Origin of the sequence: Roseovarius salincola, from assembly GCF_026891095.1 — a bacterium.
Lineage (GTDB): Bacteria > Pseudomonadota > Alphaproteobacteria > Rhodobacterales > Rhodobacteraceae > Roseovarius > Roseovarius salincola.
Map to the genome: position 1 here is coordinate 226,149 of NZ_JAPTNL010000002.1, position 57,671 is coordinate 283,819.

The following is a 57,671-nucleotide window of genomic DNA, read 5'->3' on the forward strand; positions in this document are numbered from 1 at the left end:
CGTGGGACGTGGCCCGGTGGCGACCGTTCTGGTGCAGAAGGGCACGCTGAAGCAGGGTGACATCTTTGTCGTCGGCGAACAGTGGGGCAAGGTTCGCGCGCTGATCAACGATCGCGGCGAGCGGGTGAAAACTGCCGGTCCGTCGGTCCCGGTCGAGGTTCTGGGTCTCAACGGCACGCCCGAGGCCGGGGACGTTCTGAACGTCGTCGAAACCGAGGCGCAGGCACGCGAGATCGCCGAATACCGCCAGCAGGCGGCCAAGGAGAAGCGCGCCGCCGCCGGTGCGGGCACCTCGCTGGAGCAACTTCTGGCCAAGGCCAAGGAAGACGAGAACGTCAGCGAATTGCCGATCCTCGTCAAGGCCGACGTGCAGGGCTCCGCCGAGGCCATCGTTCAGGCGATGGAGAAGATCGGCAACGAGGAGGTGCGCGTGCGCGTGCTGCATTCGGGCGTTGGTGCGATCACCGAATCCGATGTGGGCTTGGCCGAGGCATCCGGCGCGCCGGTTCTGGGCTTCAATGTCCGGGCCAACGCACCGGCGCGCAACAGCGCCAACCAGAAGGGCGTGGAAATCCGCTATTACAGCGTGATCTACGATCTTGTGGATGACGTGAAGGCCGCCGCCTCGGGTCTGCTCGGTGCCGAAGTGCGCGAGAACTTCATCGGTTATGCCGAGATCAAGGAAGTCTTCAAGGTCTCCGGCGTCGGCAAGGTGGCGGGCTGTCTTGTCACCGAGGGCATCGCGCGCCGCTCGGCCGGTGTGCGCCTGCTGCGCGACGATGTGGTGATCCACGAAGGCACGCTGAAGACTCTCAAGCGCTTCAAGGACGAAGTGTCCGAGGTCCAGTCCGGTCAGGAATGCGGCATGGCGTTCGAGAACTACGAAGACGTGCGCCCCGGCGACGTGATCGAGATTTTCGAGCGTGAGGAGATCGAGCGCAAGCTCGACTGATCCGCGCCGGAACAGAGACTGATTCAAGGGGCTGCCGCGGCGGCCCCTTTTCATGTTCGCCGCCTATAGCCAGTCGCGCAGGATCGGGATCAGCGGAATGTCGGCGGGTGGCATCGGGTAATCGCGCAATGCGTTCGGGCGCACCCATTTGAGGCTCTGCCCCTCGCGGCCCTGCGGTGTGCCCTGCCATTTGCGACAGGCAAAGAGCGGCATCAGTAGATGAAAATCGGAATAAGCGTGGCTGGCGAAGGTCAGTGGTGCAAGACAGCTGGCCCAGGTGTCGATGCCCAGTTCTTCGTCAAGCTCGCGGATCAATGCGCTTTCGGGCGTTTCGCCCGGTTCAACCTTGCCGCCGGGAAACTCCCACAGCCCGGCCATGGCCTTGCCCTCTGGGCGCTGTGTCAGCAGGATGCGCCCATCCACATCAATCAATGCGACGGCAGACACCAGAACGGTTTTCATGAGCGGTAGTCGGCGTTGATGTCGATATAGCCATGGGTCAGGTCGCAGGTCCAGACCACCGATGTACCGCCGCCAAGGCCCAGATCGACATGGATCGTCAGCTCTTGCTGCTTCATGTAGAGGGCGCCCTCTTCTTCGCGGTAGTCGGGATCGACCCAGCCATCGCGCGCAACTGGGATGTGTCCGAACCAGATGGACAGGGTATCGCGATCCGCCGGCGCGCCGGATTTGCCCACGGCCATCACGATCCGGCCCCAGTTCGGGTCTTCTCCGGCGATGGCGGTCTTGACCAGCGGCGAATTGGCGATCGCCATGGCATGAGTGCGCGCATCTGCATCGCTGGAGGCACCGGTCACCGAAATTTCTACGAATTTCGTGGCGCCTTCGCCGTCGCGCACGACCTGATGCGCAAGGTTCAGCATGACCTGCCGCAGCCCTTCCATGAAGCCCACGCTGTCTTCACTCACACGGATGCCGGAAGCACCGGTTGCGGCGACCAGCAAAGTATCGGAGGTCGAAGTGTCGCCATCAACCGTGATGCAGTTGAATGTGCTGCTGTTGAGGGCCGAGACCATGGATTGCAGTACCGGCTGATCGACCACAGCGTCGGTGAAGATATAGACCAGCATCGTTGCCATGTCGGGTGCGATCATGCCGGACCCTTTGGCGATTCCGGCGATATGAATCTGTTGGCCATCGACCGTGACGTTCGCGCTGGCGCCTTTGGGAAAAGTGTCGGTTGTCATGATGGCGCGGGCGGCGGATTGGATTCCGTCCATCGAGAGAGCGCCCGCAAGATCCTTTAGTTTCGCGGTGATCCGATCATGCGGGAGGGGTTCACCGATTACCCCTGTAGAGGAAGTGAAAATACGCGATTCCGGCAGTTTCAGAGCCTTGCTGGCGGCTTCGGTCACGGCCTTGACGGAGGTCGCGCCATGACGGCCCGTAAAGGCGTTGGCATTGCCTGAGTTGACCAGAAAGGCCGCGCCCGCATCGCTGACGGCACCGATCTTGGCCTCGCAATCCAACACGGCTGAGGAGCGCGTCGAGGAGCGGGTAAAGCACCCGGCGACGGTTGTGCCGGGGCTGAGCGTGGCCAGCATCACGTCATCGCGACCGCTGTATCGCACCCCGGCCTGAACGGTGGCAAAATGCACGCCGCCGATCTTGGGCAGCTTGGGAAAGGATGCCGGGGCAAGCGGCGACAGCGGAGGGGTCGCACCCATTGTCAGTTCTCCAGAATCTCAAGGTTACCGATGCTTTCGGGATCGAATTCGTCGGTGTTGGCGCGTTCGATCTCCGCTTTCTCGGTCAGGGCCGCGACATGGGCGTCGAAGGCTTCTTGCCGCAGGCTGTCTTCGAGTTCGGCGCGCACGTCTTCAAGCGCCGGAACATCGTTGATCCGCGTGTCGTTCAACTTGATCACATGCCAGCCGAACTGCGTCTGAACGGGCTGGGACACATCGCCGGGTTCAAGTGCGGCAACGGAGTCGAAAAAGGATTCGACCATGACGCCGGGGCCGAACCAGCCAAGGTCGCCGCCGCTGCTGGCGGAGGGGCCGGTGGAGTTTTCGCGCGCAAGCGTCGCGAAATCGGCGCCGTCCTCAAGCTGGGCGAGGAGGTCGAGCGCGGTTTCCTCGGTTTCGACAAGGATATGAGAGGCCTTGTATTCGGTCTCGGGTTCGGCGCCGGCATATTGATCCTGATAGGCCGCCTGAATTTGGGCGTCGCTCAACTCGTCGCTCATCACGGTTTCGATCGCTTCGGAGGCGATGATGGCGCGGCGCTCGTTATCGAGCAGAAGCTGGCTGCGGCGCGACAGCTCGCCTTCGAAGTTCTGCATCAACAGGGTCTGTTGGATCAGCTGGTCCAGGATGCCGTTGAACAGGGTCTCGGCAGGAAGCTGGCCGTATTGCGCGGGCAGGCTGGCACGCAGGGCGACCATGTGGCCAAGCGTGATGTCGGTGCCGTTGACGGTGGCCACGACGGTCGCGGGGTCGGGTTTGTCCTGAGCCGCGGCGGGCTGTCCGAGGGCCGTGGCGGCGACCAGTGCGAGAGCCGGGAAAAGGGTGTGACGAATGGCCATGCGGTCCTTCCTTTGCATTGCTGCTTTGGTTGCCGCGCGGTTGCGCGACGTTGACACTCATACGGCGGCCCCTTACATCGGCTCTGGACCAAGAAACCGCCATTCTGTGCCCGTTCTAGGGTGGTGCGGAAGGCGGGGCAAGCAATTGCCTCTCACGGATATGCACAAACACCGGAACGGATAGAATATGCTGGGTATCGGAACTGTCGCCAGAAAGATCTTCGGCACCCCCAATGACCGCAAGATCAAGGCGACCCGCCCGCTGGTCGAACAGATCAACGCGCTGGAACCCGAATTCGAGGCGCTGAGCGACGAGGGGCTGATCGAAAAGACCCAGGCGTTCAGGCAGCGGTTGCAGGATGGCGAGGCGCTGGATGCGCTGTTGCCCGAAGCCTTCGCCAACTGCCGGGAGGCCGCCAAGCGGGCGCTTGGCCTCAGGGCGTTCGATGTGCAGCTGATGGGCGGGATCTTCCTGCATCAGGGCAATATCAGCGAGATGAAGACGGGCGAAGGCAAGACGCTGGTCGCCACCTTCCCCGCTTATCTGAACGCACTGACCGGCGGGAATGTGCATATCGTTACGGTCAACGACTATCTGGCGCGTCGTGACGCCGACTGGATGAGCAAGGTTTACGGTGCCTTGGGATTGAGCACTGGCGTCGTCTATCCCCAGCAGCCCGAGGCCGAGAAGAAGGCCGCGTATGCCGCGGATGTGACCTATGCCACCAATAACGAGCTTGGGTTCGACTATCTGCGCGACAACATGAAGTCCTCGCTCGAGGAAATGAGCCAGCGGGGGCATTTCTATGCCATCGTCGACGAGGTGGACAGCATCCTGATCGACGAGGCGCGCACTCCGCTGATCATCTCCGGCCCGGCGCAGGACCGCAGCGAGCTTTACGTGACCGTGGACAAGCTCATTCCCGAGCTGACCGAAGAGCATTACACGATCGATGAAAAGACCCGCAACGTCACCTTTACCGACGAGGGAAATGAATACCTTGAAGAGATCCTGCACGAGCAGGGTTTGCTGGAGGAGGAGCAGTCCCTTTACGACCCGGAAAGCACGACCATCGTGCACCACGTCAATCAGGGTCTGCGCGCGCACAAGCTGTTCCAGAAGGACAAGGATTATATTGTCCGTGACGGTGAGGTGATGCTGATCGACGAGTTCACCGGCCGTATGATGCAGGGGCGGCGCCTGTCGGATGGCTTGCATCAGGCTATCGAGGCCAAAGAGGGCTGCAACATTCAGCCCGAGAACGTGACACTGGCCAGCGTCACCTTCCAGAACTATTTCCGCCTTTACGACAAGCTGGCAGGCATGACCGGGACCGCCGCCACCGAGGCCGAGGAATTTGCTGAGATTTACGGGCTGGGTGTTGTCGAGGTCCCGACCAACAAGCCGATCGCGCGTCTGGACGAGGACGACGCAGTCTATCGCACCGCGAAGGAGAAGTTCGACGCAATCGTCGAGACGATCCAGGAGGCGCATGAGAAAGGCCAGCCGATCCTGGTGGGCACCACTTCCATCGAGAAGTCCGAGATGCTCAGCGCGCTGCTGACGCAGGCGGGGGTCAAGCACAACGTCCTCAACGCCCGCCAGCACGAGAAAGAGGCGCAGATCGTGGCCGATGCCGGCAAGCTGGGGGCGGTCACGATTGCCACCAACATGGCTGGGCGCGGCACCGACATCAAGCTGGGCGGCAATCTCGATTTCACGATCATGGAGGCTCTGGAGGCCAGTCCCGATGCCGACCCCGAGGAGATCCGCAAACGGATCGAGGCCGAGCATGCAGAGGGCGAACAGGCGGTGAAGGATGCCGGCGGGCTGTTCGTTCTGGCCACCGAGCGCCATGAGAGCCGCCGCATCGACAACCAGTTGCGCGGCCGTTCGGGCCGTCAGGGGGATCCGGGCCGGTCGGCCTTTTTCCTCAGCCTTGAAGACGATCTGATGCGGATTTTCGGTTCGGAGCGTCTGGAAAAGGTGCTGGCGACCTTGGGCATGAAAGAGGGCGAGGCGATTGTCCACCCTTGGGTGAACAAGTCGCTGGAGCGCGCGCAGGCCAAGGTCGAGGGTCGCAACTTTGACATCCGCAAGCAGCTGTTGAAATTCGATGACGTGATGAACGAGCAGCGCAAGGTGATCTTCAAGCAGCGGCTTGATATCATGAAGGCTGCCGATCTGTCCGAAATCGTGCAGGACATGCGCAACGAGGTGATCGACGATCTGGTCGATACCTACATGCCGCCCAAGACCTATGCAGACCAATGGGATACCCAGGGCCTGCATGATGCGGTGGTCGAGCAATTGAACCTGGACCAGCCGATCGCCGAATGGGCCGATGAAGAGGGCGTCGATGACGAAGACATCGTCGAACGCCTTGAGAAGGCCGCCGACGAGATGATGGCGCAGAAGGCCGCCGCCTTTGGCCGCGAGAACATGCGCTCGATCGAAAAGCAGATCCTGCTGCAAACCATCGACGCCAAGTGGCGCGAGCATCTTCTGACGCTGGAGCACCTGCGCAGCGTCGTGGGTTTCCGTGGCTATGCGCAGCGCGACCCGCTCAATGAATACAAGAATGAGTCCTTCCAGCTTTTCGAAACCATGCTGGACAGCCTGCGCCAAGACGTGACCCAGAAGCTCTCGCAGATCCGCCCCATGACCGAAGAAGAGCAACAGGCCATGATGCAAGAGATCACTCAACAGCGCGAGGCGATGGAAGCGGCGGCCAAGACGCAAGGGCCGGACGATTCGTCCCTGGGCGCTGTTGAAGGGGCAGTCGTGCCCGGCTTTGACGAAAATGACCCCGCCACCTGGGGTAATCCGGGCCGAAATCAGCCTTGCCCCTGCGGTTCGGGCAAGAAGTTCAAGCATTGTCACGGTCGCCTCGCCTGAACCGGTGCGCCGGATCAGGCTCTGATACAGGGTATCTTGACGCTGAGGTACGACTCTGCCTCGTCCAATTGACACCGTGAGCGCGCCATAGAGACGCCGCTTTTCCTGACTAGAGTATCGTCACTCTGGCGTGAAATCAGGAGGCGGGACTATGTCCAAGACAAAGCGTATCGCAATGGCAGGCGGCACTTTCATTTGCGCGCTTGGAGCCGGTTTCATTGTGCAGAGCATGGCGGGAACCCCCGATCAGGTCGCCGCGTCACCTGTCGAGCTGTCGGTTGCGAATACCGATGAGGACGCGCCGCTTCCCGTGACCAACATCGTCTCCACCTCGGCACCGGTCCCGCCGCAATTCGCCCCACAACCGGCGCCCTTGCCGAGCGCGCCTGTCGCGCGCGCAGAGATTGTCCCTGCGGCGTTCGACGAGCGGCCTGTCACGGCGCTGCCCGCAGAAGAGCCTGCACCAGCATTTTCCTGCGAGACGTTGCTAGAGGCCAAACCTGTTGCCGCGGCCATGGTGGAGCTGACCTTGAATGCGCCCTGCATGGCGAATGAACGCTTTACGCTTCATCATCATGGCATGATGTTCACCCAAGCCACAGATGAGGATGGACAGAAACGCCTGGTCGTTCCTGCGCTGACGCAAAGCGCGGTCTACATGGTATCCTTCACGAATGGCGAAGGCGCGGTTGCGTCCGCTGTCGTGACGTCGACGGATTACTATGATCGCGTCGTCGTTCAATGGCAGGGGCAGAGCGGCTTGCAGATTCACGCGCTGGAATATGGTGCGGGATATGGCGATGAGGGGCATGTCTGGGCAGAGGCTCCGCGTGACATGGCCGCCGCCGCCCAAGGTGAGGGCGGGTTCGTGACTCGCCACGGTCTGAACGGGCTGGGCAAGGCACAAATGGCCGAGGTGTACACCTTTCCCGTCGGGTTGACCGAGCGTGAGGGCGATGTCGTGCTGAGCGTCGAGGCCGAAGTGACACAGCAGAATTGCGGCCGTGATATAGAGGCACAGACCATCGAGATTTCAGCCGGTGGGAAACCCTTGGTGCAGGATCTTGTTCTTGCCCTGCCGGGCTGCGACGCCACAGGCGATTTTCTGGTGTTGAAAAACCTCGTCAATGACCTGAAGATCGCGCGGAAGTAATCCGCAGCAATCGGGGGGCGACTGATGCCATTTGTGCGTGCGGCGATCATCGCCGCACTATGTGTTTTTGCCTGGGCCCCGCCCGTTGTCGCGCAGGATGTGACCCTGACCTCGCGCGACGGCGATGTCGAGATTTCGGGAAACCTTCTTGGGTATGACGGCGAGTTCTACCGCGTCGACACTGTCTATGGGGAGCTGACGGTGGACGGATCCGGGGTGCTGTGTGAAGGGCCGGGATGCCCGAACCTTGAGAATTACGTTGCACGTGTGACGCTGTCTGGCGCGCCGGTGATCGGGCGCGTGCTGATGCCTGCGCTGCTGGAAGCCTTTGCCATTCGCCACGAGTATGACCTTGAACGCACGGATCTGGATGGACGCCAGATCCGGTTTTCGCTGACCGAGTCCCGGTCGGGCGCGCTGCTCGGGGAGTTCACACTCAGGCTCTCGAATACCGATGAGGGTTTTGCTGACCTTCTGGCCAACGAGGCGGATATGGTGATGTCACTGCGCGAGGTGCGCCGGTCCGAGCGCACGCATGCGCGCGCGGCGGGCATGGGCGATCTGGCGGCAAGCGGGCGCAGCCGGATCGTGGCGCTGGATGCGCTGGTGCCGGTGGTTGCCGCCAGCAACCCGGTGCAGGGGATTACGACACCGCAGCTCGCGCAGGTCTTGTCCGGCGAGATTTCCAACTGGTCCGAACTGGGCGGGCCGGACGCGCCGATAACGGTGCATGTGGTCAGTGAACGGTCAGGGCTGGGGCAGGCGACGGTGGATCGGTTGCTGAGCCCGGTGGGAGCGACCCTGATCGATCAGGCAAAGCGGCATGAAGACGGTTTGGCGTTGGTCGAGGCGCTTGAACGCGATCCGTTCGGCCTCGGCGTGACCAGCCGTTCGGAGACGGGCAACACATGGGAACTGGCGCTGGAGGGCACCTGCGGGTTTTCGCTCAGGGCGACGCGCCGCGCGGTCAAGACCGAGGACTACCCTCTGACGGCGCCGCTGTTCCTTTACTTGCCCACGCGCCGTTTTCCCCGGCTTGTGCGCGATTTCCTGACCTATCTGCGCGACCCGTCGGCGCAGCTGGTGGTGCGCCGGGCCGGGTTCGTGGACCAGGCCCCCGAGGAGATCGTGATCAACGCCCAAGGGGACCGTTTTGCGAATGCCATAGCGCAGGCGGGCGATGAGGTGGATCTGGCGGAGCTACAGCGCATGGTCCGGGTGTTGTCGCCGCTGAAGCGGCTGACGACGACTTTTCGATTCGAGGCCGGATCAGTGCGCCTGGATGCGCAGTCGCGCTCGAATGTGCAACAGTTGGCACGCTCGATGGAGATCGGGGTCTATGACGCCAGACGGATTGTTTTCGTTGGGTTCAGCGATGGTGAAGGGGCTGCCGAGAGCAATCGCAAGATTGCCATGCGCCGGGCGGAGGCGGTGCGCAGCGCGGTGAGCGATGCGGCCGAGACGGCGAACCTGTCGCGGATCGCGATCGAGACAGAGGCGTTTGGCGAGGCCATGCCGATGGCGTGCGATGACAGCGAGTGGGGCCGACAGGTCAACCGGCGTGTGGAGGTCTGGGTGCGCTAGAGATAGCCGGCTGAACGAAAGCTGAGTTCGCAGGATTTGCCGATGATGATGTGGTCGTGCAGCGTGATGCCGAGGGCGTCCGCGGCGGCCTGAACGCGGGTGGTCATGGCGATATCGGACTCGGATGGTGTGGGATCGCCCGAGGGGTGATTATGCACCATAATCAAGGCACTGGCGTTCAGCTGAAGGGCGCGTTTCACGACCTCGCGGGGGTAGACCGGGACGTGATCTACAGTGCCGCTGGCCTGTGCTTCGTCGGCGATCAGGATGTTCTTGCGATCGAGGTAGAACACCCGGAACTGTTCGGTCTCGCGATGCGCCATCGTGGTGTGGCAATAGTCCAGCAGGGCATCCCAGGACGAGATCACCTGCCGCTGCATGACCCGCGCGCGTGACAGGCGGTGCGCCGCCGCCTCAACGATCTTGAGCTCGCATATCACGGCGTCGCCGATGCCCGACACCTCTTGCAGCTGATGGATCGGCGCCGAGAGGATGTGGTTGAAATCCCCAAACTTATCAATGAGTTCACGCGCCAGAGGCTTGACGTCACGGCGGGGAATAGCCCGGAACAGGACGAGTTCCAGCAGCTCGTAATCGGGCATGGCGGCGGCGCCGCCGGTGAGGAAGCGTTCGCGAAGGCGTCGGCGGTGATCGCGGATATAGGAGGGCAGTCGCGCTGTGGCTGGCGCGGCCGGGGCCGGTTCGGCGCCGAAGAGCGGCAAGGTCATTTCAGAGAATGCGTGCGGGTCGGACATGCGAAAGAGCCTGCCCGCAGAGAGTTAGAAAAAGGTTAACGAAGCCCTGAATCCGGCTTCGGTATCACGTCGGTATCATGTCGGTATCGTGTCGGTATGTCGGGCATTAACGATTTGCCGCGGCACAAAGAAAAAAGGGCGCACCACCGGTGCGCCCTTCTGGCCTGAATATTGAGACGAAATCAGCGACGGCGGCGGGCGCCGTCGGCTTGGTTCAGCCCTTCATGCCGTCCCAGAAACTTTTCACGGAGGAAAAGAAGCTTTTGCTTTCGGGGTTGTTGTCCTCGGAGAGCGAATCGAACTCGCGCAGAATCTCTTTCTGGCGGCTGGTCAGGTTAACAGGGGTTTCCACGGCCAGTTCGATGAACATGTCGCCATGACCACCACCGCGCAGCGAGGGCATGCCCTTGTTGCGTAGTCGCATCTGACGGCCCGATTGCGACCCGCCGGGGATCTTCACGCGCGAGCGGCCACCGTCAATGGTGGGCACCTCTATATCGCCGCCAAGGGCGGCGTCGGTCATCGACACGGGCACGCGGCAGAAGAGGTTGTTATCCTCACGCTCGAATATGTCGTGCTTTGCGACCTCGATGAAGATGTAGAGGTCGCCCGCAGGACCGCCGCGCATTCCGGCCTCGCCTTCGCCGGCAAGGCGAATCCGGGTGCCGGTTTCGACGCCCGCCGGGATATTGACGTTGAGCGCGCGATCCTTTTCGACGCGGCCCTGGCCATGGCAGCTCTTGCAGGGGTTCTTGATGATCTGGCCCAGCCCCGAACAGGTGGGGCAGGTGCGTTCGACCGTGAAGAAACCCTGCTGCGCGCGCACCTTGCCCATGCCCGAACAGGTGGGGCATGTGGTGGGCTCGGAGCCGCCCTCGGCGCCGGTGCCGCTGCAGGCGTCGCAGGCGACGGATGTCGGCACGTTGATGGTTTTCTGGATGCCGGTATAGGCGTCTTCGAGGGTGACACGCAGATTGTAGCGCAGATCAGAGCCGCGCGAGGCGCGCTGCCGCCCGGCGCCTGCGCGCCCGCCGCCCATGAAATCGCCGAACAGGTCGTCGAACACATCCGAAAAGGCCGAGGCGAAATCGCCCTGACCCTGGGCGCCGCCAAAGCCGCCGCCCGGACGCGGGCCGCCACCGCCGCCCATGCCGCCTTCGAATGCGGCGTGGCCGAACCTGTCATAGGCGGCTTTCTTTTCCGGGTCCTTCAGGACGTCATAGGCTTCGCCAGCTTCCTTGAACTGGGATTCGGCGTTAGGGTTGTCGTTGTTGCGGTCGGGGTGAAGTTCCTTCGCCTTGGTGCGATAGGCCTTCTTTATTTCATCCGCCGACGCGCCCCGTGATACGCCGAGCACTTCGTAATAGTCGCGTTTGGCCATCGGGGATCTCCTTTTGCTGGAACACGCAGGGCCGGCCCAAAAATCGGACCGGCCCTTTTGGTCCCGTCAGGTGCCTTACGAACGCTTGTCGTCGTCAAGATCCTCGAAGTCGGCGTCGACGATATCATCGTCGCCCGAACCGCCCTGATCAGCGGCACTGGGCTCACCTTCGCCTTCCTCGGTCTGGGCCTTGTAGATCGCCTCGCCCAGTTTCATGGCGGCCTCGGTGACATTCTGGATGCCCGCCTTGACCTTTTCGGCGGTCACGTCGTCTTTCTCGAGGTCGTCCTTGAGGGCGGCGACAGCCAGTTCGATCGCCTCGACGGTGGTCGGGTCGACCTTGTCGGCGTGCTCTTCCAGCGACTTCTCGGTCGAATGAATCAGGCTTTCGGCCTGGTTCTTAGATTCGATCAGCTCGCGGCGCGCCTTGTCGGATTCGGCGTTCTCCTCGGCTTCCTTGACCATCTTCTCGATGTCTTCCTCGGTCAGGCCGCCCGACGCCTGGATCGTGATCTTCTGTTCCTTGTTGGTGCCCTTGTCCTTGGCCGAAACAGAGACGATGCCGTTGGCGTCGATGTCGAATGTCACCTCGATCTGGGGCATGCCGCGCGGTGCGGGCGGAATGTTTTCAAGGTTGAACTGACCCAGAAGCTTGTTATCGGCCGCCATTTCACGTTCGCCCTGGAAGACGCGGATCGTCACGGCGCTCTGGTTGTCCTCGGCGGTCGAGAAAATCTGCGACTTGTTGGTCGGGATCGTCGTGTTGCGGTCGATCAGGCGGGTGAAGACACCGCCAAGCGTTTCGATGCCAAGGGACAGCGGTGTCACGTCAAGCAGCACCACGTCCTTGACGTCGCCTTGCAGCACGCCGGCCTGAATGGCTGCGCCCATTGCGACGACCTCATCGGGGTTCACGCCCTTGTGGGGTTCCTTGCCGAAGAACTTGGTCACTTCCTCGACAACCTTGGGCATGCGGGTCATGCCGCCGACGAGGACGATCTCGTCAACCTCGCCAGCAGAGATGCCGGCATCCTTGAGGGCCGCGGCGCAGGGCTTCATCGAGGCTTTGATCAGGTCGCCCACCAGGCTTTCAAGCTTGGCACGGGTCAGTTTCATGACCATGTGCAGCGGCTGACCGTCCGAGCCCATCGAGATGAATGGCTGGTTGATCTCGGTCTGTGAGCTGCTGGACAGTTCGATCTTGGCTTTCTCGGCGGCCTCTTTCAGGCGCTGGAGAGCCATCTTGTCCTTGGTCAGGTCGACGCCGTGCTCTTTCTTGAACTCGTCGGCCAGGTAGTTGACGATTCGCATGTCGAAGTCTTCACCGCCAAGGAAGGTGTCGCCGTTGGTGGCCTTCACCTCGAACAGGCCGTCGTCGATCTCGAGGATGGTCACGTCGAAGGTGCCGCCGCCAAGGTCATAGACCGCGATGGTCTGGGTTTCCTTCTTGTCGAGACCGTAGGCCAGCGCGGCGGCCGTCGGCTCGTTGATGATGCGCAGCACCTCGAGGCCGGCGATCTTGCCGGCGTCCTTGGTCGCCTGACGCTGAGCGTCGTTGAAATAGGCCGGAACGGTGATGACCGCCTGGGTCACTTCCTCGCCCAGATAGCTTTCTGCGGTTTCCTTCATCTTGCCGAGGATGAAGGCAGAAATCTGCGAGGGGCTGTATTTTTCGCCGCGGGCCTCGACCCAGGCGTCGCCGTTGCCGCCGTCGATGACGTTGAACGGCATGTTCTTCTTGTCCTTGGCCAGGTCGCTGTCGTCGACGCGACGGCCGATCAGGCGCTTGACGCCGAAGATGGTGTTCTCGGGGTTGGTCACGGCCTGGCGCTTGGCGGGCTGACCGACAAGGCGTTCGCCTTCGGCGAAGGCCACGATCGAGGGCGTCGTGCGGGCGCCTTCGGAGTTTTCGATGACGCGGGCTTGGCTGCCGTCCATGATGGCGACGCAGCTGTTGGTGGTTCCGAGGTCAATACCAATGACTTTGGACATGTTTTTCGATCCCTTCTCTATTAAGGCGATGTTCCGGACGCCCGACCCGTTCTGGCACCGGGCCTCCGATCTTGGAGCGGGCCACGGCAGGCCATGGTCCGCGCTTTGCGGGTATATAGGCAGGCGGAACTGGCCCTGCAAGCGGCCCGGAGGGGTGGAATTCGGGATTCTGTGTTTAATTCAAGGGAAGAGCTGTCCGAGAGGGGTGCAACATGACGGAACCGACGCTGATGGTGCGGGGGGTGGAGATCTACAAGGGCGCGCTGGATCGGGCGACGCAGGAAGCCCTGGTCACGGCCCTGCGCGAGGTGGTGCGCCGCGCGCCGTTGTTTTCACCGATGACGCCCTATGGCAAGGCGATGACGGTCCGGATGACATCGGCGGGGCGCTATGGGTGGTATGCCGACCGCAAGGGATACCGCTATGAGCCGCGCCACCCGGACGGGCAGGACTGGCCGCCGATCCCCGAGGAGGTGCTGAGGATCTGGCGCGATCTGGTGAGTGATGCGCGGCTGCCGGATTGCTGTCTTGTGAATGTTTATCGCGACGGCGCGAAGATGGGGATGCACCAGGACCGTGACGAGGCTGATTTCGGCTGGCCGGTATTGTCGGTGTCGCTGGGGGATTCCGCGCTGTTCCGGATCGGCAACACCACAAGGGGCGGCAAGACCGAATCACTTTGGCTGGAGTCGGGCGACGTGGTGGTGATGGGGGGCGATGCGCGACTGGTCTATCACGGGGTCGACCGTATCAGGCCCGGTTCCTCGGCGCTGCTGGAGGGCGGAGGGCGGATCAACCTGACGCTCAGGGTCGTGGATTGAGCGCGCTCAGCGCCGGGATTCCCAGCTTTTGGATGCATATTGGCGGGTATAGAATTCGCCCATCATGCCGAGAAGCAGAAGCACCACCGCGACGGTGAGGGGGTATTCCAACGATGAGTTGCGCGGGAAGTAGTTGATGAAGGTGAAGCCGCGACACTGGTCGATGGCGTGAAAAAGCGGGTTCCAGTCGAACATCGAGAGCATGAAGGGTGGCAGCGAATTGGCGACGAACATCTTGCCCGAGGCGATCATGTTGGCACGCTGGTAGATGGTGGTGAAGATCGAGACGAAACCCGGCGCCCAGGGTTTGATCGCCAGAAGAACAAGCCCGATCGAGACGCCCGTGAACCAGGCGAGGAGCAGCATTGCGAAGGCCCCGATCGGCTCCGCGATCTCGAACGGGGTGAACCCGACATGATAGACGAACAGGATCACGAACATCGACAGCACCTGGATATAAAGCGAACCGAGCGCCGCCGCCGTCACGGATATGATCGTGTTCATCGGCGCGTGCTGCATCATCGGTGAGGATGGCCCCTCGGCGCCGACGACGGCGCCAAGCGCCTTGATGTGGGTCAGGAACAGGAAAATCCCCGTCATCATGTAGAGCAGGAAGTCGCCGCGAATGCGGGCGCTTTTCAGGCCGAGCGCCCAGAACATGATGTAGAAGGCGAGAACGAAAATGACGGCTGTCAGGATGTTGTTGAACAGCGCCATGAACGCATTGCCATGCGACTTGCGAACAGACCGGACCGTCGCATGATATACAAGCTCCGCAATCGCTAAGGCCGATTGCAGGCCACTTCTGGACGTGACTTTGTGAAACATCTAACCGCCGCTGACCGCCTGTTGATTTCTCGCACGGATTTCTTGCCGTCCCGTTAGCAGCGTATCATAAGGGGCGGCAAGCGTTCGATCAACCTGCGGTGAACATGCCGCGGATAATGTAAGCAGGAGTATCACATTGGATTACGAGAGACTTGTCGAAGTCATGCGGGGACTGGCTTTGACGGCGGGCGACCGGATCATGGACATCTACAACGCCGACGATTTCGACGTGAAGGTGAAATCCGATGACAGCCCCGTTACCGAGGCCGACGAGGCGGCGGATGCGCTGATCTCGGCGGGGCTGCGGGCTGCATTTCCCGATGTTGCGCTGGTGACCGAAGAGCAGGCGGAGTCGCATGGGCAGAACGTCGACTCGTTCCTGATCGTCGACCCGCTGGACGGCACCAAGGAGTTCATCAACCGGCGCGGCGACTTTACCGTCAACATCGCCTACGTGGAAAATGGCGTGCCGGTGCGCGGCGTGGTCTATGCGCCTGCCCGCGAGCGCATGTTCTTCACGCAGGCCGATGGATCGACGGTCGAGGAAGAAGGACCGTTCGACAAGGACACCGTCGGCAAGCTGCGCGCGATCCGGGTGTCCGAGCCCGATAACGCTGCGCTGATGGTCGTGGCCAGCAAATCGCACCGCGATCAGGCTACAGATGATTATATCGCCAAATACGGCATCAAGGACATGACCAGCGCGGGATCGTCGCTCAAGTTCTGCCTGGTGGCGACGGGCGAGGCGGATCTTTATCCGCGTCTCGGGCGCACAATGGAATGGGATACTGCCGCCGGGCAGGCTGTGCTGCATGGTGCCGGCGGGCAGGTGGTGCGTTTCGATGACCACACGCCGCTGCACTATGGCAAGGACGGGTTCGCGAACCCGTTCTTCATCGCCTATGCGCCGGGCGTCGATCTGAAGGGCGGGTGATGACGGTTCTGATCGTCATCCCGGCGCGATACGCTTCAAGCCGTTATCCCGGCAAGCCACTGGTCGAGCTGACGGGCGCGACCGGAATCAGCAAGAGTCTGATCCAGAGAAGCTGGGAGGCCGCGGAGCAGGTCTTAGGCGATGTGCGGGTCGTGGTGGCGACGGATGATGAACGTATCCGGCAGGCCGCCGAGGGTTTCGGCGCAGATGTGGTGATGACATCCGAAACCTGCCGCAACGGCACCGAACGCTGCGCCGAGGCCCACGCGGCGCTTGGCGGGGGGCATGAGATTGTCGTGAACCTTCAGGGCGATGCGCCGCTGACGCCGCATTGGTTTGTCGAGGCGTTGATCGGGCAATTGGCCGATGACCCTGACGCCAGCATGGCGACGCCGGTCCTGCGTTGCGATGGACGGGCACTGAACGGGTTTCTTGAGGATCGCCGCGCAGGACGGGTGGGCGGAACGACGGCGGTGTTCGATGCCCGGCGGCATGCGCTTTATTTTTCCAAGGAGGTGATTCCCTTCACGTCGGATTCATATGGCGACGACGATCCGACGCCGGTGTTCCATCATGTGGGGGTCTATGCCTATCGCGCGGCGGCGCTGGCGGCCTATCCGAGCTGGCCGGAAGGCGAGCTGGAGCGGCTTGAGGGGCTTGAACAGCTAAGGTTCCTTGAAAATGGCCATGCCGTGCGCTGTGTCGAGGTCGAATCGCGCGGCAGACAGTTCTGGGAATTGAATAATCCCGAAGATGTCTTGCGGATCGAGACCATGATGGGTCAAATGAAGGCTGAATGAGTGTTTTTGGGTCCGATGCCGCGATTGTCGCAGCGAGGCCCAGAAATTTTCATATTTGAGCATTAATCAATGCAACGAGTTCCTGAGTGGCTTATAGATCGGCCATGTTAGGTAAACAGTCGGGAGCAGTCATGAAGAAGAAAGTAACAAAAGCAATTTTCCCGGTCGCCGGGCTTGGAACACGATTTCTGCCAGCGACGAAATCGGTCCCCAAGGAGATCATGACCCTGGTTGATCGCCCGTTGGTCCAGTATGCGATCGACGAGGCACGCGAGGCCGGGATCAAGGATTTCCTTTTCGTCACCTCGCGCGGCAAGGGCGCGCTTGAGGATTATTTCGACCTTGCGCCGCAGCTTGAACAGGAGCTGCGCAAGAAGGGCAAGGATGATCTTCTGCAACTGCTGAAAAGCACCAACATGGACAGCGGCCAGATCGCCTATGTCCGCCAGCACAAGCCGCTGGGGCTGGGCCATGCCGTGTGGTGCGCGCGTCACCTGATCGCGAACGAGCCCTTTGCCGTGATCCTGCCCGATGACGTGATCGCCGCCGAAAAGCCGTGCCTGTCGCAGATGGTCGAGGCGTTCGAGGAGACCCAGGGCAACATCGTCGCAGCGATGGAAGTGCCTGACGAGCAGGCCTCGTCCTACGGAATTCTGGATATCAAGGAAGATATGGGGCGCATCGTGTCGACCAAGGGTATGGTCGAGAAACCCAAGCAGGGCGAGGCGCCGTCGAACCTGGCGGTGATCGGGCGTTACATCCTGACGCCGACGGTTCTGAAGATGCTCAACAAGAAGCGGACCGGCGCCGGGGGCGAGATCCAGCTGACCGATGCGATTGCCGACGCAAGGGACAGTGGCGAAGAGGTATATGGATTCCGTTTCGACGGGCAGCGCTTTGATTGCGGTTCGAAATCGGGCTTCCTGCAGGCGACCGTCGCTTTCGCGCTGGCGCGGGAGGATCTGCGCGACGATCTGTGGGCTTTTCTCAGCGATATCATGTATTCCGAGAAAGCAGCGCAGTAATCTCGCGGAGGGTCGGCTTTGACCAACATCCTTGTCACGGGGGGTGCCGGGTATATCGGCTCCCATGCCTGCAAGGCGTTGCAGGCTGCCGGCTATACGCCGGTGACATATGACAATCTGAGCACCGGCTGGGAGGATGCGGTACAGTTCGGCCCGTTCGAGAAGGGTGATCTGAACGACCGTGAACGGCTTGACCAGATTTTCGCGGCCTACCAGCCCACGGCGATTCTGCATTTCGCCGCTCTGAGCCAGGTCGGCGAAAGCATGCGCGAGCCCGGCCTATACTGGCATAACAATGTCGCGGGGTCGCTGACGCTGTTTCAGGCGGCGGTGCAGGCGGGCTGCCTTGACGTGGTGTTCTCGTCCACCTGCGCGACCTATGGCGATCAGGACAATGTGGTGCTGGACGAAACCAGTGCGCGCCACCCGATCAACGCCTATGGTTCCAGCAAGCGCGCGGTCGAGGACATCCTGCGAGACTTCGAGGCGGCCTACGGGCTGCGCAATGTGATCTTTCGCTATTTCAACGTAGCGGGCGCCGATCCCGAGGCCGAGGTGGGTGAATTCCACCAACCCGAGACGCATCTTGTGCCGCTGATCCTTGATGCGGTTGACGGCAAGCGCGATGCGCTGACCATTTTCGGGACCGATTACGATACCCCGGACGGGACCTGCATCCGGGATTATGTGCATGTGATGGATCTGGTGGATGCGCATGTTCAGGGTCTGAAATGGCTTGAAGAGAACAAGGGGAGCCGCGCGTTCAACCTTGGAACGGGCAGCGGGTTTTCGGTGCGCGAGGTCATCGACCGCGCCGCCGCGATCACCGGGCGCGAGGTGCCCGTCGTCGAGGGGCTGCGCCGGCCGGGGGACTGCACAAAACTGGTGTCAGGATCGACGCGCGCGGTTTCCGAGCTGGGCTGGACCCCCGGGCGGTCGACGCTGGATCAGATGATCGGCGATGCCTGGCGGTGGCATCAAACTGGACATTACGCCAAATAAAACCGAGTCTCCGGGCGGTTGGTACAGGTCAGGCAGAGCGATATGGAGTTGCTCAGGGAAGCGGGTATTGCCTATCGGCTGCGATGGAAGCGGCGGCGGCTGCTGTATCGTGCGCTGCGCAAGCGCCATCAGCTGACAGCGGTCGCCGACCGCACCGGAGAGATTGCCCGCGATGCGATCCTTGCGGCGGCGACGGTGCGCAACGAGATCGTGCGCCTGCCGCATTTCCTGACGCATCACCGGCAACTGGGCGTCGATCATTTCCTGATCGTCGATAACGGCAGCGATGACGGCACGCGGGAGTACCTGGCCGCGCAGCCCGACGTTTCGCTTTGGTCGACGTCGCATAGTTACAAGCTGTCGCGCTTTGGCATGGACTGGCTGACCTGGCTTCAGATCCGCCACGCGCATGGCCATTGGTGCCTGACGCTGGATGCCGACGAGACCTTCATCTACCCGCATCACGATACCCGTTCGCTGCGTGCGCTGACCGGTTGGCTGGAGGCCAATGACCGGCAATCCTTTGGTGCGTTGATGCTGGACATGTATCCCAAGGGGCCGCTCAAGGCACAGACATACCGGCCGGGGGACGATCCGTTCCGGCAGCTTTGCTGGTTTGATGGCGGCAATTACGTGATGCAGAAGAAGCCGGACCTTCAGAACCTCTGGGTGCAGGGCGGGGTGCGTGCCCGGTATTTCTTTGCTGATCGCCCGCGCCAGGCCCCGACGATGGGCAAGACACCCCTTGTCAAATGGAACCGCCGTTTCGCCTATGTCAGCTCGACCCATTCACTCCTGCCGCGGCGTCTGAACAGGGTTTATTGCGAAAAGGGCGGCGAGATGCTGTCGGGCGTGCTGCTGCACAGCAAGTTCCTCCATGTCGTTGTCGAGAAATCCGCCGAGGAAAAGGAACGGCGCGAGCATTTCGCCAATAGCGAGCTTTACGAGACCTACTATGACGGGCTGATCGCTAACCCGGATCTTTGGTGCGAGGGGTCGACCCGGTTTATCAGCTGGCGCCAGCTTGAGGCGATGGGGCTGATGTCGAGAGGGGGGTGGGTTTAGGATTGACCGCAGGCATGAAGCAGGGAAGAACGGCACAGGTTTATTTTCGGTCTGGAAAAATAGTATGTTAAGCGAGCAGAGCAGTGCCAGAAACAAGAATAACCAGCAGAGAGGCAGGGTTTGAGCCTTTTGCAGTCATATCGCATGCGCCTCAAGCGCAAACGGGCGAAGATCCGTGCCTGGCGCAAGCATTTCTCGCTGACCCCGGTCGAAAACCGCACCGGGAACATCCGGGCGGGCGATATCCTTTTGTTCTCGACCTTTCGCGACGAACATGTGCGCCTGCCCTATTTCCTGAAATACTATCGTGACCTTGGGGTTTCGCATTTCCTGATGGTGGATAACGACAGTCGGGATGGGGGCCGGGAATACCTGGCCGATCAGCCGGATGTGTCGCTTTGGACGACCAAGGCCAGTTACAAGGCGTCGCGCTTCGGTGTTGACTGGCTGAACTGGGTGCAGGCGAAATACGGCCATGGGCACTGGTCGCTGGTGGTCGATCCCGACGAATTCTTCGTCTATCCGTTCTGCGATACCCGTCCGATCCGCGCGCTGACCGATTGGCTGGATGTGTCGCAGCTTCGCTCGTTCGGGGCGATGTTGCTGGATATGTATCCCAAGGGGCGGATGGACGCGGTGCCCTACCGGGTGGGTCAGAACCCGATGGAGATCGCATCCTGGTTCGATCCAGGCAACTACCTGATCCAGAAGAACCCGGCCTTCGGCAACCTGTGGATCCAGGGCGGGCCACGGGCCAGGGTGTTCTTTCCCGACACGCCGGCCAAGGCCCCGGCGCTCAACAAGATACCGCTGGTGAAATGGGACCGGCGCTATGCCTATGTCAGTTCGACCCACATGCTGTTGCCGCGCGGATTGAACCAGACATATGATACGCTTGGCGGCGAAAAGGCGAGCGGCGTTCTGCTGCACGCCAAGTTCCTGGACACATTCGCGGCGAAGGCCGAGGAGGAGCTGGAGCGCAAACAGCACTATGCGGCCAGTATCGAATACAAGGCATATTATGACAACCTTAAGGATAACCCAGACCTTTGGTGCAAATGGTCTGAAAAGTATATAAACTGGCGGCAACTGGAAATTCTCGGGCTGATGTCCAAGGGGAACTGGGCTTAAAAAGGGCGGCGGGCGGTGAGTGTCGGTATCATCATGTTGGTTCATACGGCGTTTGACCGTGCCGAGCAGGTCGCGCGCCACTGGGCGGCGGCCGGTTGCCCGCTTGTGATCCATGCCGACAAATCCGTCCCGGCCAAGACCTATAACGCATTCGTCAGCGCGCTTTCCGATCTGCCCGATGTCCGTTTCTGCAAGCGGCATCGCTGTGAATGGGGCACATGGGGCCTGGTGGCCGCGACGCAAAGCGCGGGCCAGCTCATGCTGCATGAGTTCGAGGATGTGCGGCATGTCTATCTGGCGTCGGGATCGTGCCTGCCGCTGAGGCCGGTGCAGGAGCTGATCGACTATCTGGCCGAGCGACCGCAGACCGATTTCATCGAATCCGCCACCACCGCCGATGTGCCCTGGACGATGGGGGGCCTTGACCATGAACGGTTCACGTTGCGCTTCCCGTTCTCGTGGCGCAAGCATCGCTACCTGTTCGACAAATACGTGTATTTGCAACGCCGCCTTGGCTTCAGGCGGCGCATCCCCAACGGGCTTGTGCCGCATATGGGCAGCCAATGGTGGTGCCTGACGCGCCAGACCCTTTCGGCGATCCTTTCGGACCCTGACCGGCATGTCTATGACGCATATTTCCGGCGCGTGTGGATCCCCGATGAAAGCTATTTCCAGACGCTCGCGCGGCAGTATTCCCTACAGATCGAAAGCCGTTCGCTGACGCTTTCGAAGTTCGACTACCAGGGAAAGCCGCATATCTTCTATGACGATCATCTTCAGCTTTTGCGGCGCTCCGACTGTTTTGTCGCCCGCAAGATATGGCCTTTTGCAAACCGGCTTTATGATGCCTTCATGAGCGACAATGCCGGCGCGATGAAGCGCACGGAACCCAATCCCGGCAAGATCGACCGCATCTTCTCCAAGGCTGTAGAGCGGCGCACGCGCGGGCGGCCCGGCCTTTACATGCAGAGCCGTTTTCCGGTCGAAGGGCGCGAAAACGGGCTGACCTGTGCGCAGTATTCGGTTTTCGAAGGATTTGGCGACCTGTTCGAGAATTTCGAGCAATGGCTTGCGCGGATCACCGGCACACGGGTGCATGGCCATTTGTTTGCGCCGGAGCGGGCCGAGTTCTCGGATGGCCAGACGGTGATGAATGGCGCACTTTCGGACAGTGCGGCCTTGCGCGACTATAACAAGAGGGCGTTTCTGGCGAGCCTGATCTGGAACACGAGGGGCGAGCGGCAATGTTTCCAGATGGGGCCGCGCGACCATATCGAGGATATCGAGTGGGAAATTGCCAAGGACCCGAATGCGCAGATCTCGGTGATCTCGGGAAGCTGGGCGGTGCCATTGTTCAAATCGAACAGGAATTTCGCCGACATCCGGCAGGAGGCCGCGCGCCTGCAGCAGGTCGAAAGCAAGCATCTAGATGTGTTGCGCTCGCCCTGGGCCAAGGCGCGGATCCGGATCTGGACCATGGCCGAATTCATCGAGGCGCCGATGGAGCCCTTGCAGACGATCATCGACGAGATCGGCCAGCAGAATCTGCGGGGTCTTGCGGAGGTGCCCAAGATGGCCGACCTGAGCGGGTTCGGGCAGTTCCTGCAGAACCTCAAGAACCAGGGGATGCATCCCTATCTGATGGGCGATTTCCCCGTGGAGCATGGTTTGCATGAACCCCAGCATGCAACACCTAAACCCTATCTGGTAAAGTAAACCGGCATGAGCGGACCTTTCGACTATTTCGTGGTGTTCGCAGAGATGCGCACCGGATCGAACTTTCTCGAGACCAATCTGAACGCCTTTGAAGGGCTGGAATGCCATGGCGAGGCGTTCAATCCGCATTTCATCGGTTATCCCAACAAGACCGAAATCCTGGGCGTCACCCAGGCGATGCGCGATGGCGATCCTCGGCGGCTGATCGAGGCGATCAAGAGCGGTTCCACCGGGTTGGGCGGGTTCCGGTTCTTTCATGATCATGACGGCCGGGTGCTGGATATCTGCCTTGACGATCCACGCTGCGCCAAGGTCATCCTGACCCGCAACCCGCTGGACAGCTACGTGTCATGGAAGATCGCGCAGGCGACCGGGCAGTGGAAACTGACCAACGTCAAGCGTCGCAGGGACAGCAAGATCAGTTTCGACGGGGCCGAGTTCGAAAAGCACGTCGCGCACCTGCAATCTTTTCAGGTCTTCCTGCTGAACCGGCTGCAGATGACCGGGCAAACGGCGTTTTATGTCGCCTATGAGGATCTTCAGAACCTGGCGGTGATCAACGGGTTGGCGCGGTTTCTTGGTTGTGAGGAACGGCTCGAAGCGCTGGATTCCTCGCTCAAGAAGCAGAACCCGAGTCCGCTGAGCGAGAAGGTCGCGAATTACGACGAGATGGAGCGTGCGCTGTCCGGGCAGGATCCGTTCAACATGACGCGCATCCCGAACTTCGAGCCGCGCCGCGGTGCCGCAGTGCCCGGTTTCGTGACCGGCGCGCGCGCACCGCTGCTTTACATGCCCGTCAAATCCGGACCTGAGGCAGAAGTGAGGGCCTGGCTTGCGGGGCTTGACGAGGTGCCGGAGGACAGCTTGCCGACGCATCTCAATCAGAAGGCCCTGCGGCAGTGGAAGCGGCGCAACCCGACACATCGCAGCTTTACGGTGTTGCGCCACCCTGCGGCGCGTGCGCATGACGCGTTCTGCAACAAGATCCTGATCCGCGGGCCGGGCAGCTATGCCAGCATCCGCAAGACGCTGCGCAATTTCCACAAGCTGCCGATTCCCGGTGGCGATCTTGACGAGACCTATGACCGGCGCGCGCACCGGGCGGCGTTTGTGGCCTTTCTGGAATTCCTGCGCGCCAATCTCGCGGGACAGACGGCGATTCGGATTGATGCGCATTGGGCCTCGCAGGTGGCGGTGTTGCAGGGCATGGCGCAGTTTGCAGTGCCTGACATGGTGATCCGCGAGGATGAGATGGATACCGATCTGCCGCTTATGGCGGGGCGGGTGGGTTATGGCGATGCGCCTCGCGTGCAGCAATCAGCGGGCGATCAGCCGTTTGCTCTTTCGGATATCTATGACGAGGAGATCGAAGCGCTGGTCAGTGACATCTACCAGCGCGATTACATGATCTTCGGGTTCCGGCCGTGGAAATAGGCCCGGCCGGGTGTCAGGCGGCTTGCGCCGCCTGAGCTTCGGTCACGATCGTGTAAAGCGTCATCGGATCGGAGTTCGCGCGCAGCTTGGCACAGACCGACGGGTCGCGCAGCGTGCGTGACACCAGCGCCAGCGCCTTGAGGTGTTCGACCCCGGCATCGCGGGGCGCGAACAGCGCAAAGACCAGATCGACAGGCTGTCGGTCAACCGCGTTGAAATCGACCGGCTTCTCCAGAAGCACCAGCGCGCCGACCACCTGATCCAGCCCATCGAGCCGGGCATGCGGCAGGGCCACGCCATTGCCGACACCGGTCGGCCCGAGGCTTTCACGTTCCTGAAGGGCTTCGACGGCTTCGGTCTGTTTCACATGATAGACCGAATCGGCAATGCCACCCAGTTCATGCAGCAGGCGTTTCTTGCTGGAAACAGCAGAGAACACGCGCACGGCCTCCGGCTTGAGGATCATATGGATATCCATTGGTTTCTCGACGCTCTGCCGGGTTTGACGCTGGCCGCGCCCGGCACCCCGTGTCTGTTAAGGGTCTATCCAGCCGATATTACCATCATCGCGACGGTAAACGACATTCAACCCATTGTTACCCTCATTGCGGAAGATGAGAACCGGCGACCCTGCAAGCTCCATCTGCATGACCGCTTCGCCGACGGACAGAGACGGAATCTGCGTCTCCATTTCGGCGATGATCATCGGCTGAAGGCTTTCAGGTTCCGAATCCGCATCTTCTCGTTCCGAGGCGAGGATATATGAGGATGCGCCCGAAAGTTCAACCGGCTGTGAACGATCACGGTGATGATCTTTCAAACGGCGCTTGTAGCGGCGCAGCTGCTTCTCGATCTTCTCGCAGCATTGATCGAAAGCGGCATAGATTTCATGCGAACGCGCCTTGGCCTGGGTCGTCAACCCGGTCGACAGATGCACTATGGTTTCACAGGCGAATTCACTGGCGCTTTTGGAAAAAATCACATGTGCGTCAGTCGGGCGCTCGGCATATTTCGACACGGCCACTCCGAGCTGCTCCTTGACATGTGTCTGCAGCGCTTCACCGACGTCGATCTGCTTACCACTGATTTGATAGCGCATCTTCACTCCTTCATTTGACGATCCGGTGGCGTTCATCAGGGGCGTTCGGCCCTGATGGCGTTCATGTCCGGATGCGGGAAACCGACATTTCGCCTGCTTGTCCTGACCCGGCCCCTGAAAGCAGGGCCCGATGCGGGATCAGCACGGAAGTCTGAAATGTCATGTCACTATTTGAGGGTGTTTTGCCGGTGTTTGTCAATGAAGATCGGCGCGGCCCGGGCCGGTCTGCGACAGCATGCCCACGTGTCAGGAGATGCGGAAATTGTCGCCGAGATAGACCCGGCGGACATTCTCGTTCCGGACCACTTCATCGGGGGTGCCCGACATCAAAACCTGCCCGTCATGCAGGATATAGGCCCGGTCGACGATCTCGAGCGTTTCGCGCACATTGTGGTCGGTGATCAGCACGCCGATGCCACGTTTCTTCAGGTCGGCGACGAGATGGCGGATATCCCCGACCGAGATCGGATCGACCCCGGCAAAGGGTTCATCCAGCAGCAGGTAGCGGGGATGCGCGGCAAGGCAGCGCGCGATCTCGACCCGGCGACGTTCGCCCCCGGAGAGGGCCAGGGCGGGGGCGCGGCGCAGATGTTCGATCGAGAATTCGGAAAGCAGCTCTTCAAGCCGCTCGCGTCGCTTGTGCCGGTCGCTTTCCGAGATATCGAGGATCGCGAGGATGTTGTCTTCGACGGAGAGACCGCGAAAGATCGACATTTCCTGCGGAAGATAACCCACACCCATCTTGGCGCGGCGATACATCGGCAGGCTGGTCACGTCGTGGCCGTCGATCATCACCTTGCCGCCCTCGGGCTGGATCAATCCGGCGATGGCGTAAAAGGTTGTCGTCTTGCCCGATCCGTTCGGTCCAAGAAGCGCGACCACCTCACCCTGTTGCAGTGACAGCGACACGTCACGAATCACGACCCGGCGCTTATAGCTTTTGCGCAGGTTGGTGACCTCGAGTCCCATGTTCTCATGCGCGACGTGAAGCGACGGTGCGGACATCGGTCAGTCCTGTGGCTGCAAGATGGTTTTGACGCGACCGGTCATCTGGGCGGTGCCGTCCCGTGTGTCCACAACCATCTTGTCCGAGGTCAGCGTTTGCCTTGGCTGAACCAGAAGCACCGAGCCTTCCATTTCGATCATGCCTGTATCGACGAAATAGTCGGCCTTGTCCCCTTCGGCCGCGTCCTCGCCGCTGATGACAATGACGCCGCCGGTGGCCTCCAGCCGGTCGATGCCGCTTTCGTCTTCTTTGTAGACGACCAGAACACGCGGCGCGAACAGGCGCATTTCACCCTGGCCGACGACCACATTACCGGTAAACACCGCTGTGCCGTCGTCCTGGTTCACATCAAGATTTTCAGAAGTCACCTCTACCGGAAGGTCGCTGTCCTGTTGGGTGTCGCCAAAAGCGACCTGCGCCCCCTGGGCATGGCCTGCGCCGGGCAAGGCCAACAAGAGCAGGCAAAGGGCGGTCCACGAAAAACGGTTCAACAGTATCAATCCTCGGCATTCTGGAGTTGGTATATCACCTTGACGCCATCTGTAAAAAACAAATGTGTGTCGCCGGTTTCCTCGTTTGGAGCAAGCAACATGCGCCCGGCATCGATGTCGCCGGGCGGGCCGTTCCCCGTGACGGGACCGGGGGTTTGCGCATACAGCATGTCAAAGCGCGAATTGAGAATTTCGGTGTTCATGCGATAGCCGGTGCTGGTGGTGATCTGAACGTCACCGATCAGCTTGACAGTGAATTCGTCCTGGTGGACCTCCGCTTCGTCCGAGACGATGTCGATCAGTGATCCGGATGTCAGGGTGAGCCGAGAATCCACCACGTCGGCCAGAATTTTGCGCGGGTCGCGGGGATCGGGGCGCGCGACTTCGGCGTTCAGCGTGATCAGGTCGCCCTCGTCGGTGACGCCCGTGAAGGTCGCGTTGCTGGCGCCCTGTTCCTGCGCACGCTGTTCAAGGCCGACTTCGGCGACAGGTATCGGCTGGTTTGGATCAACGGTTCGCGACAGCAGAAAGAGTGTCGACAGCAGCCCCAACGCAGCCAGCGGCAAGAGGATCTTCATCCAGGCCACGAGCTGGGAATGGAGGCTGTTATGTCTTGCCATGGCTCAATGCGCGAAAATGTCGATCTCGGGCCAGCCGGCAAGATCCAGTCTGGCGCGGGCAGGCAGGAAATCAAAGCACGCCTGGGCCATCTCGACGCGGCCCTCGCGCGCAAGCATCCGGTCGAGTTCGTCGCGCAGCCGGTGCAGGTAAAGAACATCCGAAGCCGCGTAATCAAGCTGTGCCTCGGTCAGTTCGGGCGCCCCCCAGTCCGAGGATTGCTGCACCTTCGAGACATCAACGGACAGCAGCTCCTGAAGCAGGTTCTTGAGCCCGTGCCGGTCGGTATAGGTGCGCACGAGCTTGCTGGCGATCTTGGTGCAGTAGACGGGCGCGGCAAGCGCGCCGAAGGCGTTGTACATCGCCGCGATATCGAAGCGGCCGAAGTGGAAGAGCTTGAGAATGTCGGGGTTTTCAAGCATCGCCGCCAGATTCGGAGCACCGGTCTGGCCCTTGCCGATCTGGATCATGTGGGCATTTCCGTCGCCGCCCGACATCTGCACTACGCAGAGCCTGTCACGATGCGGGTTGAGGCCCATCGTCTCGCAGTCGATCGCGACCACCGGACCCAGATCCAGATCCGCGGGAAGATCGTTCTTGTATAGGTAATTCGTCATGCTCATTCCCTTCGTGGAGGGAATGGTGCCCAGGAGAGGACTCGAACCTCCACGTCCGTACGGACACTAGCACCTGAAGCTAGCGCGTCTACCAATTCCGCCACCTGGGCAGGTGTCGTGAAGCCGCCATTTAGACCCGGCGCAGTGGCGTGTCAACGGCGATTTCACAGATTTGGGGCAATCACCATATGTCCTTGTTCAAAACGGCACGGAGCATTAGGAAGGGGTGAATTCCAAGCGGGAGATCCACAGATGTCGAAACTCGTCACCATCTACGGCGGATCGGGGTTCGTCGGCCGCTATATCGCACGGCGCATGGCCAAGGCGGGCTGGCGGGTTCGCGTGGCGGTACGCCGCCCGAACGAGGCGATGCATGTCAAACCCTATGGCACTGTCGGGCAGGTGGAGCCCGTGTTCTGCAACATTCGCGACGATGACAGCGTGCGTGCGGTCGCGCGCGGTGCGGATGCGGTGGTGAACTGCGTCGGCACCTTCGACCGAAAGGGCAAGAACAATTTCGACTCGGTCCAAAGCGAAGGCGCAGCCCGGATCGCACGGATCGCCGCCGAAGAGGGCGCTGCGCGGCTTGTGCAGATTTCGGCGATCGGTGCCGACGAGGGGTCGGAGAGCATCTATGCGCAAACCAAGGCGCGAGGCGAAAAGGGGGTTCTGGATGCCTTTCCCGGCGCGGTGATCCTGCGTCCGTCGGTAATCTTCGGACCTGAGGATGATTTCTTCAACCGCTTCGCGGGAATGACGCGGTTCAGCCCGATCCTTCCGGTCGTGGGCGCCGAGACGCGGTTCCAGCCCGTTTACGTGGATGATGTGGCGCAGGTCGCCGAGATGGGCGTCACCGGTGCGGCAGCACCCGGCATCTACGAGCTGGGCGGGCCGGATGTGAATACCTTCCGCGAGCTGATGCAGCAGATGCTGAAGGTGATCCGCCGGCGGCGGCTGATCATGAATATTCCTTTTGGCATTGCCGGTCTGATGGCCTGGAGCTTTGAACTGGTGCAGACACTTTCCTTTGGATTGATTCCGCCGCAGATCACGCGCGATCAGGTGCGCAGCCTGCGGGTCGACAACGTGGTCTCGGGGGAGGCGCGCGGATTTTCCGATCTCGGGATCAGGCCGGTGGCCATGGAGGTCATTCTGCCCGACTACCTGTGGCGGTTCCGCCCGGCGGGCCAGTATGAAGCGATCAAGGAATCCGCCAGCAGGCTGCGCCCTCAGCGGTAGGCAATGGCCAGCAGCACGATTCCCAGAACGACCCTGTAGATCACGTAAGGCGTGAAGCTGACACTGTTGAGCAGCCGCATCATCACCGACAGTGCCAGAAGCGCCGCGACAAAGGCCATTGCCGCAGCGATCATCCCTTCGCCCAAAAGGGCCGTATTGGCGCTGGCGACGGAATCGGCGCCCATAAGAACCCCGCTGGCGATGATCGTTGGGATCGACATCAACATGGAGATGCGGGCGGCTTCCTTTCGCGTGTAGCCCAGGAAACGTGCACCCGTGATCGTGATGCCCGAGCGCGAGGTGCCGGGGATCAGCGCGATGGCCTGCCAGACGCCGATGACCATCGCGTCCTGAAGGTTCCAGTCCTCGGTCTTTTTACGGCCGGGGCCTGCCTGATCGGCCCAGTAAAGGACGATGCCGAAAACCAGCATGGTCCATCCGATGACCTTGATCGAGCGCATTTCGGTATCCAGCCCGGTGAGGTGCAGAAGCAGGCCGAGGGCCACGACGGGAATCGATGCTGCCAGAAGCAGCATGGCAAGGCATGCGCCGGGCGTGTCCACACGCCCTATCAGCAAGCGGGGCAGCCCGAGTATGGCCAGCCGGACATCGCCCCAGAAGTAAAGCATGACAGCGCAAAGCGTGCCGACATGGACGGCAACGTCGATGAATTGCCCCTGATCGTCGAGCCCCGAGAGATTCGGCAAAAGGATCAGGTGCCCCGAGGAGGAAATCGGCAGAAATTCGGTCACGCCCTGAATGATGGCGACAAGAAGCAATTGGAAAAGCGGCATCGGCGGCGCCCTGCTGACATCTACGCGCCGAGCTATAAACCACTGAGATTCTATGGAAAGCACCCATTTAGGTCCGAATCGGAATTAATATATTATGTTTTTCTTACCTAGGCGTACTCTGAGGTGATAAATATTTAATAATAGGTAAGTCTTTGTGACTTTTATTTGCCTGCGACTTGGACTAGACAATCGCGGTGCAAGATTTTTTCCGGAGGCCATGCCGTGGCAAAGCAACCGATGCTGAAATTCGTGACTGTTGATCGGGACATGCCCGAAAAACGTGCGGCGCGCGTTCGTCGTGAGGATTTTAAAGAGATTTATGCGGAATACGCGGACGCGAAAGCCGAGGAGCAGGCTGGACGGTGCAGCCAGTGTGGCGTGCCCTATTGCCAGTCGCATTGCCCGTTGCACAACAACATTCCCGACTGGTTGCGCCTGACGGCGGAAGGGCGGTTGCAGGAGGCTTATGAGCTTAGCCAGGCGACCAATACCTTTCCCGAAATCTGTGGGCGGATTTGCCCGCAGGACAGGCTGTGCGAGGGGAACTGCGTAATCGAACAGTCGGGTCATGGCACCGTGACCATCGGCGCGGTCGAGAAATACATCACCGATACCGCTTGGGACGAAGGCTGGATAAAGCCGATCCAACCGAGCCGGGAACGTGTTGAATCCGTTGGGATAATCGGTGCCGGACCAGGCGGTCTGGCGGCGGCGGATGTGCTGCGGCGGGCTGGTGTGCAGGTGACGGTCTATGATCGTTATGATCGCGGTGGCGGGCTGATGACCTATGGTATCCCCGGTTTCAAGCTGGAGAAGGATGTGGTCATGCGCCGGATCGAGCAGCTGGAGCAGGGCGGCGTCGAATTCGTACTGAACTGCGATGTCGGCAAGGATATCGGTTTCGACGAAATTCGCAACAAACACAATGCCTTAATGATCGCCACGGGCGTCTACAAGAGCCGCGATCTGCCGGGGCCGGGGGCCGGGGCGGAGGGGATCGTCAGGGCGATCGATTATCTGACGGCGAGCAACCGGCTGTCCTTTGGCGACAGCGTTCCGGAATATGACAGCGGCGAGCTGAATGCCGAGGGCAAACAAGTTGTGGTGATCGGGGGCGGAGATACCGCTATGGATTGTGTCCGCACGGCGATCCGGCAGGGGGCCAAATCGGTCAAGTGCCTGTATCGCCGGGACCGAGAAAACATGCCGGGCAGCCAGCGCGAAGTGCAGAATGCCGAGGAAGAAGGTGTTGAATTCCAGTGGCTTAGCGCGCCGAAAGGCTTTGCCGGGGATCCGGTGAGCGCGGTGAAAGTGCAGCAAATGCGCCTTGGCCAGCCCGACGCGACGGGCCGTCAGAGCCCCGAGCCGATCGAGGGCGCGGAGCATGACGAGCCCGCCGATCTGGTGATAAAGGCGCTGGGATTTGAACCCGAGGACCTTCCAACACTTTGGAATCAAAAGGAACTTGAGGTCACGCGCTGGGGCACGATCAAGGCGGAATTCACCACCGGGCGGACCGCGATGGACGGGGTTTTCGCCGTGGGTGACATCGTGCGCGGGGCCAGTCTTGTGGTCTGGGCGATCCGCGACGGGCGCGATGCAGCGGCGGCGATCCTGGATTACCTGAACGCCGCGCAGTCGGTCGCGGCGGAGTAGAATTCGGTACGAAACGTCCGTTTTGTACGCCGGTTCTGTGCCGAAACCGGGCCGCGGCCCAAGTTATGTGTACAGAACCGGAAAATCGCGCCGAGTGGCGCGGCGAAAGAACGAAAACAGGGCAGGCTCCCTGACCCACCGGATGAACGAAGGGTTAAGAACGATGACGAAACTGGATCTTAACTGGCAGGCCAAGCAAGAGGCCGAACGCAAGTGGCTGGCCGAGAACGGCATGTATTCCGAATCCGAGGAGCATTCCTCCTGCGGGGTGGGTCTGGTCGTGTCGGTCGATGGCAAGCCGAGCCGCAAGGTCGTCGAGGCCGGGATAACCGCGCTCAAGGCGATCTGGCATCGCGGGGCGGTGGATGCCGATGGCAAGACCGGCGACGGCGCGGGCATTCACGTTCAGATACCGGTGCCCTTCTTTTATGACCAGATCCGGCGCACCGGGCATGAGCCGCATGAAGACCGGCTGATGGCGGTCGGGCAGGTGTTTCTGCCGCGCACCAATTTCGGGGCGCAGGAGACCTGCCGGACCATCGTGGAAACCGAAGTGCTGCGGATGGGCCATTATATCTATGGCTGGCGCCATGTGCCGGTCGAGGTGAGCTGTCTTGGCGAAAAGGCCAACGCGACGCGCCCCGAGATCGAGCAGATCCTGATTTCCAACGGCAAGGGGATCGCCGAGGAGGATTTCGAGCGCGAACTTTATGTCATTCGCCGCCGGATCGAGAAGGCTGCCGCAGCCGAGGGGATCAACGGGCTTTATATCGCGTCGCTGTCGTGCCGCAGTATCATCTACAAGGGCATGATGCTGGCCGAGCAGGTGGCGGATTTCTATCCCGATCTTCAGGACGAGCGATTCAAGTCGGCCTTCGCGATCTATCACCAGCGCTATTCCACCAACACCTTTCCGCAATGGTGGCTGGCGCAGCCGTTCCGGATGCTGGCCCATAACGGCGAAATCAACACGCTCAAGGGCAATATCAACTGGATGAAGAGCCATGAAATCCGTATGGCCAGCGGTGCCTTTGGCGAGATGGCCGAGGATATCAAGCCGATCATTCCCGGCGGCTCGTCCGACAGCGCGGCGCTGGATGCCGTGTTCGAGGTGCTGGTGCGCGCGGGACGCAATGCGCCAATGGCCAAGACGATGATGGTGCCGGAAAGCTGGTCGAAACAGGCCGAGGAGCTGCCGCAGGCCTGGCGTGACATGTATTCCTATTGCAACTCGGTGATGGAGCCCTGGGACGGGCCGGCGGCGCTGGCGATGACCGATGGGCGCTGGGTCTGTGCGGGGCTTGACCGCAACGGGCTGCGCCCGATGCGCTACGTGGTGACGGGCGACGGGCTGGTGATTGCCGGGTCCGAAGCGGGAATGGTGCCGATCGACGAGGCGACGGTGAAGGAAAAGGGCGCGCTTGGCCCCGGTCAGTTGCTGGCCGTGGACATGCAGGAGGGCCAGCTTTACCACGATACCGAAATCAAGGACAAAATGGCCCATGCCCAGCCGTTCGGCGAATGGGTCGGCAAGATCAAGGATCTTGACGAGGTGCTGGGCAGCGTCGCCGAGGCGCCGTTGTTCACCGGCGCCGAGCTGCGCCGCAGGCAGATCGCCGCCGGGTATTCGGTGGAGGAGATCGAGACGATCCTGGCGCCGATGGCCGAGGATGCCAAGGAGGCCGTGGCCAGCATGGGCGACGATACCCCAAGCGCGGTCCTGTCCAAGAAATACCGCCCGCTGAGCCATTATTTCCGACAGAACTTCAGCCAGGTGACGAACCCGCCCATCGACAGCCTGCGCGAATACCGGGTGATGAGCCTGAAGACGCGGTTCGGGAACCTCAAGAACGTGCTGGATGAAAGCAGCGCGCAGACCGAGATCCTGGTGCTGGAAAGCCCGTTCGTGGGCAATGCCCAGTGGGACGGGCTGATGCGCCAGTTCGAGGGCGCGGTGACCGAGATCGATTGCAGTTTCGAGCCCGGACAGGGCGCGTTGCAGGCCGGGTTGGAGCGCATCCGCGCCGAGGCCGAAGACGCCGTGCGCAGTGGTTCGGGGCACCTGGTGCTGAGCGATCACCGTCTGGGCGAGACCCGCGTCGGGATGCCGATGATCCTGGCGACGAGCGCGGTGCACGGGCATCTGACGCGCAAGGGGCTGCGGACCTTCTGTTCGCTCAATGTGCGTTCGGCCGAATGTATCGACCCGCATTATTTCGCCGTGCTGATCGGCGCGGGGGCCACGGTGGTCAACGCCTATCTGGCCGAGGACACGCTGGCCGACCGGCTGGACCGGGGCCTGTTGGATGGCACCCTGACCGAGGCGGTGACACGCTATCGCGAGGCGATCGACCAGGGTCTGTTGAAGATCATGTCGAAAATGGGGATCTCGGTGATTTCGTCCTATCGTGGCGGTCTCAACTTCGAGGCCGTGGGCCTGAGCCGGGCGATGTGCGCCGAGTACTTCCCCGGCCTGACCAGCCGGATCAGCGGGATCGGCGTGAGCGGTATCCAGGGCAAGCTGGAGGAGATCCACGGGCAGGCGTTTTCCGGCTCGATGGATGTGCTGCCGATCGGTGGTTTCTACAAGATGCGCAAGTCGGGCGAAACGCATGCCTGGGGCGCGCAGACGATGCACATGATGCAGATGGCCTGCAACAAGGCGTCGTTCTCGCTTTGGAAGCAGTATTCCAAGGCGATGGAGGCCAACCCGCCCATTCATCTGCGCGACCTGATGGCGATCAAGCCCTTGGGCGAGCCGATTCCGCTGGAAGAGGTGGAAAGCGTGACGGCGATCCGCAAGCGCTTCGTGACGCCGGGGATGAGCCTTGGGGCCTTGAGCCCGGAGGCGCACAAGACCCTGAACGTGGCGATGAACCGGATCGGTGCGCGCAGCGATTCGGGCGAGGGTGGCGAGGACCCGGCGCATTTCGTGCCCGAGCCCAATGGCGACAATCCGAGCGCCAAGATCAAGCAGGTCGCTTCGGGCCGTTTCGGTGTGACGGCGGAGTACCTCAACCAGTGCGAAGAGCTGGAGATCAAGGTCGCGCAGGGCGCCAAGCCGGGCGAGGGCGGTCAGCTTCCGGGGATGAAGGTGACCGAACTGATCGCGCGGCTGCGTCACTCGACGCCGGGGGTCACACTGATCTCGCCGCCGCCGCATCATGACATCTACTCGATCGAGGATCTGGCGCAGCTGATCTATGATCTCAAGCAGATCAACCCGACGGTGAAGGTCTGTGTGAAGCTGGTGGCGCAATCGGGCGTGGGCACGATCGCGGCCGGTGTGGCCAAGGCCAAGGCCGATGTGATCCTGATCTCGGGGCATAATGGCGGCACCGGGGCAAGCCCGGCCACGTCGATCAAATATGTCGGCCTGCCCTGGGAGATGGGCATCACCGAGGCGCATCAGGTCCTGTCGATGAACAAGCTGCGCGACCGGGTGACGCTGCGCACCGATGGCGGGCTGCGCACGGGTCGCGATATCGTCATGGCGGCGATGATGGGGGCCGAGGAATACGGCATCGGCACCGCTGCGCTGATCGCGATGGGCTGTATCATGGTGCGCCAGTGCCAGAGCAACACCTGCCCGGTGGGCGTGTGCACGCAGGACGAGGCGTTGCGCGCCAAGTTCACGGGCAATGCCGACAAGGTGGTGAACCTGATCACCTTCTATGCGCAGGAGGTGCGCGAATTGCTGGCCAGTATCGGCGCGCGCAGTCTGGACGAGGTGATCGGGCGGGCCGACCTGCTGACGCAGGTGAGCCGGGGCGCCGCGCATCTGGACGATCTGGACCTGAACCCGATGCTGATCACCGTCGATGGCGCGAAGAATAATGTCTATGACCGCAACAAGCCGCGCAATCCGGTGCCCGATACGCTGGATGCCGAGATCGTGCGCGATGCGGAGCGGTTCCTGAAGGATGGCGAGAAGATGCAGCTGCATTACGCGGTGCAGAACACGGATCGCACCGTGGGCACGCGGGTATCCAGCCATATCGTGCGCAATTTCGGGATGCGCAACAGCCTGCAACCCGACCATCTGACCGTCAAGCTGACGGGCAGCGCGGGGCAGAGCCTTGGGGCCTTCGCGGCGCCGGGGCTGAAGCTGGAAGTTTCGGGGGATGCCAACGACTATGTCGGCAAGGGATTGTCGGGTGGCACTATCGTGGTGCGTCCGCCGATGGCCAGCCCGCTGGTGGCCTGCGACAACACGATCATCGGCAATACCGTGCTTTATGGCGCGACGGCGGGGTATCTGTTTGCCGCCGGGCGCGCGGGCGAGCGTTTCGCGGTGCGCAACTCGGGCGCGCATGTGGTGGTCGAGGGCTGCGGCAGCAATGGCTGCGAATACACGACCGGCGGCGTCGCGGTGATCCTGGGGCCGGTGGGCGCCAATTTCGGCGCCGGCATGACCGGCGGGATGGCCTATCTCTATGACCCCGAAAACGAGACCGACAAGCTGATCAACATGGAATCGGTCGTCACCTGCGCCGTGACGCAAGAGCCTTACCTGAGCGATCTGGAAGGGTTGATCCGCCGCCATGTCGAGGAAACCGGCAGCCAGAAGGCCGCGCAGATCCTGCAATACTGGGAGCAGGAAAAGACCCGGTTCGTGCAGATCTGCCCCAAGGAGATGCTTAACAAGCTGGAGCATCCGCTGGGCATCGAGGATACGGCGATTCCGGCGGAATAAGAAAGGGGGCCGCGCGTCAGCGCGGCTTCATCCCGGCATAATTCACACGGACATTCTCGCGCCAGCCTCCGAAGGCGTCGGGGGTGACGGCGTTGCGGTTGCGCCCGCGAATGTCGCGCCGCCGTTCGGCATAGTCGAAATCCGAATGCAGGCAGTCGAGCCCCTCGAACAGCGATTTCAGCCCTTCGGCCGAATAGCGCCAGTAGTCGATGGGACAGGGGTGATAGCGCCACGAGAACAGCGTTGAATGCATGGTCACGCCACCGGGGCGCAGCAGTCGGATGATTTCGGAGGCGGCAAGCCAAGGCTTGTCGATATGTTCGAACACATCGAAGCTGAAGATGAAATCATAGCTTTCATCGGGAATCTGGGGGCAATTGGTGATGTCGCCGGCGGTGACCTCGACCCCGGCACCGGGGGCGTCCTCGAAATCGAGCGCCTGGTAAGTGAACTCGGGAAAATCGGCATTGCGCGGGTTCAGCCGCCCGCCGATCTCGAGCATGGTGCCGCATGAAAGCCCGGCTTGCGAAAGGGCGCCGCGGGCCAGGTCGCGCACCCTGTCCCACCGCGGCGCGGCCTGTGTCCATGCCTCGCCATCGCGCGCCAGTGCGGTATCACTGGCCGTGACTTGACGGGCGGCCTCCAGAGCGGCTTCGGTCTGGGCCTCGATATCGGCGAGGGCCACGCGCAAACGATCGTCGATCATGTCCACGAGTTGCTGTTGGGGCATGACCGAAGACGGGTCACCAAAGGCTTTCAGGGCGGATTCGAGCCGCTTTTTCAGATGCATGGTAACCTCGTAGGGTTGGCGCGGGGTATGGAAGACCTAACCACGCAGCAGCCGCCCGATGACATGCGATGACAGGCACATCGCGGCGGAGGCGCGGCCAAGCGCGGCATGACGGCGATAAAGCCGCCAGGTGGCGGAAAGCGCGCGGAGCGGATGCGAGGACAGCGAGCCCTTGCGCCGGTAGTGGGTGGCCAGCGGGCGTGTGAGCCCCTGCGCCATGCCCGCGCGCGCAAGCAGGTCCAGCCAGAGCGCGAAATCGTGCCGCAGAGGCAGGGGCGGCATCGGAACCTTGCCGAAGGCATGGCTGTCATAGACCGCGGTCAGGCAGCCGATCACGTTGCCGCGCAAGAGCCCGTCGCGGGTGATTTCGGGGGGCACGCGAACCTCGTGTTCACGTGTGCCGCGCACCCGCCAGAAGCCGGTATAGGACAGGGCCGTGCTGGTTTCGCGCATGAACCGGATCTGCAGGTGCAGCTTGTCGGGGTGCCAGGCGTCGTCCGTATCCAGAAAGGCGATGAAACGTCCCCGGGCCTGCGCCAGGGCCATGTTGCGGGCCTCGGCGGCGCCAAGGCGATGGGGGGAGGAGAGGGCGCGAATGCGGCTGTCCTGACTGGCGGCGGCGCGGGCCATGGCCCAGGTGCCGTCATCTGAGGCATCATCGACGATCAGAAGCTCCCAATCCGCGCAGCGCTGATCGCACACCGAACGGATAGCGCGCGACATCCAGTCCTGAGCATTATGCGCGGGCATCAGAACCGAGGCTAGCGGCTGTTTATCGGGGTGGGTTGGCATGAGCAATTCAATTTGACTTGTGCAGTCACACATTGTTAGTACAAACCGGTTAATAAACCACAGGTTGAAATGTGCAAAGGATGTTTTCGTGACGTCAGATCGTGCAGTTCAGGTGATCGCCGAGATCGGATGCAATCACAAAGGCAGCTTTGAACTCGCGCTAGAGTTGATTCGCGTTGCGGCGCAGGTCTGTAAAGCGGATGTCGCGAAGTTCCAGAAGCGACACAACCGGGAGCTGTTGAGCCCCGCGCAATATGACGCGCCGCATCCGGTGCCTGAAAATGCCTATGGCCCGACCTACGGGGCGCATCGTGAGTTTCTGGAATTCGACACCGAACAGCACCGCGACCTGATCGCCGCCTGCCGGGAAAACGGCATTGCCTATTCGACAAGCGTCTGGGATCTGACCTCGGCGCGGGAAATGGCCGCGCTGGATCCGCCGATGCTCAAGATCCCGTCGGCCACGAACCAGCATTACGAGTTGCAGGCCTATCTGTGCGAGCATTACGGCGGAGAGATCCACGTCTCGACCGGCATGTCGACAGGGCATGAGATCGCCGATCTGATCCGGTTCTACGAGGCGCGCGGGCGCGCCCGAGACCTGGTGGTTTACAGTTGCACATCGGGCTATCCGGTGGCGTTCGAGGATGTCTGCCTGTTCGAGATCCGCAACCTGATGGAAAGGTTCGGAACGCGGGTGAAGGGGATCGGGTTTTCCGGGCATCATCTGGGCATCGCGGCGGATGTCGCGGCGCTGGCCGTGGGCCGGATGATGGAGGCCGAAGCCTGGGGCAGGTTCACGCATATCGAGCGGCATTTCACCCTGGACCGGACATGGAAGGGCACCGATCACGCCGCCAGCCTGGAGCCCGACGGGCTGCGCCGCCTGTGTCGGGATCTCAAGCATGTGGATGCCGCTCTGGAAGCCAAGACGCAGGATATCCTGCCGGTTGAACAGGTGCAGCGCGAAAAGTTGAAATGGGTGCAGAAGAAACACGCCAAAGCATCGTGACGGCGCGCTGTCCGGTCGCGGGCCGGGCGACATCCTATGACATGACGCCTGCGTTCAGGCATCAGGTAGGTGATGGAGGAAGGCGCGGAGCGTTCTGACTCCGCGCGGCAAAAAGGATGATTCGAGTGAGCCCCAGTTTTCAAGTGACCGTGCTGACATATAACAGACGTGACACGTTGGGCGAGAACCTGCCATCCTATCAAAGCCTGGTGGCGGACGTGCTACATGTCATCGACAACGGTTCGACCGACGGCACGGATCTCTTGCTGGCCAAAGTTGGCGCAGGGGACGGTGCGATGAGGATCACGCGCAACCGCATCAACATGGGCTATTCGAGGTCGCTGGTGAAAGCGTTCTTCCTTTGTCAGGAGGACTACCAGCTGTTCCTTTCCGACGAGGATGTGCCCGAGGCGGCGTTTCTTGAGGCCTATCGGCGCGTCGTGGCACGATTTGGTCCGGTCGGGGTGATTGCCCGTGCCAACCCCTATCCCAGGAAATGGACCATTCCCGAGTTGGATCGGGCCTGCATCGAGCACGAGGATGACGAGATCACGGTGATCCGACCCGGTTTCTACGCCGCACATCTGGCCGGGTTTCAAAGCATCTATCTGGGTGGACTGTGCGTTGCCCCCGAAGCCGTGACCAACGCGCATGGCGTCACGCTGGAGCGCGGAAGCTATCCGCAACGGTTCCTGGCGATGGATGCGGCCTATACGCGCGGGCTTGTGTTGATGAAATCCGACGGTCTGGGTGCGTTTCCCAAGGCACATGCCTCGGCGCGAAAGGAGGCCATGACACCGCGGCTCGGGGACTGGGGCGTGGCGGAATATATCAGCACGGCGCATTATCTGCTGGATCATTATTCCATGGACGGCCTTTCAGGCCCTGCCGCAGCGGCGCTGCGTGAGATGCAGTTGCGTTTCGCCTATACGCGGGCGGCGTTCTATTTCGTCAAGGCTGCCGGAGGTGGCGAGGAGAACGCGTTCAGGTTTCTCAGAAACGTGCGGGAAACCAGCGGGATCTTCGCGCGCCCGCTTTTCTGGAGCTACTTTTACGAGTTCTTTAATGCGATGGCCTCGGATGAGCAGAAGAAGGTTCTGCGCCGGGTCTGCTGGAGGCTGGAAGAGGAGATGGCGCAAGGTCCGTCGCGCGAGACAAGTGACTTCGCCCACCAGCACCTTGGGTTCGGGCGTGGTGTCATCAAGCGGGGTGATGGCGCCTAGGTGGGCCGCAAGCGGGCAAGGCCCGCGTCAAGACTGAGCTGCGGATGCCATGAGGGCAGGCGCGGGCCGTCTGTCCATATCCGCGCGGGCTTGCGCCCAGCAACGGGCACTGCGCCCCATTCGACATTGAGCTGCCTGCCCCAGATCATCTCCGCGCGCGCCACGAGCTGACGGATATCGAGCGGCTCGTCGCCATCTACCACATGAGCTTCGTGAACCGGCGCGGGCTGCGCCAGCACGCGATCACAGGCCATGAGCATGGCGCGCGTGACATCCGAGACATGGACCGGGTTCACGATCTGATCTCCGGCGGTGAGGCCCAGGCGCACGCCCGTTCGTGCGCAGTCGCGCAGCAGGTTCAGGAGCTTCGGGCGCGGGTCGTCCTCGCCATAGGTGTCTGCGAGCTTGAGCGACAGGGCGCGCAGGCCATGCGCCCGCGCGAAGTAGTCAAGGCTGTCCTGAAATGCCAGTTTGAGTTGCGCATAGAGGTTGACCGGCGCCCTCGCGCCATTGACGTCGTGTTCCCAGAGGGAGCCAAGGTTGACGATGCCGCGTGTGCCGGACAGACGCGCCGCCTGAAGGTACTTCAACGGAGCGACAAGATTGGCCGCAAGCAGTGCTTCGGTCTCGGCGGGATCATCGGAGGGGCTGTAGCTTGCAGCACAGTGAACGATCACATCGCAGGTGATGCGGTCAAGCCCGGCGGCGAGGGTCGAAATGCTTCCGTCGAACAGCAAGGAGTCATCTGCGCCCGCCTGACCCGGCGAACGCACGAGGCGACAGACGCGCCAGCCATGATCACGCGCAGCAATGACGAAGCGGCTGCCGATGAAGCCACTGGCTCCGGTGACGAGAAGAACCGGTTCGCGGTCGGTTTCAGTCACGGCGATAGGCCCTGATCTGAGCGTCGCAAACGCCCGGCAGGTTGCCGGGCGCGTCAAGGAACACGCGCGACCAGTCTATCGTCCATTGGACCGCCTTGGAGGTGCTGAGCCGGGGGCGCCAGCCAAGGTCGCGCGCAGCGCGCGAGATGTCGAGCACCAGTTCGCGCCCTTCTTCCCAATCCTGGCGGTCGTCGCTTGCGACCCATCTGGCGCCGTCGCCCCATTGCGTGCAGGCGATATCGGCGACCTCGTGCACCGGGATGATCTGATCGGGATCCGGGCCGAAGTTGAAATGCCGGGCGATCGGGCGGTCGGCTGCCAGTGTCTCAGCAAGGCGCAGATAACCGGAGACGGGTTCAAGGACATGCTGCCAGGGGCGGGTCGCAAGCGGGTTGCGGATCTCGAGGGGGCGGGCGCAGGAAAAGGCGCGCATCGCATCAGGCAGGAGGCGCTTTGCTGCCCAGTCGCCGCCACCGATCACATTACCCGCGCGCACCGAGGCCACGACCGGCCCGGATGAGGCCGACATGAAGCTGCGAATCCATGAAGCGATCGCGATTTCGGCGGCCCCTTTGGATGCGCTGTAGGGGTCGGCACCGCCCATTGCCGCGGTTTCCGGGAGCGGCACGCCGTCATTCGGGTTTTCGTAGCATTTGTCGGAGGTGACCATGATGCAGACGGTTCGCGACCCAAGCCTGCGCACCGCTTCCAGCAGATGGACGGAGCCCATGACGTTGATGTCGAAGGTCTCGGCAGGTTCAAGATAGCCGCGCACCACCAGAGGCTGGGCCGCGTAATGAAGGACCACGTCGGGTTCGGCGGCGAAGATCGCGCTTTGGAGCCGACCGCGGTCGCGGATATCGGCGATGGTCGAGCTGGCGCAGATATCCGCGATACCGGCCAGGTCGAAAAGATTGGGAGCGCTTTCGGGCGCAAGGCTGTAGCCGTGAATGCTGGCGCCCATCATATGCAGCCAGCGCGCCGTCCATCCCCCCTTGAAGCCGGTATGGCCCGTGAGGAAGACACGTTTGTCACGCCAGAAATCCGCATCGAGCATCTTGCGTCACCAGATCCGCCAAGGCGCTTCGCCTGTGGCATAGAGTTCTTCCAGCGCGTTGCGGTCGCGCAGGGTGTCCATGGGTTGCCAGAATCCGTTGTGCTCGTACGCCATCAACTGCCCTTGGGCGGCAAGGCGGCGCATGGGATCCTGTTCCCAGACGCAATCAGGCCCGTCGATGTAATCGAGGACACGGGGCGAGAGTACAAAGAAGCCTGCGTTGATCTTGTACTGATCGCCGGCGATCTTTTCGCGAAAGCCGCGGACGTTCTGGCCTTCGATGTCAAGCACGCCGAAGCGGCCCGGCGGTGTGACGGCGGTGACGGTCGCCAGCTTGCCATGCTGCTGGTGGAAAGCGACGCTGGCGCGGATGTCCACATCGCCGACCCCGTCGCCATAACTCATCAGGAATGGCGCTTCGGGATCGAGATACGGCCTGACGGCCTGAAGCCGTCCGCCGGTCATGGAATGCAGACCGGTTTCGACCATGGTGACTTTCCAGGGGTCGCCAACGTCTTCGTGGTAGGTGATGTCGCGTGAGGCGAGGTCGATGGTGATATCGCAATCGTCGAGGCGATTATGATAGAAATATTGCTTTATCTCGTGGCCCTTGTAACCAAGGCAGAGGATGAATTCGTCGAAGCCGTGGGCTGCGTAGATTTTCATGATGTGCCACAGGATCGGCCGCCCGCCGATTTCGACCAGCGGCTTGGGCCTGAGAACAGTTTCCTCACTCAGGCGCGTTCCAAAGCCGCCAGCGAGAAGGACAACCTTCATTGCAGACACTCCCGAGTGATGTCTGCGAGGGTCTTGACCATGTAGTCGATGCGTTGCTGGTCGATGCCAGGCCAGACGCCGAGCCAGAAGGCATCGCGCATCACCTTGTCGGTGATGTCGAGACTGCCATGCACCCGGTATTCGACGTCCCGAAAGGCGGGCTGACGGGTCAGGTTCCCCGCGAAAAGCAGCCGGGTGCCGATACGGCGGTCTTCGAGGATTCGGGTCACATCGCGGCGGCTGAGCCGGTTGCCGTCGCGGATCGTGAGAAGGTAGCCGAACCACGATGGCTCGGCGCCGGTGGTGGCGCGGGGCAGGTGATAGAATTCATCGAGACCCCTTTCGCGCAGACCCTTTGTGAGGCGGTCGAAATTCCGGTTGCGCGCGGCGATGAAGCCGTCGAGCTTGTCAAGCTGACTGACGCCCAGTGCGGCCTGCATGTCGGTGATCTTCATGTTGTAGCCGATGTGGCTGTAGATGTATTTGTGATCGTAACCGGCAGGCAGATCGCCCAATTGCCAGTCAAAGCGTTTGCCGCAGGTATTGTCCTTGCCCGGGTGGCAGTAGCAATCACGCCCCCAGTCACGGAAGGATTCGCAGATCCTCGCCAGGGGCAGCCTGTCCATGAGCACGGCGCCGCCTTCGCCCATCGTTATGTGATGCGCGGGGTAGAAGCTGAGCGTGGCGAGATCGCCGAAAGTTCCGACATTGCGGCCGTTCAGGCGGGCACCGAAAGCGTCACAGCAATCCTCGATCAGGAAAAGATCGTGGCGCGCACAAAAGGCGCTGACGCGCGCGACATCGAAGGGGTTCCCAAGGCTGTGGGCGATCATCACAGCGCGAGTCTTTTCGGTCAGCGCGTCTTCGAGTGCGTCTACGTCGACATTATGGGTGTCCAGGTCGAGATCTACGAAAACGGGCACGCAGCCGTTCTGGATGATTGGCGTCACCGTGGTGGGGAAGCCGCCCGCGACGGTGATGACCTCGGATCCCGGCGCGATACGGCGGTCCCCGAGCTTCGGGCTGGTCAAGGTGGTGAAGGCAAGCAGGTTCGCCGCGGAGCCGGATACCGTGACTTTGGAAAGTTTGCGCCCGAATCTTCTGGCGAGCTTCGTTTCGAATTCCGCCGCATAGCGCCCCGATGTCAGGAACATGTCCAGAGAAGCATCGATCAGATGCGCGCAGTCCGCAGCATCGACGATCTTGCCTGATACGGGGATGTAGGTTTCACCGGGTATGAAAGCGGGCGGTGCTTGCTGTTCCATGTGGCGTTTTGCCAAGTCGATGATTTGCGAACGCAGTAATTCCATGCGCCAACCCTTTGCCCGGTGTCACTCATATCCCACAAAGCACAACCTCAGGAAGCAGAGGGCGCCAATAACTCGACTCTTTGTTGCATATCCGGGAAAGCAGTTAAAGGGCCGATGCGCTTTGTCTGGCTACTTGTGCAGCATGCTGCGCCCGAAGCGGAACAGCAGCAGGAAGCCGAACACCATCGGAAGGACCGCAGCGCCAAGGATCAGAACCGGTTCGACATAGCTGGGCTCGTAGATCGAATAGAAGCCCTGCCGGGCGATACCCGCGACATGCAAAAGCGGATTGAACCACAGCAGATCCTGTATGTTGGCGGGCAGGTCCTCGTAGATGTAGAAGACGCCGGAAACCAGGATCAGCGGCCGGGTCATCACGCCCCAGAGGGTTTTCCACAAGGGAAAGGCAAACATCGCGAAGCAGTTGAACACGCCAAAGCCGAGCCCCAGGAAGGCGGCCAGCGCGAAGGCGGTGACGATCGGGGCGAGATCGACGGATTCGCGGATATCCTCGAACATGAAGATGCCGGCCAGGATCACCAACGTCACCATGGCCTGGGTCAGCACGACAAGCAGGGCGCGCGCGATGATCACGTCGATGAAGGTGACGCGGGGATATTCCAGCAGGGCGCGGTTGAAGCTGATGGCTGCGCCGACATTGGCGGCCATTTCCTGAAACGTCCTGAGCGGCAGCAGTCCCGAGGCGTAAAAAAGCAGGAAGCTTGTGCCAAGCGAGGGCGCGCGCAGCCAAAGCGAGAACGCCAGCGCAAGGATTATGATCGTGGCCACGGGTTGCAGCACGGCCCAGACATAGCCGCCCGGTGAGCGCCCGTAGGTTGTGGACATCTCGCGCAGGATGAGCGCCAGCACGACCCGCGCCATGCGAAATGCGGTGGCGGGTCGCTGTGCTGCGGTCACGGGTGTCGGGGTTATCGCCACTGGAATTCATCTCTGGATTGTGAAACGGTAACGCAAATCGCCAGTGGAGTGGACCATACGAGTGGCCGGGGATCAATCGCCGAGTGGCGGCAAGGCGCCGCAAGGGGAACAACCTGAGGTAAAATCGCCGGGCAAAGCGCGGCGCGTGCGTGCGCCCGTGATGAGGGCGCGTGCGCGGCCTCGGCATCTGTTCCTGATGATCTCGGCGCAGGTGATGATCCTGCTGCCGTCGCTGGTGACGGCCTGGTACCTGTGGGAGCGCAGCGCCGACCAATATGCCTCTTATGCGGGGTTCACGATCCGGCGCGAGGAGGCGCCGACGCCGACGGATTTCCTGGGCAATCTTGGGCAGCTGTCGAGCGGAAGTTCCTCGGACAGCGATATCCTGTTCGAGTTCATCCATTCGCAGGACATGATCCTGCGGGTCGATGCGCTGCATGACGTGCGCAGCATGTTCGACCGGCACCATGACCGCGACCCGGTTTTCGCGCTGGCGCCGAATGCGACGCGCGAGGAGCTGCGCGACTACTGGCGGCGGATGGTGCAGGTGTCCTACACGTCGGGATCGGGGCTGATCGAGGTCAGGGTGAACGCGTTCGATCCGCAGGACGCGCAGACCATCGCGCAGGAGATATTCGACCAGAGCCTCAAGCGGATCAACGACCTGACCGCCATTGCGAGGGCGGATTCGATCCGCTTCGCTGAAACCGAACTGGACGCCGCCGAGCGACAGTTGCAGGCGGCGCGACAGGCGCTGACCGCCTATCGTTCGCAGAACCAGGTGATCACACCGGATGCGGATATCCGGGTGCAGATGGGTCTGATCAACACCTTGCAGCAGCAATTGGGCGAGGAGCTGATCAAGCTGGACCTTTTGCGCGAACAGGCCAAGGACAACGACCCGCGCGCCGTGCAGGCGAGTTTGCGCATCGCCGCGATCCGCAACCGGATCGCCGACGAGCGCAGCAAGCTGGGCGGTGGGGCCGATGCGCAAGGAGACGATTACGCGTCGATCGTGACCGAGTTCGAGCGCCTGACGGTGGATCGCGAATTCGCCGAGAAGAAATACACCACCGCGTTGTCGAATTTCGACACCGCGCAGGCCGAGGCCCGCCGGCAGACACGCTACCTGGCCGCGTTCGAGCGCCCGACCCTGCCCGAAAGCGCGGAATACCCGCGCCGCTGGCTGCTTCTGGGTCTGACGGTGCTGTTCCTGTCGATCGGCTGGAGCATCCTCGTGCTGATCTATTATTCGCTGCGTGACCGCCGCTGACGCGCCATGATCGAGCTGCGCAACCTGACCAAAAGCTTCCAGACCCCGCGCGGGCGCAAATATGTCGCGCGCCGGATCAACGCGGTGTTTCCGACCGGACGGGCCGTGGCGCTGATGGGGCGCAACGGCGCGGGAAAATCGACCCTGTTGCAGATGATTTCGGGCAGTATGCGCTATGATTCAGGGGAGATCATGACCGCGGGCACGGTATCCTTTCCGGTGGGTTTCGCAGGCACCTTTCACCGCGATCTGACCGGTGCGCAGAATTGCCGGTTCATCGCGCGCATCTATGGTGTCGATACCGGAGAGCTTCTGGATTTCGTCGCGGATTTCTCGGGGCTTGGCGGACATTTCAACATGCCTGTGCGCAGTTATTCTTCGGGGATGCGTTCACGGCTGGCCTTTGGCATTTCGATGGGCATTCATTTCGACACGTATCTTGTGGACGAGGTGACATCGGTGGGTGACCGTGCCTTTCGTGCCAAGAGCGCGGAGATGTTCAAGGAGCGGCTGCAAACCCGCAGCGCGATCGTGGTGACACATTCGCTGGGCGAGGTGCGCAACCTGTGCAATGCCGGTGCGATCCTTGAAAATGGCGCGCTGCTTTTCTTCGACGATGTGGAAGAGGCGATTGCCCAGCATCTGAAGAACATGGACAAGCCCGCCTGAACGCGCTGCGCCGATCCTACTGAATTGATGAAAATCGCGTGCGAACGCCATGGTTTCGCCATTGGCGCATCAGTCTGCGGGCACCCGAAGCGGGCATTTCTTTCACCGGTGGTGAGGGACGTGACATGGAGTTTGCAACAGAGAATCACAGCCTGGGCGATACCGGCACACATAGTGCCGTCGTGCCGCGGATTGCGCTGACGCCGCTTTCGGGGCCGGCGTTCAGCGTATCGGTGCTCGCGGGGGCCGGGCTGGATGAAAGCATCTATCGGCTGGACGCCTCGGGCGCGCTGGTCTTTGACGAACTGGTATCGCGCAGCGGTGCCTATGTGACGGTTGTGATCGGCGGGCGGCAGTATCAACTGCTGGAATCGGGTCTGGAGGCGCTGCTGACGCAGGGCGGTAAAATCAGTCTCTATTCCGCGCAAACCGGCCATTATGGCGATCTGCTTTCGCTGGTTCATGCGCCGGCCGGAGGGCAGGATTACCTGGTGGCGGCCGCGCCCGGCGGCGCCGGAATTTCGGTGCTGCGCGAAACCGCCCAGGGCGGGCTGAGTGAGGTCACCTATCGCGCGGATGACGATCACAGTTATATGCAGGCGCCGGTGGCGCTGGCCGGTCTGGTCACCGGGTCGGGGCGTTCGATGGTGTTCACCGCCTCTTATGGCGAGATCGGGATCAGCGCGTTTCAGGTCACGTCGGCGGGTGGTCTGGCGCTGCGCGCATCGCTGGGTATCGAGGAGGGCGGCACGTTCTTTCGCCCCAGCCATCTGGAGACCCTGAGATTAGGCGGGCGCGACCTGTTGTTGGCGGGATCCTTCGATGCAGGGGCGATCACGGTGCTGAATGTGGGCGCCGACGGCGGGCTTGGCGTATTGGACAGCGCGATTGACGGGCGCATGACGCGATTTGGTGGTCTGAGCGCAATGAAGGCGATCGTGCATGACGGGCAAGCCTATGTGGTGGCGGGGGGTGCGGATGACGGGCTGAGCCTGTTTCAACTGTTGCCCAATGGAAGGCTGATCCATCTGGACATGATCGCCGACAGCGCCACGCTGGGCCTGAACAATGTGAACGCGCTGGCGCTGACGGTGTCGGGCGGCGCGCTGCATGTCCTAGCCACCTCGGAGCGCGAAGCGGGGCTGACGCATCTGAGTGTGCCCGTTGCGCCGGGCTGGCAGGCGGTGACGGGCAGCAACACTGCCGAGATGCTGACGGCGGGGTCGGGCGGCGGCGTGATCTGGGATGGCGGCGGCAGCGACACGATCACGGGCGGCACGGGCAGGGATGTGTTCGTGTTGGTTCAGGATGGCGCCGCCGATGAGATCAGAAATTTCGAATTGGGCAAGGACAGGGTCGATTTATCGGCCTGGGAGGGTCTTTACACGACGCTTCAGATCGGGATCGAGACACTGGCGGACGGGGCGCGTATCACCTATGGCGACGAGGTTCTGACGCTGCGCACTTCATCGGCCCGGCCGCTGGGCTACCGCGACTTCCTGGAGACCGACATCTTGGGAATCGTGCCGATCTGGCGGCCCGAGGACCTGTTGGAGCCCACCGACTGGCATGATCACCTGACCGCGGGCGAGGGCCACGACACCATACGCGCCATGAATGGCAATGACCTGATTTATGGCGAGGGCGGGCATGACCTGTTGCAGGGGGGCACCGGGAACGACACGCTGCGCGGCGGCACCGGAATGGACACGCTGTTCGGAGGTGATGGTGACGACAGTCTGTTGGGTGAGAGTTCTTACGATCTGCTTTATGGCGGGCCGGGCAATGACACCCTGCGCGGCGGGACCGGGTCCGATACGCTTTATGGCGAGGAGGGGGACGATGTTCTGTTCGGAAATACCGGGGTCGATGAGATCCATGGCGGTGACGGAAATGACTGGATCAGCACCGGCGAGGGGGCGGATCTGGCCTTTGGCGGGGCAGGCGACGATTACCTGATCGGGCGCAGCGGCTATGACACGCTTTATGGCGGGGACGGTCATGACCGCCTTTTTGGAAGCGAGGGGGAGGATGAGCTTTATGGGGAGGCGGGTGACGATTACCTTTCGGGGGGGTTGGGTTTTGACTGGCTTGATGGCGGCGAAGGGGCGGATTCGCTTTATGGTAACCAGGGGTCGGATTTCCTGACGGGTGGTGCGGGTAATGACGAGCTTTATGGGGCGACGGGGAACGATACGCTGCTGGGGGGTGACGGCGACGATCTGATCTATGGTGCGCAGGGGCTGGACGTGATCGAGGGTGGCGCGGGCAATGACACAATCTTTGGCGGCAGCCTGGAGGATCAGTTCATCTTTCGCCACGGACATGGCCAAGACAAGATTGGTGATTTCGAGGCGGCGCATGATCTGTTGCTGCTGGACCCGGATCTCGTCGACGGCGAGACCGACCCGCATACGATCCTTGAGCGCTATGGCACGGTCGAGGACGGTCAGGTGATGCTGGATTTCGGAAATGGCGACAGTATCGAGATCACGCTCTATCTGGGCATGGGCGACCTCGTGGATAATTTCGCGTTTCTCTGAGTTGTGAACGGGTGGTTAACCATGCGGTCCCTTCGCTCAGGGTTTCTTAGGGCCAGGGCGTGACGTTGCGTGACGTCATTTCTGAAGTGGGGAAACCATGTCCGATACGTCACCCAACCTTTCAATGCCCTATATCCTGCCCTCGCAGGCGCAAAAGCACGTGACCCATAACGAGGCGCTGCGCATTCTGGATACGCTCGCCCAGCTTTCGGTGCTGGCCGCCGATCTGAGCGTTCCGCCTGACAGCCCGGCTGAGGGGGATCGCTATATTATCGCGGATGGGGCGAGCGGCGCCTGGGCGGGTCATGAAGGCGCGGTTGCCAGTTTCTTCGGCGCGGAATGGATTTTTCACGAGGCGGCGCCGGGGTGGCTGGCGCATGACCGCGCGGCGGGGCAGATTCTGCATTTCGACGGCTCAGGGTGGCTGCCGTTGCCGGGGCCGAGGGTGCTGGAAAACCTTGAGCGCGCGGGTGTGAATGCCGCGGCCGATGACACCACGCGGTTCAGCGTGCGATCCGAGGCGAGCCTGTTCAGCCATGAGGGCGCCGGGCATCAGGTCAAGATCAACAAGGCCGGTGAGGCGGATACCGCAAGCCTGCTGTTCCAGAACGATTTCGAGGGGCGCGCCGAGCTTGGGCTGGCCGGGCAGGACGATTTCTCGATCAAGGTGTCGCCGGATGGCAGCAATTGGACCACCGCGATAAGCGTCGAGCCCGCGAGGGGCATTGCCCGGATGCCCTGCCTGCAATCGGGGATCGTCGAGATCGCCAATGATTCCGTGACCGCGATCACGCCGCCGGGTTCATGCGGATTCCTGTTCGTCACCATCGTGGATTCGGTCTACTCGCAAGCCCCGCATTCGGGCATTTTCGTCTATGATATCGGTTTGACCCCAATGTTGCAGAGCCTGGCCCTTGCGCCCTCGATGGCCAATCTGGGAACGACGACCCTGACGGGCACGACCGGCACATCGGGCCGCAGTTCGCTCGCGGTGGGCGCCGGAGAGATTCGGATCGAGAACCGCTTCGGATCGTTTCGGAAATATTCCTACACGTTTATCGGCAGCGACTGATGCCCGCTTTTAGACCCCCCGGAGATTGACGATTCCGGCGCAGCCTGACAAAGGTGTGCGCGTTGAGTTGATTGCACTTTCGGGTTGTGTGGAGCGTAGCGCGTGTCGGGCCGGATACCGTCTGAAGATCATCTGATGTGCATCGCCGTGTCGACGGTGGGGGCAAGGGTCCATGGCATTGAACTTCCAGCGCCAACGCCGCGGTCGGGATACCTGGTCGTGGTGCAGAAACCCGAGCAGGCCAGTGGTGATCCCTTTGAAGCGCGCGAAGACGTCGAGACCCTGTGGCTGAACACGGTCGGGCTGTCTCATAGCCGCAATGCGGCATTGATGCACGCCAGGGGCGCATTCCTGGTCTTTGCGGATGACGACATGCGGCTGGATATCGGCGGACTGACGCGGCTGGCCGACCATCTGGCGGCGCGTCCCGATCTGGATTTCGTGGCCGGATGGCGCGACGGACGCCTGCCGGCAAGTGGCAAGCGGGCAGGGCGACATCGGTTGTCATTGCGAAACAGCGGGCGCATCTGTGCGCCCGAGCTGATGATAAGGCGCAGTGCGGTGACGGCACGGGGCATTTGCTTTGACACCGATTTCGGCAAGGGCGGGCGCCATGCGCTGGGCGAGGAATATGTTTTCATTGCCGATCTGCTGCGCGCCGGTCTCAGCGGTGAGGCGCTGCCAGTGGTGGTAGGCGTGCATGCGGCGCAAAGCAGTGGCGAGATCTGGCAAGACACCGCGATACTGCAAGCGCGGCTGGCGGTGCAGAGGCGGGTCTTCGGGCCATTGGCGCCGCTGGTGCATCCGCTTTATGCGCTTAAACATCGGCGCGATTTCTGCAGCCAAGGCGCAGCGTTGCGTTTTGCGCTGGGTCGAGCGGGATGATCGGCGGGTTGACAAGGCGCTGGTGGCGCAGGCCCGCCAGTGGTCACAATCCGCGCCATGTGATCCTGTTGCCGCGTCATGGGATCGCTTATGTCCGGGTTCCGAAGGCCGCCAATTCATCGGTCAAGGCGGCGCTGGCGCTGGCGTTCGAGCTGCGCAGCAAGGCGGATGCGCCCGTGTCCCAGGACCGGTTCTGGAACCACGTGGCCCAAGGCGAGGCGCTGCGCTTGACGCCGGGGCGTTTCGTGAGCGGCGGATATGCCACGCGCTGCTGGACGTTCACCTTTGTGCGCCATCCGGTGGCGCGGCTCTATTCGTGCTGGAACAACAAGGTGATCGAGAACACTGCCCTGAGCCCGGCCTTCGAGCGGATGGGCGTGCGCACCGGCATGAGCTTTGCCGATTTCGTGCGCGCGGTGGGCGATACGCCGGACGATCGGGCCGACATTCACGTCTGCTCACAGGCCGCGATCCTGGAATTTCGCGGCAAGCCAGTGGCGGATTTCGTCGGTCGCCTTGAATCCATTCAGGCGGACTGGGCCCGGATCAACCAGGAGATCGAGACCCGCACCGGCATTGCGCCGGGCCGGATGCGGCGCAAGAACGTGCGCGGCATGACGATGCCGGACGTGGCCGAGTCGCTGCCCGATGACGTGCTGGCGCGGATCCGGCGGCGCTATGCACGTGATTTCGCGCTGTTCTATCCGCAGGATGGTGTTTGACCGCAAAACCCCGGCACCGTCACGTGGCAAGCTAAGCAATTGCAACCCCGATCAAGAAACGCTAAGCGGTTCATGCAAGTTTAAAGAGTGTGAGGGTGGTCAAATTCAGCCTCTAATTGATATCTTCCGAGTGGCTGTCAAGAAACCGCTCTATAGACTCAAGAAGCGGGTTGTCGGCGGCCGCAAGCCACCAGTCAAGCCGCGCAAATCCACCAAAGCAATTACCACCAATGTGAATCCGGATAGCGTTGTCAAATCGGGTGCCCGTGGACTTGCGAAACGTGCCGAGGCCAAAATGATTGATATAGAAATCGACCCGTCGGCTCCCGAACGGGCCGTGATGGCAGTTGAAAGCCAGGTCTCGTCGTTCGATGATCTGTCCGACGAGACGTTGCAAGCTTTGAGCGTGGCGTATCAGCGGCTGTTGAGGCCCCATGAGGCCAGGATCTGCCATCGGATCCTGTCCGAGCGGGTCCCCAAGAACGCCACCTTTCAGAACTATGCGACGGCGCAGTTCAGATGCGGCGATGCGGCGGGTGCGATCGAGACGCAGGACCGGGTCAACCGCGATATCCTGACCCCCAGCGGGCTGCGAATCTATGTGCAGGAACGGTTCGAATACATGCGCGCCCTCGGTCAGCTGGAAGAGGCTTTCGATATGCTGCAGGCCTATGCGGATGCCAGAGGCGAACTGTCGCTTGGCGTGCATCTGAAGCTGGCCGAGGGTGAGCGGCAACTGGGCTATCCGGAGCGCGCCTATCGCAGGCTGACCGGCGGCCTTGAGGCGTATGCCGAGAATCCATCCTATCTGATGGCAATGGCGTCCTGCGCGGGCGAGATCAACCGCAATTCCGATGCGCTTCTGCTGTCGTCGCTGGTCTGTTCGCGGCCTAAGCCCCAGGCGGCGCATCTTCTGGTTTACCTGCGGCTGCTGTGGCAAGAGGGAGCGACCGACCGCATCTGGCCTGTCCTGAAGAAGGTGCAGAGCCTTGCGATGCGCGATCCCGCGCTACTGAAATTCATCCGCGAGATCGCCTATGTTTCGCCGGATGCGGCCCGGTTTTGCATCGCGTTCGAGGATACCTTGGAGAAGGCCGCTCTCAAGGCGGCGCCGCCGGACCTCTTGCGTCTGTCCGAAGGGTTCCTTTCGCTTGATCGCTTTGAGCGGGCACGCGATGTGGCTGAGTCCTATATCCAGTTTTTCAAGGGTATGCCGCAGGCTTATTACGTGCGTGGAATGGCAGCGTTCTATCTGGATGACTACGAGTTGGCAGAGGCCGATCTGCTGCATTGCGCCGACCTCAATCCGGGGCATTTGCAGGTCTATGGAATCTTGCTGAACACCTTGCCGCGCCACCCGGACGGGGTTGCCAGGCTGGCCGCCTGCCTTGAGCGGCGCGACAACTCGCATAGCAGGTTCCGCTCGCATGCGGGTGATGGTCGTCGAGGCTTCCTGGATATAGAGCGCAGTCAGCTCTGCTTCATGCAGGGCGATTATCTTGGCGGGCAGATGGTGCGGCAGGAACGACCGGTGTGCCGCTTTCTGGAACAACGATTTCCCGCGACCTACACCGCATTTCGGGATCCGCGATTCAATCAGTCAGGGGGCGGGTCTGTTCTGGTGATTTCCGAGGATGGAGTCGGGGACGAAGTGCGCTGGTCGCAGTATTACAACAGCTTGTTGGAACATTACGACCGGGTCGAGATCACCTGCGATCCGCGGCTGGAGACCCTGTTGCAGCGCAGCTTCCCGCAGATCCGGTTTCATCCCTTCAGCCGCCGCCTGATGGAGCGTCCGGGCAGCGAGGACAGCACCAGCCGGTCGGTGCCGTTCTTTGCGTTGGCACGGTTGATAGACGATCATCTCTATGCGCGGCTGGCGGAGTTCTCGGATATCCGGCTGACGGCGGACATGGTAATGGGGGCATGGGCCGGACAGCCGGGCGGGCAGCCATTGCCAGAGGGGCCGCCGGATGTGGCGCATATGGTGCCTGAGCCCGGCCTTGTGAAACACTGGCGCGCGCATTTCGCTTCGACCTTGGGGCGTGACCTCAAGGTCGGGCTGGTGTGGCGCAGTTCAATGGTCACGCCGCGTCGCGCCAAGCACTATATCAATCCTGAGACGATGCGTCCGCTTCTGCGGATGAAGGGGGTGCAGTTCGTGTCACTTCATGCCGAGCATAGCGATCAGGAAAGGGATTTCTGTTATCGCCACGGGATCGACATCCTTGAGGATGTCGATCTTCAGGATGATCTGGAGACCGTCGCGGCGGTGACGGCCAGTCTTGACCTCGTGATCGGCGCGGGAACATTCAATGCTGAAATGGCGGCCGCGGTGGGCACGCCTGTCTGGTTGTTGGGTTCGTATTGCAACCTTGTGCATTTCCGATTGGGCCAAAGTGAGGGCGATATTGACCGCCTGAGTCCAAACATGCGCATTGTCCGCCTCGACGGTGAGGCCGGCTTCACCGGAACGGATGCGGAAATGCAAAGACGTGTCGTCGAGGTGGCGCGACAGGATTTGCAGGAATCTCAGAAGAGCAGGCTCCGTCCGATGAGCAAGGAGACGCCAAATGAACGCCGTGCATGACGCCGAGGCGAAGGTCGAAAGGCACCCGGAACATGGGTATTTCCGGCTATCGCCCATACCGGATGCGCAGACCCTGTCACGCTATTACGAGACCGCCTATAACGATCCGTTGCGCCGCGCTCCTCTACAGGAACGGGAGAGCGCGCAGGCCGCGGACGCGCGGACCGCGCGATCCGACGCGCTGGCCGAGCAGGAGAAACAGTGGCGCGATGCCAGCGAGTTTGAGGATATAAGCGCATATCTTGCCGATCTTGCGCCAGGCGGGCAGATCGTGGATGTCGGCGCCGGCATCGGCGAACTTGTGGCGGCCCTGGCTGATCGCGGGTTTGATGCCAGTGGCATAGAGCCTTCCTGCGAAGCCAGTCTCTATGCGCAAAGCCAGGGGCGCGCGGTTCAGCAAAACGACCTGGTGGGCTGGTTGAATTCGGTCCCGGAGAAAGCGCGGCCTGTCTGCGATGCGGTGACGCTTCTCAATGTGCTGGAGCACCTGCGCGATCCCGGCGACGCGCTGGCGCAATGTCACGCGATGCTGACCGAGGGGGGAATCCTGTGCATAAGGGTGCCGAACGATTTTTCCGATGTGCAACGCGCGGTGGTCGAGACGACTGGTTGCGATCGCTGGTGGATCCGAACGCCCGATCATATCAACTATTTTGACCGAGAAAGCCTGACCGCCCTACTGAACGCGCAGGGATTCACGACCGAGATCGCAACCTGCGACTTTCCGATCGACTGGTTTCTCTTGATGGGTGAAAACTATCTGAGCGACCCTGAGCTTGGTCGCAAATGCCACGAGCGGCGAAAGGCGTTCGAGGTGTCGCTGCCCGGTGCGGTACGGCGGCGGCTCTACCGAAGCCTGTCGCAGGCGGGCTTCGGGCGAAACCTGATCATATATGCGCGCAAGGCGCCGGCCAACGCAGGCTAGCGCGCCACCAGCTCCCACGAGAGCGGGGTTCCGGCCTTGATGTGGGTGTTGGCCCGGCTTTGCAGGAGCGCATCGTAGTGGCGAGTGTGCAGTCCGGTCGCGGGGCGGATGGAGCGGAGGTTATCCGGGGTGAAGGCCTCACCGGCGGGGATGTCGCGGATGGCGAATAGCGAGCGGCGGAAATCGCGCGAGCGCGTTTCCTTGGCGGTGGGTTCATAGCGGATCTGCCCGATGGCCTGTTCGGCGGCACGAACATCGGCGACCATGTCGGCGAATTCCTGCGGCTCCATTGAAAAAGCTGAATCCGGGCCACCATCGGCGCGCGACAATGTCAGGTGTTTTTCGATTACGCGGCCCCCCAGCACCGTCGCCGCGACCGGCGCGGTGCTGCCAGGCGTGTGATCCGAGAGCCCGACGACTGTTCCGAAAAGCTGCGCCATATGCGGCAGGGTGGCCAGATTGGCCTCGTCGATGGGCGCGGGATAGGCGGCGGTGCATTTGAGCAGGATAATCTGATCGCAACCCGCCACGCGGGCGGTGTGCACGGCCTCGTCGATCTCGGAAAGGGTGCCCATTCCGGTCGAGATGATCATCGGCTTGCCCAGTCCCGCGACACGGCGGATGAGAGGGATATCGACCAGTTCGCTGGATGCGATCTTGTAGGCGGGCACGTCGAGGCTTTCCAGAAGGTCGACGGCCGATGCATCGAAGGGCGTGGAGAAGGCCACGAGCCCAAGGTCGCGCGCATGGCTCATCAGCGGCTGGTGCCAGGCCCAGGGCAGGCTGGCCTCCTGATAGAGCTGATAGAGCGTCTTGCCCTCCCATATGGTGCCGTCAACACGGAATTCGGGTGAATCAGAGTCGAATGTCAACGTGTCGGCGGTATAGGTCTGTAGCTTGATCGCGTTGGCGCCGGCATCTGCGGCGGCATCGACGATACGTTTGGCGCGCTCGAGGTCGTGGTTATGGTTCGCCGACAGTTCGGCGATGATGAAACTGGGATGACCGGGGCCGATGGGACGGTTGGCGATGGTGATCGTATCCATGGTGTCGCTCCTCATGTCTTACGGATTGGCGGCCAGCGCGTTGCACAGGATGCGGGCCATATTGCGCGCCCCGTCGGCGCCGCTCAGCATGGCGGCGCGATGCGACAGAAAGGCGAGATCCTCGGGTGCATTCCTGAACAGCGTCAGATGATCGGCCAGGGTCCGGGGGTTGTGGATAGCGCGCAGGTCGATGACGAGCGCGGCGCGTTCGCGCGCCATGACGCGCCCGACCATTTCCTGATTATCGGCGATGATCAGGATGATCGAGGGCAAGCCCAGCATGTTGCGCTCCCAGGTCATGGTGCCGCCCGCGCCGATAGCGAGGTCGGCGCGGCACATCAGATTTGCTACGTCGGGCGTGTCCACATGCAGGGCGACACGTGGCCCAAGCCGCGCGACAGCCGCGCGCAGAAGGGCAAGTTGAGGCGAAGCAGAACCTGATACAACGTCGATTTCAACGTCGGGGAGCGCCGCCGCAGTGATGTTCAGAAGCGTATGTGTGATGGCATGCGGATCGGTGCCGCCCGTTGCGATCAGCACCCGTTCCAACCTTGGGCCGCGCGCTGCGCGCTCTTTCAGGCAGGCATCACGGCGCTCCAGAAACTCCGGCCTGACGATCTGGTAGTCGCGGCCCGTATGGATCGCGGTTTGCGGCGGCAGGAGGCTGGCGTAATCGGCGGGGCTGCGGCCGAGATTGATGTCAAACAGGATATCCCAATCGAGAGGACGATTGGCCAGATCGTCGATCCCCGACAGATGGGTCGCGATGCTGCGATAGCGGCGGTGGTCGGTGGCATCGAGCCCGTAGTGATCGAAGAACACCCCGGCAATGCCTTGCGGATAGCGGTCTGCAAGCAGCGTGCGCGCAGCGGCTTCATCACTGATACAGTGCACCGCGGTAAAAGACTGGAGCGCGTCGGGAAAGA

General features: G+C 61.7%; 49 protein-coding genes and 1 tRNA gene (2 of these 50 cut by a window edge). 26 read left to right on the forward strand and 24 right to left on the reverse strand.

From position 1 onward, the window contains the following. A protein-coding gene (gene infB, locus N5A93_RS03685; protein ID WP_268953710.1) for a translation initiation factor IF-2 crosses the window boundary here: on the forward strand, positions 1–952 show its end. The gene continues 1,550 nt to the left of window position 1, outside the view; only the last 952 of its 2,502 coding nucleotides appear in the window; its start codon lies off the left edge, out of view; the stop codon is at positions 950–952. A 63-nt stretch (positions 953–1,015) separates the two neighbouring features. Here infB and mutT read toward each other — a convergent pair whose 3' ends face one another. From mutT to N5A93_RS03700, 3 genes are read right to left on the reverse strand one after another with little or no spacing between them, the layout of a single operon-like run. Beyond that, positions 1,016–1,414 carry an 8-oxo-dGTP diphosphatase MutT gene (gene mutT, locus N5A93_RS03690; protein ID WP_268953711.1) on the reverse strand — a complete coding sequence of 133 codons (399 nt, stop codon included), beginning with the start codon at positions 1,412–1,414 and terminating at the stop codon, positions 1,016–1,018. After that, entirely contained in the window at positions 1,411–2,640 is a 1,230-nt protein-coding gene (argJ, locus tag N5A93_RS03695) for a bifunctional glutamate N-acetyltransferase/amino-acid acetyltransferase ArgJ (RefSeq protein WP_268953712.1), read from the reverse strand. The genes mutT and argJ overlap by 4 nt, the downstream gene beginning before the upstream one ends. 2 nt (positions 2,641–2,642) lie before the next feature. After that, on the reverse strand, positions 2,643–3,500 hold the full coding sequence (locus tag N5A93_RS03700; RefSeq protein WP_268953713.1) for a peptidylprolyl isomerase: 858 nt from the start codon (positions 3,498–3,500) through the stop codon (positions 2,643–2,645). Positions 3,501–3,687: 187 nt separating this feature from the next. Between N5A93_RS03700 and secA the strand changes: the two genes are divergently transcribed. The 3 genes from secA (at position 3,688) to N5A93_RS03715 (ending at position 9,136) form a co-directional block, all read left to right on the forward strand. Further along, the gene (secA, locus tag N5A93_RS03705; protein ID WP_268953714.1) at positions 3,688–6,399 is read left to right on the forward strand and encodes a preprotein translocase subunit SecA; all 2,712 of its coding nucleotides are present in this window, start codon (positions 3,688–3,690) and stop codon (positions 6,397–6,399) included. A 151-nt stretch (positions 6,400–6,550) separates the two neighbouring features. Continuing rightward, complete coding sequence (locus N5A93_RS03710; RefSeq protein ID WP_268953715.1) at positions 6,551–7,552, forward strand: hypothetical protein; 1,002 nt, start codon at positions 6,551–6,553, stop codon at positions 7,550–7,552. 24 nt (positions 7,553–7,576) lie between these two features. Further along, entirely contained in the window at positions 7,577–9,136 is a 1,560-nt protein-coding gene (locus N5A93_RS03715) for a substrate-binding domain-containing protein (protein ID WP_268953716.1), read from the forward strand. On the opposite strand, the gene radC is transcribed toward N5A93_RS03715, so the two are convergent. From radC to dnaK, 3 genes are all read right to left on the reverse strand, one after another. Beyond that, positions 9,133–9,891, reverse strand: a complete 759-nt coding sequence (gene radC / locus N5A93_RS03720) for a RadC family protein (protein ID WP_268953717.1) — start codon at positions 9,889–9,891, stop codon at positions 9,133–9,135. The two genes, N5A93_RS03715 and radC, sit on opposite strands and share 4 nt — an antisense overlap. A 214-nt stretch (positions 9,892–10,105) precedes the next feature. Then, complete coding sequence (gene dnaJ, locus N5A93_RS03725) at positions 10,106–11,272, reverse strand: molecular chaperone DnaJ (protein WP_268953718.1); 1,167 nt, start codon at positions 11,270–11,272, stop codon at positions 10,106–10,108. Between the two features lie 75 nt (positions 11,273–11,347). Next, complete coding sequence (dnaK, locus tag N5A93_RS03730) at positions 11,348–13,264, reverse strand: molecular chaperone DnaK (protein WP_268953719.1); 1,917 nt, start codon at positions 13,262–13,264, stop codon at positions 11,348–11,350. Positions 13,265–13,476: 212 nt separating this feature from the next. Between dnaK and N5A93_RS03735 the strand changes: the two genes are divergently transcribed. Next, complete coding sequence (locus N5A93_RS03735; protein WP_268953720.1) at positions 13,477–14,085, forward strand: alpha-ketoglutarate-dependent dioxygenase AlkB family protein; 609 nt, start codon at positions 13,477–13,479, stop codon at positions 14,083–14,085. Between the two features lie 6 nt (positions 14,086–14,091). On the opposite strand, the gene N5A93_RS03740 is transcribed toward N5A93_RS03735, so the two are convergent. Then, the gene (locus N5A93_RS03740; RefSeq protein ID WP_268953721.1) at positions 14,092–14,913 is read right to left on the reverse strand and encodes an ABC transporter permease; all 822 of its coding nucleotides are present in this window, start codon (positions 14,911–14,913) and stop codon (positions 14,092–14,094) included. Between the two features lie 136 nt (positions 14,914–15,049). Here N5A93_RS03740 and cysQ point away from each other — a divergent pair, with 136 nt between their 5' ends. The 8 genes from cysQ (at position 15,050) to N5A93_RS03780 (ending at position 24,020) form a co-directional block, all read left to right on the forward strand. Next, positions 15,050–15,847: a 3'(2'),5'-bisphosphate nucleotidase CysQ gene (cysQ, locus tag N5A93_RS03745; protein WP_268953722.1), complete on the forward strand. Its 798-nt coding sequence runs from the start codon at positions 15,050–15,052 to the stop codon at positions 15,845–15,847. Further along, complete coding sequence (locus tag N5A93_RS03750; protein WP_268953723.1) at positions 15,847–16,647, forward strand: 3-deoxy-manno-octulosonate cytidylyltransferase; 801 nt, start codon at positions 15,847–15,849, stop codon at positions 16,645–16,647. Before cysQ ends, N5A93_RS03750 begins: the two co-directional genes overlap by 1 nt. A 131-nt stretch (positions 16,648–16,778) precedes the next feature. After that, on the forward strand, positions 16,779–17,672 hold the full coding sequence (gene galU / locus N5A93_RS03755; protein ID WP_268953724.1) for a UTP--glucose-1-phosphate uridylyltransferase GalU: 894 nt from the start codon (positions 16,779–16,781) through the stop codon (positions 17,670–17,672). An 18-nt stretch (positions 17,673–17,690) separates the two neighbouring features. Next, positions 17,691–18,674 (forward strand): UDP-glucose 4-epimerase GalE, encoded by a 984-nt coding sequence (galE, locus tag N5A93_RS03760; RefSeq protein WP_268953725.1) that lies wholly within the window; start codon positions 17,691–17,693, stop codon positions 18,672–18,674. Between the two features lie 42 nt (positions 18,675–18,716). Beyond that, positions 18,717–19,739, forward strand: coding sequence for a glycosyltransferase family 2 protein (locus N5A93_RS03765; protein WP_268953726.1), 1,023 nt, complete (start codon positions 18,717–18,719; stop codon positions 19,737–19,739). 144 nt (positions 19,740–19,883) lie between these two features. Continuing rightward, positions 19,884–20,870 (forward strand): glycosyltransferase family 2 protein, encoded by a 987-nt coding sequence (locus N5A93_RS03770; RefSeq protein ID WP_268953727.1) that lies wholly within the window; start codon positions 19,884–19,886, stop codon positions 20,868–20,870. Between the two features lie 15 nt (positions 20,871–20,885). After that, on the forward strand, positions 20,886–22,586 hold the full coding sequence (locus tag N5A93_RS03775; protein WP_268953728.1) for a DUF5927 domain-containing protein: 1,701 nt from the start codon (positions 20,886–20,888) through the stop codon (positions 22,584–22,586). Positions 22,587–22,592: 6 nt separating this feature from the next. Then, entirely contained in the window at positions 22,593–24,020 is a 1,428-nt protein-coding gene (locus tag N5A93_RS03780) for a sulfotransferase family 2 domain-containing protein (RefSeq protein WP_268953729.1), read from the forward strand. A 13-nt stretch (positions 24,021–24,033) separates the two neighbouring features. Here the strand turns inward: N5A93_RS03780 and N5A93_RS03785 are convergent, their stop codons facing one another. The 7 genes from N5A93_RS03785 to N5A93_RS03815 all read right to left on the reverse strand — a co-directional run bounded on the left by N5A93_RS03785 (position 24,034) and on the right by N5A93_RS03815 (position 27,961). Beyond that, a complete protein-coding gene (locus tag N5A93_RS03785) occupies positions 24,034–24,498 on the reverse strand; it encodes a PTS sugar transporter subunit IIA (RefSeq protein ID WP_268953730.1) in 465 nt (154 codons plus the stop codon). 57 nt (positions 24,499–24,555) lie between these two features. Further along, positions 24,556–25,119: a ribosome hibernation-promoting factor, HPF/YfiA family gene (gene hpf, locus N5A93_RS03790; RefSeq protein WP_268953731.1), complete on the reverse strand. Its 564-nt coding sequence runs from the start codon at positions 25,117–25,119 to the stop codon at positions 24,556–24,558. Positions 25,120–25,365: 246 nt separating this feature from the next. After that, a complete protein-coding gene (lptB, locus tag N5A93_RS03795) occupies positions 25,366–26,124 on the reverse strand; it encodes an LPS export ABC transporter ATP-binding protein (protein WP_268953732.1) in 759 nt (252 codons plus the stop codon). Between the two features lie 3 nt (positions 26,125–26,127). Beyond that, positions 26,128–26,580, reverse strand: a complete 453-nt coding sequence (locus tag N5A93_RS03800) for an LptA/OstA family protein (protein WP_372920686.1) — start codon at positions 26,578–26,580, stop codon at positions 26,128–26,130. A gap of 41 nt (positions 26,581–26,621) precedes the next feature. Next, a complete protein-coding gene (gene lptC, locus N5A93_RS03805; RefSeq protein ID WP_268953966.1) occupies positions 26,622–27,194 on the reverse strand; it encodes an LPS export ABC transporter periplasmic protein LptC in 573 nt (190 codons plus the stop codon). Positions 27,195–27,239: 45 nt separating this feature from the next. Then, a complete protein-coding gene (locus tag N5A93_RS03810; RefSeq protein WP_268953733.1) occupies positions 27,240–27,851 on the reverse strand; it encodes a ribonuclease D in 612 nt (203 codons plus the stop codon). Positions 27,852–27,874: 23 nt separating this feature from the next. After that, positions 27,875–27,961: transfer RNA gene (locus N5A93_RS03815), tRNA-Leu, on the reverse strand. 142 nt (positions 27,962–28,103) lie between these two features. Between N5A93_RS03815 and N5A93_RS03820 the strand changes: the two genes are divergently transcribed. Continuing rightward, the gene (locus N5A93_RS03820; protein WP_268953734.1) at positions 28,104–29,090 is read left to right on the forward strand and encodes a complex I NDUFA9 subunit family protein; all 987 of its coding nucleotides are present in this window, start codon (positions 28,104–28,106) and stop codon (positions 29,088–29,090) included. On the opposite strand, the gene N5A93_RS03825 is transcribed toward N5A93_RS03820, so the two are convergent. Then, positions 29,081–29,884, reverse strand: a complete 804-nt coding sequence (locus N5A93_RS03825) for an undecaprenyl-diphosphate phosphatase (RefSeq protein WP_268953735.1) — start codon at positions 29,882–29,884, stop codon at positions 29,081–29,083. The genes N5A93_RS03820 and N5A93_RS03825 overlap by 10 nt on opposite strands. A 222-nt stretch (positions 29,885–30,106) precedes the next feature. Between N5A93_RS03825 and N5A93_RS03830 the strand changes: the two genes are divergently transcribed. After that, entirely contained in the window at positions 30,107–31,540 is a 1,434-nt protein-coding gene (locus N5A93_RS03830) for an NAD(P)-dependent oxidoreductase (protein WP_268953736.1), read from the forward strand. 163 nt (positions 31,541–31,703) lie between these two features. Continuing rightward, positions 31,704–36,236, forward strand: coding sequence for a glutamate synthase large subunit (gene gltB / locus N5A93_RS03835; protein ID WP_268953737.1), 4,533 nt, complete (start codon positions 31,704–31,706; stop codon positions 36,234–36,236). A gap of 16 nt (positions 36,237–36,252) precedes the next feature. Here the strand turns inward: gltB and N5A93_RS03840 are convergent, their stop codons facing one another. Together N5A93_RS03840 and N5A93_RS03845 are read right to left on the reverse strand one after the other, a co-directional pair. Beyond that, a complete protein-coding gene (locus tag N5A93_RS03840) occupies positions 36,253–37,026 on the reverse strand; it encodes a class I SAM-dependent methyltransferase (protein WP_268953738.1) in 774 nt (257 codons plus the stop codon). 36 nt (positions 37,027–37,062) lie between these two features. After that, on the reverse strand, positions 37,063–37,818 hold the full coding sequence (locus tag N5A93_RS03845) for a glycosyltransferase family 2 protein (protein ID WP_268953739.1): 756 nt from the start codon (positions 37,816–37,818) through the stop codon (positions 37,063–37,065). A gap of 88 nt (positions 37,819–37,906) precedes the next feature. On the opposite strand from N5A93_RS03845, the gene N5A93_RS03850 reads away from it, so the two are divergent. Next, positions 37,907–38,830: an N-acetylneuraminate synthase family protein gene (locus tag N5A93_RS03850; protein ID WP_268953740.1), complete on the forward strand. Its 924-nt coding sequence runs from the start codon at positions 37,907–37,909 to the stop codon at positions 38,828–38,830. Between the two features lie 125 nt (positions 38,831–38,955). After that, positions 38,956–40,053 carry a glycosyltransferase family 2 protein gene (locus N5A93_RS03855; RefSeq protein ID WP_268953741.1) on the forward strand — a complete coding sequence of 366 codons (1,098 nt, stop codon included), beginning with the start codon at positions 38,956–38,958 and terminating at the stop codon, positions 40,051–40,053. On the opposite strand, the gene N5A93_RS03860 is transcribed toward N5A93_RS03855, so the two are convergent. The 5 genes from N5A93_RS03860 to N5A93_RS03880 form a co-directional block, all read right to left on the reverse strand. Beyond that, positions 40,050–40,937, reverse strand: coding sequence for an NAD-dependent epimerase/dehydratase family protein (locus N5A93_RS03860; RefSeq protein WP_268953742.1), 888 nt, complete (start codon positions 40,935–40,937; stop codon positions 40,050–40,052). The genes N5A93_RS03855 and N5A93_RS03860 overlap by 4 nt on opposite strands. Next, entirely contained in the window at positions 40,930–41,994 is a 1,065-nt protein-coding gene (gene rfbG, locus N5A93_RS03865) for a CDP-glucose 4,6-dehydratase (protein WP_268953743.1), read from the reverse strand. Before rfbG ends, N5A93_RS03860 begins: the two co-directional genes overlap by 8 nt. A 6-nt stretch (positions 41,995–42,000) precedes the next feature. Beyond that, positions 42,001–42,771, reverse strand: coding sequence for a glucose-1-phosphate cytidylyltransferase (gene rfbF, locus N5A93_RS03870; protein WP_268953744.1), 771 nt, complete (start codon positions 42,769–42,771; stop codon positions 42,001–42,003). Then, complete coding sequence (gene rfbH, locus N5A93_RS03875; RefSeq protein ID WP_268953745.1) at positions 42,768–44,081, reverse strand: lipopolysaccharide biosynthesis protein RfbH; 1,314 nt, start codon at positions 44,079–44,081, stop codon at positions 42,768–42,770. Before rfbH ends, rfbF begins: the two co-directional genes overlap by 4 nt. A 129-nt stretch (positions 44,082–44,210) precedes the next feature. After that, positions 44,211–45,020, reverse strand: a complete 810-nt coding sequence (locus N5A93_RS03880) for an ABC transporter permease (protein ID WP_268953746.1) — start codon at positions 45,018–45,020, stop codon at positions 44,211–44,213. A gap of 160 nt (positions 45,021–45,180) precedes the next feature. Between N5A93_RS03880 and N5A93_RS03885 the strand changes: the two genes are divergently transcribed. The 8 genes from N5A93_RS03885 to N5A93_RS03920 all read left to right on the forward strand — a co-directional run bounded on the left by N5A93_RS03885 (position 45,181) and on the right by N5A93_RS03920 (position 55,699). Then, entirely contained in the window at positions 45,181–46,293 is a 1,113-nt protein-coding gene (locus N5A93_RS03885) for a KpsE/RkpR family capsule polysaccharide export protein (RefSeq protein ID WP_268953747.1), read from the forward strand. Positions 46,294–46,299: 6 nt separating this feature from the next. Further along, on the forward strand, positions 46,300–46,962 hold the full coding sequence (locus N5A93_RS03890) for an ABC transporter ATP-binding protein (RefSeq protein ID WP_268953748.1): 663 nt from the start codon (positions 46,300–46,302) through the stop codon (positions 46,960–46,962). Between the two features lie 125 nt (positions 46,963–47,087). Beyond that, on the forward strand, positions 47,088–49,505 hold the full coding sequence (locus N5A93_RS03895; protein WP_268953749.1) for a calcium-binding protein: 2,418 nt from the start codon (positions 47,088–47,090) through the stop codon (positions 49,503–49,505). 97 nt (positions 49,506–49,602) lie between these two features. Then, entirely contained in the window at positions 49,603–50,577 is a 975-nt protein-coding gene (locus N5A93_RS03900; RefSeq protein ID WP_268953750.1) for a DUF2793 domain-containing protein, read from the forward strand. Positions 50,578–50,796: 219 nt separating this feature from the next. Then, positions 50,797–51,462: a glycosyltransferase family 2 protein gene (locus N5A93_RS03905; RefSeq protein ID WP_268953751.1), complete on the forward strand. Its 666-nt coding sequence runs from the start codon at positions 50,797–50,799 to the stop codon at positions 51,460–51,462. Further along, complete coding sequence (locus N5A93_RS03910) at positions 51,459–52,184, forward strand: sulfotransferase family protein (RefSeq protein WP_268953752.1); 726 nt, start codon at positions 51,459–51,461, stop codon at positions 52,182–52,184. Before N5A93_RS03905 ends, N5A93_RS03910 begins: the two co-directional genes overlap by 4 nt. Positions 52,185–52,524: 340 nt before the next feature. After that, positions 52,525–54,774, forward strand: coding sequence for a tetratricopeptide repeat protein (locus N5A93_RS03915; protein WP_268953753.1), 2,250 nt, complete (start codon positions 52,525–52,527; stop codon positions 54,772–54,774). Further along, on the forward strand, positions 54,758–55,699 hold the full coding sequence (locus N5A93_RS03920; RefSeq protein WP_268953754.1) for a class I SAM-dependent methyltransferase: 942 nt from the start codon (positions 54,758–54,760) through the stop codon (positions 55,697–55,699). The genes N5A93_RS03915 and N5A93_RS03920 overlap by 17 nt, the downstream gene beginning before the upstream one ends. Here N5A93_RS03920 and pseI read toward each other — a convergent pair. Next, the gene (pseI, locus tag N5A93_RS03925; RefSeq protein WP_268953755.1) at positions 55,696–56,745 is read right to left on the reverse strand and encodes a pseudaminic acid synthase; all 1,050 of its coding nucleotides are present in this window, start codon (positions 56,743–56,745) and stop codon (positions 55,696–55,698) included. The genes N5A93_RS03920 and pseI overlap by 4 nt on opposite strands. A gap of 18 nt (positions 56,746–56,763) precedes the next feature. Continuing rightward, positions 56,764–57,671, reverse strand: partial view of a UDP-2,4-diacetamido-2,4,6-trideoxy-beta-L-altropyranose hydrolase gene (gene pseG / locus N5A93_RS03930; RefSeq protein ID WP_268953756.1) — the 3' portion only. It continues 157 nt past the right edge of the window; 908 of the gene's 1,065 nt are visible here — the last part of the coding sequence; its start codon lies beyond the right edge, outside the window; it ends in the stop codon at positions 56,764–56,766.

Coding starts and splice junctions, on each gene's coding strand:
- mutT (WP_268953711.1), bottom strand. CDS start 1,414: ATGAAAACCGTTCTGGTGTCTGCCGTCGCATTGATTGATGTGGATGGG.
- argJ (WP_268953712.1), bottom strand. CDS start 2,640: ATGGGTGCGACCCCTCCGCTGTCGCCGCTTGCCCCGGCATCCTTTCCC.
- N5A93_RS03700 (WP_268953713.1), bottom strand. CDS start 3,500: ATGGCCATTCGTCACACCCTTTTCCCGGCTCTCGCACTGGTCGCCGCC.
- secA (WP_268953714.1), top strand. CDS start 3,688: ATGCTGGGTATCGGAACTGTCGCCAGAAAGATCTTCGGCACCCCCAAT.
- N5A93_RS03710 (WP_268953715.1), top strand. CDS start 6,551: ATGTCCAAGACAAAGCGTATCGCAATGGCAGGCGGCACTTTCATTTGC.
- N5A93_RS03715 (WP_268953716.1), top strand. CDS start 7,577: ATGCCATTTGTGCGTGCGGCGATCATCGCCGCACTATGTGTTTTTGCC.
- radC (WP_268953717.1), bottom strand. CDS start 9,891: ATGTCCGACCCGCACGCATTCTCTGAAATGACCTTGCCGCTCTTCGGC.
- dnaJ (WP_268953718.1), bottom strand. CDS start 11,272: ATGGCCAAACGCGACTATTACGAAGTGCTCGGCGTATCACGGGGCGCG.
- dnaK (WP_268953719.1), bottom strand. CDS start 13,264: ATGTCCAAAGTCATTGGTATTGACCTCGGAACCACCAACAGCTGCGTC.
- N5A93_RS03735 (WP_268953720.1), top strand. CDS start 13,477: ATGACGGAACCGACGCTGATGGTGCGGGGGGTGGAGATCTACAAGGGC.
- N5A93_RS03740 (WP_268953721.1), bottom strand. CDS start 14,913: ATGTTTCACAAAGTCACGTCCAGAAGTGGCCTGCAATCGGCCTTAGCG.
- N5A93_RS03750 (WP_268953723.1), top strand. CDS start 15,847: ATGACGGTTCTGATCGTCATCCCGGCGCGATACGCTTCAAGCCGTTAT.
- galU (WP_268953724.1), top strand. CDS start 16,779: ATGAAGAAGAAAGTAACAAAAGCAATTTTCCCGGTCGCCGGGCTTGGA.
- N5A93_RS03765 (WP_268953726.1), top strand. CDS start 18,717: ATGGAGTTGCTCAGGGAAGCGGGTATTGCCTATCGGCTGCGATGGAAG.
- N5A93_RS03770 (WP_268953727.1), top strand. CDS start 19,884: ATGCGCCTCAAGCGCAAACGGGCGAAGATCCGTGCCTGGCGCAAGCAT.
- N5A93_RS03780 (WP_268953729.1), top strand. CDS start 22,593: ATGAGCGGACCTTTCGACTATTTCGTGGTGTTCGCAGAGATGCGCACC.
- N5A93_RS03785 (WP_268953730.1), bottom strand. CDS start 24,498: ATGGATATCCATATGATCCTCAAGCCGGAGGCCGTGCGCGTGTTCTCT.
- hpf (WP_268953731.1), bottom strand. CDS start 25,119: ATGCGCTATCAAATCAGTGGTAAGCAGATCGACGTCGGTGAAGCGCTG.
- lptB (WP_268953732.1), bottom strand. CDS start 26,124: ATGTCCGCACCGTCGCTTCACGTCGCGCATGAGAACATGGGACTCGAG.
- lptC (WP_268953966.1), bottom strand. CDS start 27,194: ATGAAGATCCTCTTGCCGCTGGCTGCGTTGGGGCTGCTGTCGACACTC.
- N5A93_RS03810 (WP_268953733.1), bottom strand. CDS start 27,851: ATGACGAATTACCTATACAAGAACGATCTTCCCGCGGATCTGGATCTG.
- N5A93_RS03820 (WP_268953734.1), top strand. CDS start 28,104: ATGTCGAAACTCGTCACCATCTACGGCGGATCGGGGTTCGTCGGCCGC.
- N5A93_RS03825 (WP_268953735.1), bottom strand. CDS start 29,884: ATGCCGCTTTTCCAATTGCTTCTTGTCGCCATCATTCAGGGCGTGACC.
- gltB (WP_268953737.1), top strand. CDS start 31,704: ATGACGAAACTGGATCTTAACTGGCAGGCCAAGCAAGAGGCCGAACGC.
- N5A93_RS03840 (WP_268953738.1), bottom strand. CDS start 37,026: ATGCATCTGAAAAAGCGGCTCGAATCCGCCCTGAAAGCCTTTGGTGAC.
- N5A93_RS03845 (WP_268953739.1), bottom strand. CDS start 37,818: ATGCCAACCCACCCCGATAAACAGCCGCTAGCCTCGGTTCTGATGCCC.
- rfbG (WP_268953743.1), bottom strand. CDS start 41,994: ATGCTCGATGCGGATTTCTGGCGTGACAAACGTGTCTTCCTCACGGGC.
- rfbF (WP_268953744.1), bottom strand. CDS start 42,771: ATGAAGGTTGTCCTTCTCGCTGGCGGCTTTGGAACGCGCCTGAGTGAG.
- rfbH (WP_268953745.1), bottom strand. CDS start 44,081: ATGGAATTACTGCGTTCGCAAATCATCGACTTGGCAAAACGCCACATG.
- N5A93_RS03885 (WP_268953747.1), top strand. CDS start 45,181: ATGAGGGCGCGTGCGCGGCCTCGGCATCTGTTCCTGATGATCTCGGCG.
- N5A93_RS03890 (WP_268953748.1), top strand. CDS start 46,300: ATGATCGAGCTGCGCAACCTGACCAAAAGCTTCCAGACCCCGCGCGGG.
- N5A93_RS03895 (WP_268953749.1), top strand. CDS start 47,088: ATGGAGTTTGCAACAGAGAATCACAGCCTGGGCGATACCGGCACACAT.
- N5A93_RS03900 (WP_268953750.1), top strand. CDS start 49,603: ATGTCCGATACGTCACCCAACCTTTCAATGCCCTATATCCTGCCCTCG.
- N5A93_RS03910 (WP_268953752.1), top strand. CDS start 51,459: ATGATCGGCGGGTTGACAAGGCGCTGGTGGCGCAGGCCCGCCAGTGGT.
- N5A93_RS03915 (WP_268953753.1), top strand. CDS start 52,525: ATGGCAGTTGAAAGCCAGGTCTCGTCGTTCGATGATCTGTCCGACGAG.
- N5A93_RS03920 (WP_268953754.1), top strand. CDS start 54,758: ATGAACGCCGTGCATGACGCCGAGGCGAAGGTCGAAAGGCACCCGGAA.
- pseI (WP_268953755.1), bottom strand. CDS start 56,745: ATGGATACGATCACCATCGCCAACCGTCCCATCGGCCCCGGTCATCCC.